Source organism: Microcella putealis (assembly GCF_004216575.1).
Lineage (GTDB): Bacteria > Actinomycetota > Actinomycetes > Actinomycetales > Microbacteriaceae > Microcella > Microcella putealis.
Window position 1 is genome coordinate 398,572 of sequence record NZ_SGWW01000001.1, and the last position, 57,018, is coordinate 455,589.

Annotated in this window: 52 protein-coding genes and 1 tRNA gene (2 of these 53 cut by a window edge); 26 read left to right on the forward strand and 27 right to left on the reverse strand. The window is 70.7% G+C overall.

The features are described from left to right. Positions 1-565: the 3' portion of an HAD-IA family hydrolase gene (locus tag EV141_RS01935; RefSeq protein ID WP_241968947.1), read on the forward strand. The gene continues 50 nt to the left of window position 1, outside the view; the window shows 565 of its 615 coding nt (coding positions 51-615); its start codon lies beyond the left edge, outside the window; the stop codon is at positions 563-565. A gap of 7 nt (positions 566-572) precedes the next feature. On the opposite strand, the gene prmC is transcribed toward EV141_RS01935, so the two are convergent. The 7 genes from prmC to lysA all read right to left on the reverse strand — a co-directional run bounded on the left by prmC (position 573) and on the right by lysA (position 9,567). Further along, positions 573-1,469: a peptide chain release factor N(5)-glutamine methyltransferase gene (prmC, locus tag EV141_RS01940; RefSeq protein ID WP_375880257.1), complete on the reverse strand. Its 897-nt coding sequence runs from the start codon at positions 1,467-1,469 to the stop codon at positions 573-575. A gap of 4 nt (positions 1,470-1,473) precedes the next feature. Further along, on the reverse strand, positions 1,474-2,550 hold the full coding sequence (gene prfA / locus EV141_RS01945; protein ID WP_130484286.1) for a peptide chain release factor 1: 1,077 nt from the start codon (positions 2,548-2,550) through the stop codon (positions 1,474-1,476). Between the two features lie 6 nt (positions 2,551-2,556). Next, positions 2,557-4,608: a transcription termination factor Rho gene (gene rho, locus EV141_RS01950; RefSeq protein ID WP_130484287.1), complete on the reverse strand. Its 2,052-nt coding sequence runs from the start codon at positions 4,606-4,608 to the stop codon at positions 2,557-2,559. A 163-nt stretch (positions 4,609-4,771) separates the two neighbouring features. Continuing rightward, a complete protein-coding gene (gene thrB / locus EV141_RS01955) occupies positions 4,772-5,722 on the reverse strand; it encodes a homoserine kinase (protein ID WP_130484288.1) in 951 nt (316 codons plus the stop codon). Then, complete coding sequence (thrC, locus tag EV141_RS01960) at positions 5,719-6,801, reverse strand: threonine synthase (protein WP_130484289.1); 1,083 nt, start codon at positions 6,799-6,801, stop codon at positions 5,719-5,721. Before thrC ends, thrB begins: the two co-directional genes overlap by 4 nt. Before the next feature lie 4 nt (positions 6,802-6,805). Next, positions 6,806-8,125 carry a homoserine dehydrogenase gene (locus tag EV141_RS01965; RefSeq protein ID WP_130484290.1) on the reverse strand — a complete coding sequence of 440 codons (1,320 nt, stop codon included), beginning with the start codon at positions 8,123-8,125 and terminating at the stop codon, positions 6,806-6,808. Then, on the reverse strand, positions 8,122-9,567 hold the full coding sequence (lysA, locus tag EV141_RS01970; RefSeq protein ID WP_130484291.1) for a diaminopimelate decarboxylase: 1,446 nt from the start codon (positions 9,565-9,567) through the stop codon (positions 8,122-8,124). The genes EV141_RS01965 and lysA overlap by 4 nt, the downstream gene beginning before the upstream one ends. 177 nt (positions 9,568-9,744) lie before the next feature. Here lysA and EV141_RS01975 point away from each other — a divergent pair, with 177 nt between their 5' ends. Next, the gene (locus EV141_RS01975; protein WP_130484292.1) at positions 9,745-11,106 is read left to right on the forward strand and encodes an MBL fold metallo-hydrolase RNA specificity domain-containing protein; all 1,362 of its coding nucleotides are present in this window, start codon (positions 9,745-9,747) and stop codon (positions 11,104-11,106) included. A 15-nt stretch (positions 11,107-11,121) separates the two neighbouring features. Here the strand turns inward: EV141_RS01975 and EV141_RS01980 are convergent, their stop codons facing one another. Both EV141_RS01980 and EV141_RS01985 read right to left on the reverse strand, forming a co-directional pair. Beyond that, positions 11,122-11,886 carry an LmeA family phospholipid-binding protein gene (locus EV141_RS01980; protein ID WP_130484293.1) on the reverse strand — a complete coding sequence of 255 codons (765 nt, stop codon included), beginning with the start codon at positions 11,884-11,886 and terminating at the stop codon, positions 11,122-11,124. 5 nt (positions 11,887-11,891) lie between these two features. Continuing rightward, positions 11,892-13,556: an arginine--tRNA ligase gene (locus EV141_RS01985; protein ID WP_130484294.1), complete on the reverse strand. Its 1,665-nt coding sequence runs from the start codon at positions 13,554-13,556 to the stop codon at positions 11,892-11,894. Positions 13,557-13,620: 64 nt separating this feature from the next. On the opposite strand from EV141_RS01985, the gene EV141_RS01990 reads away from it, so the two are divergent. Both EV141_RS01990 and EV141_RS01995 read left to right on the forward strand, forming a co-directional pair. Beyond that, positions 13,621-14,319 (forward strand): hypothetical protein, encoded by a 699-nt coding sequence (locus tag EV141_RS01990; protein ID WP_130484295.1) that lies wholly within the window; start codon positions 13,621-13,623, stop codon positions 14,317-14,319. 69 nt (positions 14,320-14,388) lie between these two features. Beyond that, a tRNA-Arg gene (locus EV141_RS01995) sits at positions 14,389-14,461 on the forward strand. A gap of 8 nt (positions 14,462-14,469) precedes the next feature. Here EV141_RS01995 and EV141_RS02000 read toward each other — a convergent pair. After that, positions 14,470-14,949: an ATP-dependent zinc protease family protein gene (locus EV141_RS02000; protein WP_130484296.1), complete on the reverse strand. Its 480-nt coding sequence runs from the start codon at positions 14,947-14,949 to the stop codon at positions 14,470-14,472. A 25-nt stretch (positions 14,950-14,974) separates the two neighbouring features. Between EV141_RS02000 and EV141_RS02005 the strand changes: the two genes are divergently transcribed. Then, positions 14,975-16,162, forward strand: coding sequence for a RimK family alpha-L-glutamate ligase (locus EV141_RS02005; RefSeq protein ID WP_130484297.1), 1,188 nt, complete (start codon positions 14,975-14,977; stop codon positions 16,160-16,162). Positions 16,163-16,198: 36 nt separating this feature from the next. On the opposite strand, the gene EV141_RS02010 is transcribed toward EV141_RS02005, so the two are convergent. Then, on the reverse strand, positions 16,199-17,632 hold the full coding sequence (locus EV141_RS02010; RefSeq protein ID WP_130484298.1) for a helix-turn-helix domain-containing protein: 1,434 nt from the start codon (positions 17,630-17,632) through the stop codon (positions 16,199-16,201). 123 nt (positions 17,633-17,755) lie between these two features. On the opposite strand from EV141_RS02010, the gene EV141_RS02015 reads away from it, so the two are divergent. The 7 genes from EV141_RS02015 (at position 17,756) to EV141_RS02045 (ending at position 25,775) form a co-directional block, all read left to right on the forward strand. Continuing rightward, positions 17,756-19,684 (forward strand): phosphoenolpyruvate carboxykinase (GTP), encoded by a 1,929-nt coding sequence (locus tag EV141_RS02015; RefSeq protein ID WP_130484299.1) that lies wholly within the window; start codon positions 17,756-17,758, stop codon positions 19,682-19,684. Positions 19,685-19,807: 123 nt separating this feature from the next. Continuing rightward, positions 19,808-20,548, forward strand: coding sequence for a PspA/IM30 family protein (locus tag EV141_RS02020; RefSeq protein ID WP_130484300.1), 741 nt, complete (start codon positions 19,808-19,810; stop codon positions 20,546-20,548). Then, entirely contained in the window at positions 20,545-21,753 is a 1,209-nt protein-coding gene (locus tag EV141_RS02025; protein WP_130484301.1) for a DUF418 domain-containing protein, read from the forward strand. Before EV141_RS02020 ends, EV141_RS02025 begins: the two co-directional genes overlap by 4 nt. A 4-nt stretch (positions 21,754-21,757) precedes the next feature. Then, positions 21,758-22,561: an arginase family protein gene (locus tag EV141_RS02030; RefSeq protein ID WP_130484302.1), complete on the forward strand. Its 804-nt coding sequence runs from the start codon at positions 21,758-21,760 to the stop codon at positions 22,559-22,561. An 87-nt stretch (positions 22,562-22,648) separates the two neighbouring features. Beyond that, positions 22,649-23,434, forward strand: coding sequence for a crotonase/enoyl-CoA hydratase family protein (locus tag EV141_RS02035; protein WP_130484303.1), 786 nt, complete (start codon positions 22,649-22,651; stop codon positions 23,432-23,434). Positions 23,435-23,438: 4 nt separating this feature from the next. Continuing rightward, the gene (locus EV141_RS02040; protein ID WP_130484304.1) at positions 23,439-24,875 is read left to right on the forward strand and encodes a dihydrolipoyl dehydrogenase family protein; all 1,437 of its coding nucleotides are present in this window, start codon (positions 23,439-23,441) and stop codon (positions 24,873-24,875) included. 69 nt (positions 24,876-24,944) lie between these two features. Next, a complete protein-coding gene (locus tag EV141_RS02045; protein WP_130484305.1) occupies positions 24,945-25,775 on the forward strand; it encodes an SDR family NAD(P)-dependent oxidoreductase in 831 nt (276 codons plus the stop codon). Positions 25,776-25,784: 9 nt separating this feature from the next. Here EV141_RS02045 and EV141_RS02050 read toward each other — a convergent pair whose 3' ends face one another. Then, positions 25,785-27,233, reverse strand: coding sequence for an amidase (locus EV141_RS02050; protein WP_130484306.1), 1,449 nt, complete (start codon positions 27,231-27,233; stop codon positions 25,785-25,787). Positions 27,234-27,345: 112 nt separating this feature from the next. Here EV141_RS02050 and EV141_RS02055 point away from each other — a divergent pair, with 112 nt between their 5' ends. The 3 genes from EV141_RS02055 (at position 27,346) to EV141_RS02065 (ending at position 29,042) form a co-directional block, all read left to right on the forward strand. After that, on the forward strand, positions 27,346-28,005 hold the full coding sequence (locus EV141_RS02055) for a hypothetical protein (RefSeq protein WP_130484307.1): 660 nt from the start codon (positions 27,346-27,348) through the stop codon (positions 28,003-28,005). 75 nt (positions 28,006-28,080) lie between these two features. Beyond that, positions 28,081-28,461, forward strand: a complete 381-nt coding sequence (locus tag EV141_RS02060; protein WP_130484308.1) for a DMT family transporter — start codon at positions 28,081-28,083, stop codon at positions 28,459-28,461. Next, positions 28,458-29,042, forward strand: a complete 585-nt coding sequence (locus EV141_RS02065) for a TetR/AcrR family transcriptional regulator (RefSeq protein ID WP_130484309.1) — start codon at positions 28,458-28,460, stop codon at positions 29,040-29,042. Before EV141_RS02060 ends, EV141_RS02065 begins: the two co-directional genes overlap by 4 nt. Here EV141_RS02065 and EV141_RS02070 read toward each other — a convergent pair. Continuing rightward, a complete protein-coding gene (locus tag EV141_RS02070) occupies positions 29,008-29,598 on the reverse strand; it encodes a GNAT family N-acetyltransferase (RefSeq protein WP_130484310.1) in 591 nt (196 codons plus the stop codon). The two genes, EV141_RS02065 and EV141_RS02070, sit on opposite strands and share 35 nt — an antisense overlap. A gap of 23 nt (positions 29,599-29,621) precedes the next feature. Beyond that, a complete protein-coding gene (locus EV141_RS02075; protein WP_130484311.1) occupies positions 29,622-30,338 on the reverse strand; it encodes a uracil-DNA glycosylase in 717 nt (238 codons plus the stop codon). Positions 30,339-30,386: 48 nt separating this feature from the next. Between EV141_RS02075 and EV141_RS02080 the strand changes: the two genes are divergently transcribed. Then, positions 30,387-31,880, forward strand: coding sequence for an MFS transporter (locus tag EV141_RS02080; RefSeq protein ID WP_130484312.1), 1,494 nt, complete (start codon positions 30,387-30,389; stop codon positions 31,878-31,880). A gap of 15 nt (positions 31,881-31,895) precedes the next feature. Here EV141_RS02080 and EV141_RS02085 read toward each other — a convergent pair whose 3' ends face one another. Next, positions 31,896-32,708, reverse strand: a complete 813-nt coding sequence (locus tag EV141_RS02085) for an SDR family oxidoreductase (protein WP_130484313.1) — start codon at positions 32,706-32,708, stop codon at positions 31,896-31,898. Positions 32,709-32,726: 18 nt separating this feature from the next. On the opposite strand from EV141_RS02085, the gene EV141_RS02090 reads away from it, so the two are divergent. From EV141_RS02090 to EV141_RS02120, 7 genes are all read left to right on the forward strand, one after another. Beyond that, the gene (locus tag EV141_RS02090) at positions 32,727-33,821 is read left to right on the forward strand and encodes an acyltransferase family protein (protein WP_241968949.1); all 1,095 of its coding nucleotides are present in this window, start codon (positions 32,727-32,729) and stop codon (positions 33,819-33,821) included. A gap of 139 nt (positions 33,822-33,960) precedes the next feature. After that, positions 33,961-35,271 carry a bifunctional o-acetylhomoserine/o-acetylserine sulfhydrylase gene (locus tag EV141_RS02095; RefSeq protein WP_130484314.1) on the forward strand — a complete coding sequence of 437 codons (1,311 nt, stop codon included), beginning with the start codon at positions 33,961-33,963 and terminating at the stop codon, positions 35,269-35,271. A gap of 123 nt (positions 35,272-35,394) precedes the next feature. Continuing rightward, positions 35,395-36,594 (forward strand): homoserine O-acetyltransferase MetX, encoded by a 1,200-nt coding sequence (gene metX, locus EV141_RS02100; RefSeq protein ID WP_130484315.1) that lies wholly within the window; start codon positions 35,395-35,397, stop codon positions 36,592-36,594. A 3-nt stretch (positions 36,595-36,597) separates the two neighbouring features. Continuing rightward, complete coding sequence (locus EV141_RS02105) at positions 36,598-37,566, forward strand: hypothetical protein (protein WP_130484316.1); 969 nt, start codon at positions 36,598-36,600, stop codon at positions 37,564-37,566. Between the two features lie 12 nt (positions 37,567-37,578). After that, positions 37,579-38,736, forward strand: coding sequence for a sensor histidine kinase (locus EV141_RS02110; protein ID WP_130484317.1), 1,158 nt, complete (start codon positions 37,579-37,581; stop codon positions 38,734-38,736). Beyond that, a complete protein-coding gene (locus EV141_RS02115; protein WP_130484318.1) occupies positions 38,733-40,094 on the forward strand; it encodes a hypothetical protein in 1,362 nt (453 codons plus the stop codon). The genes EV141_RS02110 and EV141_RS02115 overlap by 4 nt, the downstream gene beginning before the upstream one ends. A gap of 39 nt (positions 40,095-40,133) precedes the next feature. Then, positions 40,134-40,808, forward strand: coding sequence for a response regulator transcription factor (locus tag EV141_RS02120; protein ID WP_130484319.1), 675 nt, complete (start codon positions 40,134-40,136; stop codon positions 40,806-40,808). Between the two features lie 49 nt (positions 40,809-40,857). Here the strand turns inward: EV141_RS02120 and EV141_RS02125 are convergent, their stop codons facing one another. The 5 genes from EV141_RS02125 to EV141_RS02145 form a co-directional block, all read right to left on the reverse strand. Beyond that, positions 40,858-42,042, reverse strand: a complete 1,185-nt coding sequence (locus tag EV141_RS02125; protein WP_130484836.1) for an MFS transporter — start codon at positions 42,040-42,042, stop codon at positions 40,858-40,860. Between the two features lie 199 nt (positions 42,043-42,241). Next, the gene (locus tag EV141_RS02130) at positions 42,242-43,807 is read right to left on the reverse strand and encodes an HNH endonuclease signature motif containing protein (protein ID WP_157985480.1); all 1,566 of its coding nucleotides are present in this window, start codon (positions 43,805-43,807) and stop codon (positions 42,242-42,244) included. A gap of 58 nt (positions 43,808-43,865) precedes the next feature. After that, the gene (locus EV141_RS02135) at positions 43,866-44,222 is read right to left on the reverse strand and encodes a thiamine-binding protein (RefSeq protein WP_130484321.1); all 357 of its coding nucleotides are present in this window, start codon (positions 44,220-44,222) and stop codon (positions 43,866-43,868) included. Then, positions 44,219-45,553, reverse strand: coding sequence for a glycosyltransferase 87 family protein (locus EV141_RS02140; protein ID WP_130484322.1), 1,335 nt, complete (start codon positions 45,551-45,553; stop codon positions 44,219-44,221). Before EV141_RS02140 ends, EV141_RS02135 begins: the two co-directional genes overlap by 4 nt. 58 nt (positions 45,554-45,611) lie before the next feature. Next, a complete protein-coding gene (locus EV141_RS02145; protein ID WP_130484323.1) occupies positions 45,612-46,475 on the reverse strand; it encodes an ADP-dependent NAD(P)H-hydrate dehydratase in 864 nt (287 codons plus the stop codon). A gap of 53 nt (positions 46,476-46,528) precedes the next feature. Here EV141_RS02145 and EV141_RS02150 point away from each other — a divergent pair, with 53 nt between their 5' ends. After that, on the forward strand, positions 46,529-47,629 hold the full coding sequence (locus tag EV141_RS02150) for an NADH:flavin oxidoreductase/NADH oxidase (protein WP_130484324.1): 1,101 nt from the start codon (positions 46,529-46,531) through the stop codon (positions 47,627-47,629). A 40-nt stretch (positions 47,630-47,669) separates the two neighbouring features. Here the strand turns inward: EV141_RS02150 and EV141_RS02155 are convergent, their stop codons facing one another. The 4 genes from EV141_RS02155 to pdhA are packed head-to-tail and all read right to left on the reverse strand — an operon-like array spanning position 47,670 to position 52,102. Continuing rightward, the gene (locus EV141_RS02155) at positions 47,670-48,539 is read right to left on the reverse strand and encodes a class I SAM-dependent methyltransferase (RefSeq protein WP_157985481.1); all 870 of its coding nucleotides are present in this window, start codon (positions 48,537-48,539) and stop codon (positions 47,670-47,672) included. A 4-nt stretch (positions 48,540-48,543) separates the two neighbouring features. Continuing rightward, positions 48,544-49,935 carry a dihydrolipoamide acetyltransferase family protein gene (locus EV141_RS02160; RefSeq protein ID WP_130484326.1) on the reverse strand — a complete coding sequence of 464 codons (1,392 nt, stop codon included), beginning with the start codon at positions 49,933-49,935 and terminating at the stop codon, positions 48,544-48,546. Then, positions 49,935-50,972, reverse strand: a complete 1,038-nt coding sequence (locus EV141_RS02165) for an alpha-ketoacid dehydrogenase subunit beta (RefSeq protein ID WP_130484327.1) — start codon at positions 50,970-50,972, stop codon at positions 49,935-49,937. Before EV141_RS02165 ends, EV141_RS02160 begins: the two co-directional genes overlap by 1 nt. Further along, entirely contained in the window at positions 50,972-52,102 is a 1,131-nt protein-coding gene (pdhA, locus tag EV141_RS02170; RefSeq protein ID WP_130484328.1) for a pyruvate dehydrogenase (acetyl-transferring) E1 component subunit alpha, read from the reverse strand. Before pdhA ends, EV141_RS02165 begins: the two co-directional genes overlap by 1 nt. 260 nt (positions 52,103-52,362) lie before the next feature. On the opposite strand from pdhA, the gene EV141_RS02175 reads away from it, so the two are divergent. Next, the gene (locus EV141_RS02175; protein WP_130484329.1) at positions 52,363-54,021 is read left to right on the forward strand and encodes an FAD-binding dehydrogenase; all 1,659 of its coding nucleotides are present in this window, start codon (positions 52,363-52,365) and stop codon (positions 54,019-54,021) included. Positions 54,022-54,030: 9 nt separating this feature from the next. Here EV141_RS02175 and EV141_RS02180 read toward each other — a convergent pair whose 3' ends face one another. Continuing rightward, positions 54,031-54,768 (reverse strand): DUF8185 domain-containing protein, encoded by a 738-nt coding sequence (locus tag EV141_RS02180; RefSeq protein WP_130484330.1) that lies wholly within the window; start codon positions 54,766-54,768, stop codon positions 54,031-54,033. An 86-nt stretch (positions 54,769-54,854) separates the two neighbouring features. Between EV141_RS02180 and EV141_RS02185 the strand changes: the two genes are divergently transcribed. Continuing rightward, positions 54,855-55,709, forward strand: a complete 855-nt coding sequence (locus EV141_RS02185) for an acyl-CoA thioesterase (protein ID WP_375880259.1) — start codon at positions 54,855-54,857, stop codon at positions 55,707-55,709. Between the two features lie 42 nt (positions 55,710-55,751). On the opposite strand, the gene EV141_RS02190 is transcribed toward EV141_RS02185, so the two are convergent. Further along, entirely contained in the window at positions 55,752-56,744 is a 993-nt protein-coding gene (locus tag EV141_RS02190; protein WP_130484332.1) for a permease prefix domain 1-containing protein, read from the reverse strand. Then, a protein-coding gene (locus tag EV141_RS02195) for a PadR family transcriptional regulator (RefSeq protein ID WP_130484333.1) crosses the window boundary here: on the reverse strand, positions 56,741-57,018 show its 3' portion. Its footprint extends 82 nt past the window's final position; only the last 278 of its 360 coding nucleotides appear in the window; its start codon lies beyond the right edge, outside the window; the stop codon is at positions 56,741-56,743. The genes EV141_RS02190 and EV141_RS02195 overlap by 4 nt, the downstream gene beginning before the upstream one ends.

Sequence of the window (57,018 nt, forward strand, 5' to 3'; positions counted from 1 at the left end):
CACGCGCATGGCGGAGCTCACCGTTCGGACGGGTCACGACCTGACCGAGCTGCGGCGCCGCTGGTGGCTCAGCGGGCTCGAGTTTGCCGCCGAGGCGGGCGAGCCAAGCGACCCGGAGGAGTACCTGCGCGTCGTGGGCGAGGCGATCGGACAGCAGATTCCCCGATCGGAATGGGTGCGCATCCGGGCGGAGGCGACGACCCCGCGCCCCGATGCGCTGGCCGCCGTCGCCCGTGCGCAAGAGTTCGGCCGCGTCGCGCTGTTGACCAACAACTCGATCCTGATTCACGAGCACCTCACGGAGGTCGCGCCCGAACTCGCCGAGCTCATGGGTGCCGAGCACCTGCACGCGAGCGCGCGGTTCGGCGCCCGCAAGCCCGACCCTCTCGTGTACGCCCGCGCCATGGCCCACTACGGAGCCAGCGCCGCCGACACATTCTTTGTCGACGACCGGTCCGAGAACGTCGCCGGCGCCGAGAGTCTCGGCATCACCGGGCACGTCTACCGCGACGCCGCCGGTCTGACGGCGGCCATCGAGCGCTTCGCCCAGCGCGCCGCCGCCTAGCGCCGCACTAGCGCGTCGCGACGGTCGCGCGATCGCGACCGACGAGATCGCGGTGCGTGGCGACCGCGCGCAGACCGGCCATGCGAAGGATGCCCGCCACGGCATCCGCCTGTTCCTCGCCGTGTTCGACAACGAGGGTGCCGCCCGGCGAGAGCAGACGCATCGCGGTTGCGGCGACCGCGCGCATCGCGTCGAGCCCGTCCGCCCCGGAATAAAGGGCCTCGACGGGGTCGTGGAGGCGCACCTCAGGGTCGCGCGGTACCGCGCGCTCGGGAATATACGGAGGGTTCGACACGACGACGTCGACCTGCCCATTCAACTGTGGGAGTGCATCAGCCAGGTCTCCGACGACGAGCTCTACCCTGCCGTCGCCGAGGCGCCCGACGTTGCGGCGCGTCCACGGAACGGCCGCCGGGGTGCGCTCGACCGCGACCACCCGCGCGTGCGGCACCTCCGTCGCGAGGGCGAGGGCGAGAGCGCCGCTGCCGGAGCCCAGATCGACGGCGAGCGGCTCGGCGGTCGGCCGGGCCAGCAGCGCGTCGATCGCGAACTGCGCGACCGTCTCGGTCTCGGGCCGCGGCACGAACACGCCGGGGCCGACGTGCAGCGTGATGCCGCGGAAATACGCCACACCGGTGATGTGCTGCAGCGGCTCGCGCGCTGCCCGGCGGGTGACGGCGTCGACGATGGTGACCATCAGCGCCGGGTCAACCGGGGCTCGGGTGACGGCCTTTGCCTCGACCTCGCCGCGACTCATGTCAAGGACATGGCCGATCAGCACGGCCGCGTCGACGCGGGCGGTCGCGATGCCCGCCGCGTCCAATTCGTCGGCCCCCCACGCCAACAGCGCGTCGATCGTCGCCGGAACGCGTGCCGGATTTCGGGGCGTCAGCGCCGCATCCACGCCGCTAGTCGTCGCCGAGGGCGGCGAGCTGCGCCTCCTCGTCGGCCGCAATGCACGACTCGATGACCGGACCGAGCGCGCCGTTCATCACGGCGTCGAGGTTGTACGCCTTGAACCCTGTGCGGTGATCGGCGATGCGGTTCTCGGGGAAGTTGTACGTGCGAATGCGCTCGGAGCGATCCATTCCGCGGATCTGGCTCTTGCGCGCATCCGACTGCGCCGCGGCGATCTCCTCCTGCTTCTTGGCAAGGATGCGCGCGCGCAGGACGCGCATCGCGGCCTCGCGGTTCTGCAGCTGGCTCTTCTCGTTCTGCATGGCGACGACGATGCCGGTCGGGAGGTGCGTAATGCGCACGGCCGAGTCGGTCGTGTTCACGCTCTGGCCGCCGGGGCCCGAGGAGCGGTAGACGTCAATCTTGAGGTCGTTCTGATTGATGTCGACCTCTTCGGGCTCGTCCACCTCGGGAAAGACCAGCACGCCCGTCGTCGAGGTGTGGATGCGCCCCTGCGCTTCCGTCGCCGGCACGCGCTGAACACGGTGCACGCCGCCCTCGTACTTGAGGCTCGCCCACACGCCGTCGGCAGGGTCGTTCGAGCTCGACTTGATCGCCACCTGCACGTTCTTGTACCCGCCGAGGTCGCTCGACGTCGAGTCGAGCAGCTCGACCTTCCAGCGACGCGACTCGGCGTAGTACGAGTACATGCGCAGGAGGTCGGCGGCGAACAGCGCAGACTCTTCGCCGCCCTCGCCGCCCTTGATCTCCATGATGACGTCGCGCCCGTCGTCGGGGTCGCGCGGAATCAGCAGGCGACGCAGCTTCTCTTGCGCCTGCTCGAGAGCCTCTTCGAGGGCGGGCACCTCGGCGGCGAACGCCTCGTCATCTTTGGCCAGCTCTCGTGCCGCGGCCAAGTCGTCGCCCGCCTGACGCCAGACATCGTGCGCGTGCACGATCTGGTTCAGCTCGGCGTAGCGGCGATTGACCTTCTTCGAGCGCGCCGGGTCAGCGTGCAGCGCCGGGTCGGCCAGCTGCTGCTGCAGCTCGGCGTGCTCGGCGATCAGCGCGTCAACGCTCTCAAACACGGGGCGTCACTCGCCCTTGTGGGCGGCGCCGTTCTGGGGCAGCGCCTTCTGAATCTGCACGAGGAACTCGACGTTCGACTGCGTCTCTTTCAGCTTGCCCAGCACGATCTCGAGCGACTGCTGCGGGTCGTGACCGGCGAGAGCGCGGCGCAGGCGCCACGTGACGGCAACCTCGTCCTGACCGAGCAGCATCTCTTCGCGACGGGTACCCGAAGCCGAGATATCAACGGCCGGGAAGATGCGCTTGTCGGCCAGCTGACGCGACAGGCGCAGCTCCATGTTGCCGGTGCCCTTGAACTCTTCGAAGATCACCTCGTCCATCTTCGAGCCGGTCTCGACGAGCGCCGTGGCAAGGATTGTCAGCGAACCGCCGTCTTCGATGTTGCGCGCGGCACCGAAGAACTTCTTCGGCGGGTAGAGCGCCGCCGAGTCGACGCCCCCCGACAGCACGCGGCCGCTGGTGGGCGCCGTGACGTTGTACGCACGGCCGAGGCGGGTGATCGAGTCGAGCAGCACGACGACGTCGTGACCGAGCTCGACGAGGCGCTTGGCGCGCTCGATGGCGAGCTCAGCGACGGTCGTGTGGTCGTCGGCCGGGCGGTCGAAGGTTGAGGCGATGACCTCGCCCTTGACCGATCGCTGCATGTCGGTGACCTCTTCGGGGCGCTCGTCGACGAGCACGACCATGAGGTGAACCTCGGGGTTGTTCTCGGCGATCGCGCTCGCGATGGCCTGCAGCGCCAGCGTCTTGCCCGCCTTGGGCGGCGACACGATGAGACCGCGCTGGCCCTTACCGATCGGGGCGACGAGGTCGATGATGCGGGTCGCCAACATGGTCGGCGTCGTCTCGAGGCGCAGGCGCTCCTGCGGGTAGAGCGGGGTCAGCGCGCTGAACTCGACGCGCGAGCGCGCCTCCTCGATGCTTTGTCCGTTGATCGAGTCGACGCGAACGAGGGCGTTGTACTTCTGGCGGCCCTGGTTCTCGCCCTCACGGGGCTGGCGGATCGCGCCGACGACGGCGTCGCCCTTGCGCAGCTGGTACTTCTTCACCTGACCGAGGGAGACGTAGACATCGCTCGGTCCGGGCAGGTACCCGGTCGTGCGCACGAAGGCGTAGTTGTCAAGAACGTCCAGGATGCCCGCGATCGGAATGAGGACGTCGTCGTCGCTGATTTCCGGCTCAACGTCGTCGTTCTGGCCACGGCCGCGCTTGCGGTCGCGAGCGCGACCACGGCCGCGCCCGTCGTCGTCTCGGTCGTCGTCGCGCTGCGCACCCTGCTGACCCTGGCCGCGGCCCTGGCCGTTCTGCTGGCCGCCCTGATCGCCGTTCTTCTCGGCGTTCTGGCGCTCGTTGCCCTGGCGGTCTTGTGCCTGACGGTCACCATTCTGGCGGTCACCGCCCTGACGACCGCGGCCACGACCGCGGCCCGTGCCGGTGCTTTCTGCCGGCGCCTCGCCGCTCTGCTCGGGCGCAGCGGCCTCAGCCGCGTCGCCCTGCTGCTCGTTCGTGTCGGACTTGTCGGTGCCGCGACCGCGCCCTCGACCACGGTTGCGGCTGCGGCCGCCCCGCTCGTTCTGCTGCTCGGCGTTCTGCTGGTCGGTGCTCTGCTGGTCGGTGTTTGACCGCTCTGCAGTCGACGAGTCGGTGGGCGCCGCGGCCTCCGTTGACGGTGCGACGTCGACGCCGGCCTCGCCCCCGGCGGCGTGCTCCGTCGCGGAGCGGCGTTCACCGGCGGTCGCCGTGACGGTCCCGGTGGTCGCACGACGCGAGCCACGGCGGGCCGGAGCGGTGGTTGCGGCCGCCTCAGCGTCCTCGTTTGCGGCGACAGGCGCATCCTGTGCGGCGGGAACATCAGCCGCCGACGCCTCGGGCGCCGCACTGGTGTCGGGCGCGGTGGTCGCGTCGGGCGCGGCCGCGGCGTCGTCGCCGCGCTTCGCCTCGATGGCGGCGACGAGGTCACCCTTGCGAAGCTTCGAGATGCCGGCGACGCCGAGCGAGGACGCGAGTTCCTGCAACTGGGTGAGCTTCAAGCCGGACAGATTGGTGGTGTCAGTCATGAGAGGGGGTGTCGTCCTTTCGACGCGGGCGCGATGAGGGCCCGGTGTGCACGGGTTCCGCCTCCCCGCGACGGCAACGACCCCACGACGAGCGGGGATCAACGCGAACGCGCGATGGGAAGTGACGGGTGAGCGATTGCTCGGAAGATCCGTGAGAAACCGGCTAGGCCAGGCCCTCGACGGGGTGCGTCACCACTGTAGCACCGAGCACATCGACGGCCAGCATGTGCATCGTCCAGGGCGTGGCGCGGTGCTGCTCGACGAGCTCGGCCGCGCGCAAGCGCTCACCGGGATCGGCGCAGAGCACCAGAATCGACGGCCCCGCGCCCGACACGACCGCGGGGAAACCGGCCTGGCGCAGGGTCTGAATCAGCGCATCCGTTTCGGGCATCGCCGAGGCCCGGTACGACTGGTGCAAGCGGTCTTCCGTTGCTGTGAACAGCAGTTCGGGGCTCTGGATGAGAGCCGCGATCAGCAGGGCCGAGCGTGAGACGTTGAAGATTGCGTCGGTGTGCGGCACCGACTCGGGCTGCAGCGTGCGCGCCATCGCGGTCGACATCGTGGAGGCGTCGGGCACGCACACGAGCGGCGAGACGCCGCGATGCACGGTGAGGCGCTTGTGCTGGGGGCCGCGATCGCCCATCCACGCGATCGTGAGACCGCCGAACAGAGCGGGAGCGACGTTGTCGGGGTGACCCTCGAGTTCGGTGGCGCGCGCGAGCAGCGCATCCTCGTCGAGGTCAACGATGCCCTCGAGGAGGCCCTTCGCCGCCATGACGCCACCGACGATGGCGGCACCGGACGAGCCCATGCCGCGCCCGTGCGGGATGGTGTTGTGGGCGATGAGGCGAAGGCCCGGCAGTTCGACCCCGGCGCGCTCGAACACGTGCGCGATGGAGCGGACCACGAGGTTCGAGGCGTCGGTCTCGACCACACCCTCACCTACCCCGTGCACGTCGACGTGCGCGCCGGGCTCGTCGACGGCCGTCACCTCGAGCTCGTCGTACACGCTGAGGGCGAGCCCCAACGTGTCGAAACCGGGGCCGAGATTCGCCGAGGTGGCGGGTACCCGAACGGTGACCCGTCGGCCGGCGAGCCGCGGGTCGAGCGTCATACGCTCGCTCGCTCGAGACCGAGCACGGAGGCGACCTCGCTCGTGTCGACTGGCACCACGGTGGGCTGCACATCGACGCCATCGGGGCCACGAAGCGCCCACTGCGGGTCTTTCAGGCCGTGACCGGTGACTGTCAGCACGACCGTCGACCCCGCCGGGATCTGGCCGGCGGCGGCGCGCTCAAGCAGGCCGGCCACCGAAATCGCGCTCGCGGGCTCGACGAAGATGCCGACCTCCTGGCTGAGCAGGCGGTGCGCGGCAAGAATACCGGCGTCGTCAATGGCGCCGAAGTAGCCGTCGCTGTCGTCGCGAGCGGTCAGCGCGAGCTCCCACGAGGCGGGGTTACCGATGCGGATCGCGCTCGCGATCGTCTCGGGCTTCTTCACCGGCTCCCCCAGCACCAGCGGGGCACTGCCCGCAGCCTGGAAACCGAACATGCGGGGCAGGCGCGTGGCGACGCCGCGGTCGAGCTCTTCGCGGTACCCGCGGTGGTACGCGGTGTAGTTGCCCGCGTTGCCGACGGGAAGGATGTGGAAGTCGGGCGCATCCCCCAAGACCTCGACGACCTCGTAGGCGGCCGTCTTCTGCCCCTCGATGCGGTCGGGGTTCACCGAGTTGACGAGGTGCACGGGATAGTTCGCCGCGAGGTCACGGGCGATATCGAGGCAGTCGTCGAAGTTGCCCTCGATCTGAATGATCTGCGCCTTGTGCGCGACCGCCTGGCTCAGCTTGCCCATCGCGATCTTGCCCTCGGGCACGAGCACGGCCGCGGTGATGCCCGCGTGCGTGGCGTACGCCGCGGCGGAGGCCGAGGTGTTGCCCGTCGAGGCACAGATCACGGCCCGTGCGCCGTGCTCAACGGCCTTCGAGATCGCCATCGTCATGCCGCGGTCTTTGAACGAGCCCGTCGGGTTCATGCCCTCGTACTTGACGTACACCGTCGCGCCCGTCGCCTCAGAGAGGTAGCGGGCGGGGATGAGCGGCGTGCCGCCCTCACCGAGGGTGATGACGGGGGTCGCGTCGCTAACGTCAAGACGGTCGGCGTACTCGTGCAGCACGCCCTTCCACTGGTGGGCCACGTCGTTACAGTCCTTCTACTCGCAGAACGCTCGTCACGGAGTGGACGACGGCGTTGCCGGTCAGTGACGTCACGGTCGCGGCCAGGTCGGCCTCGGACGCCTCGTGAGTGCCGATCACCAGGGTAGCGGCGGGCTGGTCACCCGCGTGCCCTTCGCCGGCGGGGATGACGGTCTGAGCGAGGGTCTCGACAGACACGCCGTGGTCTTGGAATACGCCGGCGATCGCCGCCAGCACGCCCGCGCGGTCGGCGACCTCGAGAGTGATTTGGTACCGCGTGGTGACGGCGCTAATCGGAAGCACGGGCAGGTTCGCGTGCTGCGACTCGGCGACCCCGGGGCCGCCGACAACATGGCGGCGTGCGGCGGAGACGACATCGCCGAGCACGGCGGAGGCGGTCTGAATGCCGCCGGCTCCGGCGCCGTAGAACATCAGCGGGCCCGCGGCTTCGGCCTCGACGAAGACGGCGTTGTTGGCGCCGTGGACTGCGGCCAGCGGGTGCTCGAGCGGCACAAGCGCGGGGTGCACGCGGGCCGACACTCCACCGTTTTCACCCTCGATGCGGTCGCAGATGGCGAGCAACTTGACGACGTAGCCCGCCTTGCGGGCGGCGACGACCTGATCGCGGCTGACGCTGGTGATGCCCTCGCGGTGCACCGCGTCGAGCGGCACGCGGGTGTGGAAGGCGAGGCTCGCGAGAATGGCCGCCTTCTGCGCGGCGTCGTAGCCCTCGATGTCGGCCGTCGGGTCGGCCTCGGCGTAGCCGAGCGCGGTCGCCGTCGCGAGCGCCTCCTCGAGGCTTTCGCCCACCGTGTCCATGCGGTCGAGAATGAAGTTGGTCGTGCCGTTGACGATGCCCAGGATGCGCGTGACACGGTCACCGGCGAGCGAATCGCGCAGCGGCCGGATGATCGGAATCGCCCCGGCGACGGCCGCCTCGTAGTACAGCTGGGCGCCCACCTGGGCGGCCGCGTCGAAGAGTTCGGGGCCGTGGGTGGCGAGCATCGCCTTGTTGGCGGTGATCACGTCGGCGCCCGAGTTGAGCGCGGACAGCACCAGCGTTCGCGCCGGCTCAAGCCCGCCCATGAGTTCGATCACGACGTCGGCGCCACGCACGAGCGACTCGGCGTCGGTCGTCAGCAGTTCGCGGGGAATCTCGGTGTCGCGCGGCGCGTCGATGTCGCGCACGGCGACCCCGACGAGGTCAAGGCCCGCACCGATGCGGGACGACAACTCGTCACCGTGACGCAGGATTTGGTCAGCCACCTGCGAGCCGACACTGCCGGCGCCGAGAATGGCAACGCGAAGGTTGCGGTAGGAGATCACGAGTAACGGGATCCTTCCGGTCGGGGAGCTTCGAGGGCGTCGGTGGCACCGACATCGCGGCGCAACAGGTCGGCGACAGTTTCGCCGCGCACGATGAGACGGGCCTCACCGCGATTGACGGCGACGACGGCGGGGCGCGCCAAGTGGTTGTAGTTGCTCGAGAGCGAATAGCAGTACGCGCCCGTCGCGGGGACGGCGACCAGGTCGCCGCGGTGCACGTCGGCGGGCAGATAGTCGGCGTCCACGACAATGTCGCCGCTCTCGCAGTGCTTACCGGCGATGCGGACGAGCTGAGGCTCGGCATCGGAGGCCCGCGAGGCGAGACGCACCGCGTAGTCGGCGCCGTACAGCGCCGGTCGGGCGTTGTCACTCATGCCGCCGTCCACACTGACGTAACGACGCACCGCGCTGCCGCCCTCGTCGAGCGCCACCTCGACGTCTTTGATCGTGCCGACCTCGTACAGGGTCACGCCGGCCGGGCCGATGATCGAGCGACCCGGCTCGATCGCGATCGCCGGAACGGGGATGTCGAGATCACGACAGACCTCGGCGACGGTGTCGAGCATCCGATCAAGAAGGTCGGCGATGGGGGCGGGCTCGTCGCTCGCGACGTACGCGATGCCGAAGCCGCCGCCCAGGTTCAGCTGCGGTACCGGACCGCCGGCGAGCAGGCGCGCGTGGACGGCGAGCAGGCGCGTCGCCGCCTCGAGGAAGCCGTCGGCGACGAGAATCTGCGAGCCGATGTGCGAGTGCAGGCCGAGAAACTCGAGCGTGCCCGCGTGGTCGCGGATGCGCTCAACCGCCTGCTCGATGTCGGCGAGGGGCACACCAAACTTTTGGTCCTCGCGGGCGGTGGCGAGGTACTCATGCGTATGGGCGTGGACGCCGGAGTTCGTGCGCAGGCGCACGCGCTGCACGCGACCGTGCCGGGAAGCCGCCGCGGCCACCCGGTCGATTTCCTCGACCGCGTCGATCACTATCGCGCCGACACCGGCACGCACGGCCTGGTCGAGCTCGCGGTCGGACTTGTTGTTGCCGTGCAGGCCGATGCGGGCAGGGTCGACGCCGGCGGCCAATGCGACAGCCAGCTCGCCACCGCTCGCTGTGTCGATGTTGAGGCCCTCGGCCGCCATCCACTGTGCGACGGCGGTCGACAAGAACGCTTTGCCCGCGTAGTACGCGGTGCCGGTCGTGCCGACGCGGGCGCACGCCGCCTCGAGAGCGCTGCGAATGCGGCGGGCGCGAGCGCGCGCATCCGCCTCGTCGATGACGTAGAGGGGGGTTCCGTACTCGGCGGCCAGCCGACTGGCGCGCACGCCGCCCACCTCGAGCTCGCCGCGCTCGCCGCCCCGTTTCGCGCTCGACGGCCACAGCTGTGGGGCGAGGGCGTTGACGTCGTCAGGACGCGCGAGCCAGTCGGGGGCGAGCGGGTGGGCGAGCACGAAGAACCTCGCTGATCGAGTGGGGCGAACGTCGGGGCGCACCGGGATCGCCGGGCCGGTGATCAGTCTACCGAGCCGAATATGCCGGTGAGGTCGAAAGGCCCTGGTGCGCCCCCGCCGCGGGCGAGCACACTGGCAGCGCGGGCGCCACCGCGGCGGCCGCGCGGGAGGTGCACGATGGCGACGCTGACGTTCTGGGGTGCGGCGGGCACGGTCACCGGCTCCCGCTTCGTGCTCGATGCGGCAGGTGGGCGCGTGCTCATCGACTGCGGACTCTTCCAGGGCTACAAGGTGCTGCGCGAACGCAACCGACTCGCGTTCCCCGTCTCCCCCGACTCGATCGACGCGGTCGTCGTGACCCACGCGCACCTCGATCACTCGGGATACCTGCCCGCGCTGGTGCGCGACGGGTTTCGCGGGGCAGTTCACGTCACCGACGGAACGCGGGAACTGCTCGGGCTCCTGCTGCCCGACTCGGCGTATCTGCAGGAGGAGGAGGCCCGTTCTGCGGCGAAGAAGGGCTACTCGAAGCACCAGCGACCGACGCCTCTCTACAGGACGGCGGATGCGGACCGCGCGCTGCAGGCGCTCGAGGCGCACCCGCTGCGCGCGACCATCGAGCCGGTGCCGGGTGTGCGGGTCACGTTCGTGCCCGCCGGACACATCCTGGGCGCGTCGCAACTCACGATCGAGGTCGACGGCCGCGTGCTGCACGTCTCCGGCGACCTCGGCCGGCGCGACGACGCCCTCATGCTTCCGCCGACGCCCCTCGCCGAGCTCGGCCGCATCGATCGACTGCTGCTCGAGGGCACCTACGGTGACCGCCGGCACCCCGACGCCGACCCGGCAGACGAACTCGCGGAGGCGATCACGCCGGTTGTGCGCCGCGGCGGCATTGTCATCATTCCCGCCTTCGCGGTGGGGCGCGCACAAACCCTGCTGTTGCACCTACACCGTCTGCGGTCGAGCGGCCGAATTCCGGACGTGCCCGTGTACCTGAACTCGCCCATGGCGGTCGATGCGAGCATCCTGTACCGGCACCATCCGGAGGAACACCGCATCGCCGCATCGGAACTCGCCGCCATGTACCGCGATGTGCGGCTCGTCCGCGACGTCGATGACTCGAAGCTGCTGAACCTGCGGGGCGGCCCCATGATCATCGTCGCCGCGAGCGGCATGCTGACGGGTGGGCGGGTACTGCACCACATTGCGGCCTACGGCGACGACGAGCGCAATGCGATCCTCCTCGCCGGCTATCAGGCGGGCGGCACACGCGGCGCGGCGCTGCAACGCGGCGACCGCAGCCTGCGCATCTTCGGCCGCGAGCATCCGATCAGGGCGACCGTGATCACCCTGTCGAGCATGTCGGCGCACGCCGACGCGGACGGCATCATCGACTGGATGCGCGGCGCCGATATCGGGGACGCCCACGTTGTGCACGCAGAACCGGACGCAGCAGACGCGCTGCGCCGGCGGATCGCGATGGAGCTCGGTGTTCCCGTGCGGGTGGCCGAACAGGCTCAGCGCGTCGAGGTGTAGCGGGCGCTCTCGGCGCTACGAGCAGCTGCCGCGGTTGGCGAGCTCGGGGCCGCCGAGGGCCACGTCGGTTCCGCCGACGACGACGACCAGTTCGCGGTCGCGGACGTCGACGCTCTGCTCGGTGAGGCCGACGGGGAGCGCCTCGGCGATGCAGAACTGGCCGCCCGCGAGCAGCGGCTCGATCAGCGGGTCGGCGACGCCGCCGAGTTGACCGCGGAGGTCATCAAGCTCGACGCGGCTGCCGTTCAGCTCGAGGCTCGTCGGGGCGAGAGTCACGACGCCCGCGTCGATGGTCGGCACGATGCCCGCGACGAGTTCGACCCCGATGCCGAAAATGTCGAAGCCGGTGACGAGGCGAATCTCGCCGTCGACGAGTTCGATGTCGCGCACGACGGTGTCGCCGACCGCGCCGAGGGCGCGCGTGACATCGCTTTCGGCGACGCTCAGGGTTGCCTCCACCCGATCGCTCGGCTGGGCCGGGTCGAGGGCGACCCCCTCGCCGACCAGCTCGACATCGGCGCGGATGCTGCCCGCTTCGACGCCAGGAATGCTCGCGTCGATGCGGGTCAGCTCGCCCGCCGCCAACTGCAGCAGAACGACGGGCCCCGCCACGCTCACGTCAACCGGCTGCTCCGCGTCGAGCGCGAAGGCCTCGCGCAATTGCTGCTCAACGCGATCGGCGACAACGCCGCGCGCCACGAATTCAGCGACCACTGCCAGCACGCCGATCACGATCACCACGACCAGCGCGATGATGAGGCCTTTCGCTCGGCGAGACACGGCAGTTACATCCGCTCGGGAGCGGAGACTCCGATCAGCCCGAGGCCCGTGCGCAGCACTTGACCGGCCGCGTCGCTCAGGTGCAGGCGCGCACGGTGCACCGCCTCGATGGGGTCATCGCCCTGCGGCGTCACCCGACAGGTGTCGTACCAGCGGTGGTAGGCGGCGGCGAGCTGCTCGAGGTACCGGGCGACGCGGTGCGGCTCGCGCAGTTCGGCGGCCTGAGCGACGACGCGCGGGAACTCGGCGAGAACACCCAGCAAGACACTCTCGGTCTCGTCGACGAGGGTCGACGCCTCGAAGTCGGCGCGCTCGACACCGGACGCGGCGGCGTTGCGCGCCACCTGGTGAGTGCGCGCGTGGGCGTACTGCACGTAGAAGACGGGGTTGTCGTTGCTGCGCTTTCGCAACAGCTCGGGGTCGAGCGTGAGGGGCGAGTCGGCCGGATACCGCGCGAGCGAGTAGCGCAGCGCGTCGGTACCGAGCCAGGCGCGCAGGTCGTCGAGCTCGATGATGTTGCCCGCACGCTTCGACAGGCGGGCGCCGTTGATCGACACGAGCTGGCCGATCAGCACCTCGATGTCGCGCTCGGGGTCGTCGCCGGCGGCACCGGCGAGAGCCTTCAAGCGGTGCACGTAGCCGTGGTGGTCGGCACCCAGCAGATAGATGGTGAGCCCGAAGCCGCGGTCGCGCTTCGACAGGTAGTAGGCAGCGTCGGCGGCAAAGTAGGTGTAGACGCCGTTCGCCCGACGGATCACCCGGTCTTTGTCGTCGCCGAAGTCGGTCGTGCGCACCCACACGGCACCGTCCTCGTCGAACACGTGGCCCTGGGCGCGCAGCCGGTCGACCGCCTGATCGATGGGGCTGGCCGTGCCGTTCTCCCCGGCCGCGTGCAATTCGCGCTCGCTGAACCACACGTCGAAGTGCACGTTGAACTCGGCGAGCGACTGCTGAATCTCGCCGAGCTGCCAGCCGTACGCCAGCTCGCGAACGGCGGTGACGGCATCCGCCCGCGACATCGTGGCGAGCTCGGGATGCTCGGCGAGCGCGCGCGCACCGAAGTCGGCAATGTACTGACCCGGGTAGGCGTTCTCGGGCGCCGGTTCGCCGAGCGCTGCAGCGAGCACCGACTCACCGAACACGTCGAGCTGGGCGCCTGCGTCGTTGATGTAGAACTCGCTCGTCACTTCGGCACCAGCGGCGGACAGCACGCGGGCGAGTGAGTCGCCGAGAGCCGCCCAGCGGGTGTGCCCGATGTGCAGCGGACCGGTCGGGTTCGCCGACACGAATTCGAGGTTGATTGACTGGCCAGCAAGCGTCTGGCTGGTTCCGTAGTTCTCAGCGTGCTCGAGGATGGTGGCGACGAGAGAGCCGGCGGCGGCCGCGTCGAGGCGAATGTTCAAGAAGCCCGGGCCAGCGATCTCGACAGAGGCCACCCCATCGACGGCCGCGAGACCGCTCTGCAGCTCGGCCGCGAGCTCGCGCGGGGGCACCCCGACGCGCTTCGCGAGCTTCAGCGCGACGCTCGTCGCCCAGTCACCGTGGTCGCGGTTGCGCGGCCGCTCGAGCGCGATGTCGTCGAGCGACACGCCCGCCGAGTCGGCGCCGCGTCGCTCGAGGGCCGAACGGACGACGGCGAGCAACGATTCGGCGAGCTGAGCGGGTTCCACGGTCGTCGATCCTATCGGGCGCGCCTCGACCCACCCGACGGGCATTGGGGCCACAATGAGCGCCATGACGGGGGTCGAGGGGGTAGTCGGGATGCACGCAATGGTCACGCAAGAGCGGCGCGTTCGCGCGCGCATCCCCCTCATGGCGGCCGCCATCGCCGTCGCGATGCTGGCCGTCGCCGGGTGCAGCGCCGAGGAGCCGGATGACAGCGCCTCCCCCTCGCCGAGTGCGTCGCTCGCGCCATCGCCGAGCGCCGAACCCGCGCCGGATGACACCGCAAGCCCCGAACCGAACGAGGAGCCGAGCGAGACGGCCGCGCCCGAGCCGAGCGCCGCGCCCCTCACCGGGCAGCCCGTGACCCTCGCGTGCGAAGCGCTGCTGACCCCACAGGACGTGTACGACTACAACCCCAACGTCGGCACCGATCCCGGGTACCGGCCCCGCACCGGCAGCGGGCCCGCCCAAGCCAGCGAGCTGTCGGGCATCGCGTGCGGATGGCTGAACCAGACCAGCGGGCAGACGTACTCGATCGGAGCGGCGCGATTCGACTCCGCAGAGTTGCCGCGGGTGCGAGCCATGGTCGAGCGCTCGGGCGGAGACGCCCTCGGTGGCGGACTCGACGGCAGCTACCGCGTCGAAAGCGGAGTCGGCATCATCGACGTCTTCTTCGGCTCGTACTGGGTGAGCGCAGAATCGTCGGCCTTCCTGAGCCCCGACGACGCCCGGCCACTGCTCGACTCGATCGAGCGCAACCTGCCGTAGCGCGACACCGGAGTGCGACGCCGAGTCTGGCGGCGCCGCACCGCGCGACGACCCGCTAGGCTGATCCACGCCTCCGTAGCTCAGGGGATAGAGCATCAGTTTCCGGTACTGAGGGCCGCAGGTTCGAATCCTGTCGGGGGCGCGAACGAATTACTCCTTGCCGCGATTGCGGCGGCGCACCGGCTTCGGTGCTCGGCCGCCCAGGTACGAGCGCGACGAGTCGACGACGAAGCCCTGTTTGAGCGCGTGACGGCCGACGAGCATCCGAAAGCCCATCGCGTCGCGATTGGTGAGCGTGACCTCCGCGGTCATGGTGCGGTCGAGCATCCGAATCGTCATGAGCACGACGATGCGCTCCTCCGCGTGCCCCGACGACGAGCGCACGCGCCGCCGATCGTGCACGGGCAGCTCGACCGTGACGGCGTCGTCGCGCGACTCTTGCCACGGGTGCACGTCGAAGCGCACCCAGTCGACGCCGTCGCGCGTGAATTCTTCGCAATCGAAGACGTGCAGCGACGACGAGCGGGCACCCGTGTCGAGTTTCGCCTTGATCCACGGGACGGGTGCGTCGGGCAGGGAGACCCACTCGCGCCATCCGGCGATGGTGGTTGAATGGGGCGCTCCGCTCACTCCGCCATCTTGTCAGGACAGCACCGTGAAACTCGCCATCCTCTCCCGTGCGCCGCACGCCTACTCGACGCAGCGCCTGCGCGCGGCCGCGATCGACCGAGGGCACGACGTGAAGGTGTTGAACACCCTGAAGTTCGCGATCGACCTGTCGAGCGACGAACCCGACCTGCAGTTTCGGGGCAAGCCGCTGTCGAGCTACGACGCGGTGTTGCCTCGCATCGGCAGCTCGATCACCTACTTCGGCACCGCCGTCGTGCGCCAGTTCGAGCAGATGGACGTCTACACGCCGAACACCGCGAACGGCATCATGAACGCGCGCGACAAGCTGCGGGCGACCCAGATTTTGTCGCGCCACAACATCGGGATGCCCGCCACGGCGTTCGTGCGCAATCGCGCGGATGTGCGCCCCGCGATCGAGCGCGTCGGCGGCGCGCCCGTCGTCATCAAGCTGCTGGAGGGCACGCAGGGCATCGGCGTGATTCTCGCCCCCCAGGTGAAGGTCGCCGAGGCGATCATCGAGACGCTGCACTCGACGAACCAGAACGTGCTCATTCAGAGCTTTATCTCGGAAAGCCGGGGGCGCGACATTCGTGCCCTCGTCATCGGCGACCGGGTGGTGGCGGCGATGCGCCGCACGGCTGCCGGCGACGAGTTTCGGTCGAACGTGCACCGCGGCGGCAGCGTCGAGCCGGTCGAGCTGACGCCTGAGTACGAGCGCGCCGCCGTGCGCAGCGCGCAGATCATGGGCCTGAGGGTTGCCGGAGTCGACATGCTCGAGGGCAACGACGGCCCCCTGGTGATGGAGGTCAACTCCTCCCCCGGCCTGCAGGGCATCGAGACCGCCACGAAGCTGGATGTCGCGGGCGCCATCATCGACTACATCTCGGGCGAGGTCGCCTTCCCCGACATCGACGTGCGCCAGCGCCTCAGCGTGTCAACCGGCTACGGCGTCGCCGAGCTGCACGTGCACGCGGGTGCCGACATCGTCGGAAACACCCTCGGTGAGTCGGGGCTGCTTGAGCGCGACATCACCGTGTTGACGATCAACCGCGGCACGAGCGTGATCCCGAACCCGAAGCGCAGCCAGGTGCTCGAGGCCGAAGATCGCCTTTTGTGCTTCGGCAAAATGGAGGAAATGCGCTCGATGATCCCGACGCGTCGCCGCCGTGCGAAGGTGCGTCGCCTGCCGAAGCAGCCGCGCCTCGAGAGCTGACGCCACGCATCCGGCCGAGATAAGCCCGGCGGACGGCTACGCGTCGCTCGCGTGCTGCTCGAGAAAGCGGTACACCTCCTGGTCGTCGACGCCCGGAAAGGTGCCCGCCGGCAACGGCGACAAGATGTGCGCGTGCAGGCGCGCACTCGTCCAGACCTTGCCACCCCAGCGGCTCGCCAACCCGTCGTCGGGCAGCGTGCAGCACGCGGGGTCGGGGCAGGTCGAGACCTCGCGCTTCGTGGTCTCGCGACCGCGGAACCACTTTGCCTGCGCGAAGGGCACACCGACGGTGATCGAGAACTCGCTGCCGGTGCCCGTCCCCGTCTGCGTCGACTCCCAGAACGTGCCCTCGGGCGTGTCGGTGTATTGGTAGAACTCGGTCGTGCGGTTGGTGCGGGTGAACGCGACGCGCGCGCTCCACTTGCGGCACACCGGCTGGCCTTCAGTCGAGCCCGTCACGTCGACGGGCAGGCGCAGGCCGTCGTTTTCGTACGCCTTGTAGACGGCACCGTCGTCGCCGACGCGCAGGAAGTGCAGCTGCAGATCGAGGTGGGCCGTCGCAAGGTTCGTGAAGCGCAGCGCCGCCGCCTCGTGGGTGACGCCGAACGCGTCGCGGAAGTCTTCGACCGCGATGTTGCGGTCGTTCTTCGCCTGCTGCAGGAAGGCGACCGACTGTGTGAGCGGCATCAGGCAGGCGGCAGCGAAGTAGTTGATCTCGAGTCGCTGGTGCAAGAAGTCGGCGTACGTTTCCGGAACCTCGTGCCCGAGCATCCGGTGGGCCATCGCCTGAAGCGCCATCGAACGCAATCCGTGGCCGCCCGGGATCGAGGCGGGCGGAAGATAGATGCGGCCGTTTTCGAGGTCGGTCACGCTGCGCGCCGATCGCGGCAGGTCGTTGGCGTAGACAAGCTCGAAGCCGAGACGCTTCGCCATGAGGCCGACTTCACGGTGGGTGATCGCCCCGCTCACATGGCCGGATGACCGCACGAGGTCTTCGGCGAGCTTTTCGATCTCGGGCAGGTAGTTGTTCTTCTCGCGCATGCGGTGGCGCAGCTCGGTGTTCGCGCGCCGCGCCTCTTCGGGCGTGGCGATACTGCGGCGCTCGCGGTCAACGAGCTCGCGGTGCAGGCCGACGAGCGCCTCGAGCACGTCATCGCCGAGCGCCCGCGACGCGCGCACCGACGGCAAGCCGAGACGCGCGTACAGCGCCGAACGCTGCATGCGGTCGAGCTCGATTTCGAGCGCCGCGCGCGGCGTGGGCGGCGTCTCGTCGAGCAGTTCAGGCACGGTCACCCCGAGAGCCCGGGCGATGTCGCCGAGCAGGGTCACTCTCGGCTCGCGCCGACCGTTTTCAATGAGGGACAGCTGGCTCGCCGCCGTGCCCACCTGCTCACCGAGTTGGTCGAGCGTGAGGCCAGCCTCGACCCGGTAGTGGCGGATGCGCTGGCCCAGCGTTGCAAGATCACCCATGCGCTTCACTCTAGCGAAAGAACAGCGATTCTTTCATCGCCATGAGGGCAGAATCACGGCGAAAGACGCCTCAGAGTAGAACTACCGCCGGATACACGGCCCCATTTCTGCAAGGAGACGCTCATGACGCTGCTCGACCGCCCGCGCACCACGGCCGCAGACCGCACCCCCGACGCCGCTCCCGCGGCGATTCAGGGCGTCGCGACACCCGCCAGCGCTCCGGCGGCCGACGCCGTTGAGCACCCGAGCGATGTCGTCGCCTTCGTTGAGCGCATTGCCGCCCTGACGACCCCCGACCGCATCCACTGGGTCGATGGCTCGACGCGCGAGCGGCACCAGCTGCTGCAGCGGCTCGTCGCCGCCGGCACGCTCACGCAGCTGAACCCCGACATTCGCCCCTACTCGTTCCTTGCCCGCTCCGACGAGCGCGATGTCGCACGCGTGGAAGAGCGCACCTTCATCTGCTCAGAGAACGAAGACGACGCCGGCCCCACCAACAACTGGATGGCACCCGAGCAGATGCGCGCCGAACTCGAGCCGCTCTTTGCCGGCAGCATGCGCGGTCGCACCCTCTACGTCGTGCCGTTCGCGATGGGCCCCATCGGCTCGTCGATGACCCGTTACGGCGTTCAGCTCACCGACTCGCCGTACGTCGTTGTGTCGATGGGCACGATGACCCGCATGGGCTCGGCCGCCCTCGCTCAGATCGCGCGCGGCGCCTCGTGGGTGCCGGCCGTGCACTCGGTGGGCGCTCCGCTCGAGCACGGCCAGCGAGACGTTGCCTGGCCCTGCAACGAGACGAAGTACATCGCGCACTTCCCCGAGACCCGCGAGATCTGGTCGTTCGGCTCGGCCTACGGCGGCAACGCGATCCTTGCGAAGAAGGCGTTTGCCTTGCGCATCGCCTCAGCGATGGCTCGCGACGAGGGGTGGCTCGCCGAGCACATGCTGCTGATCAAGGTGACCTCGCCGGCCGGCAAGGTCTACCACATGGCCGCCGCGTTCCCGAGTGCGTGCGGCAAGACGAACCTCGCCATGCTGACCCCGACGACCCCGGGCTGGACGGTCGAGACGATCGGCGATGACATCGCCTGGCTGCACATCGGCAAAGACGGACGCCTGCGCGCCATCAACCCGGAGGCCGGCTTCTTCGGCGTCGCACCCGGCACGGGCCTGTCGACGAACCGCACCGCCGTCGAGACCCTGTGGGGCAACACAATCTTCACGAACGTCGCCCTCCGGGAGGACGGCGACGTGTGGTGGGAGGGCCTCACCGAAACGCCCCCGGCCCGCCTCACCGACTGGCGCGGCGAAGAATGGACCCCCGCCTCGGGGCGCCCCGCCGCGCATCCGAACTCTCGTTTTACCGTGGCCGCTCACCAGGCGCCGTCGATTGCCGACACCTGGGACGACCCGGAGGGCGTCGTCATCGACGCCATCATCTTCGGCGGCCGCCGACGTGCTCTCGCGCCCTTGGTGGTAGAGGCGCGCGACTGGGATCACGGTGTCTTCATGGGCGCCACGATTTCGTCAGAGCAGACGGCGGCCGCCGAGGGCACTGTCGGGGCGCTGCGTCGCGACCCCTTCGCGATGCTGCCCTTCGCCGGCTACAACATGGCCGACTACTTCGCCCACTGGCTCGACTTCGGCAAGCGCCTGCGCCGCTCGGCCCGCGTGCCGCGCGTGTTCCAGGTGAACTGGTTCCGTAAGAGCGCTGACGGCAAATTCCTGTGGCCCGGATTCGGCGAAAACGGACGCGTCATCGAATGGATGGTCGCGCGGCTCGAAAGCGAAGCGTGCGTTGACGAGACCCCGCTCGGCGGCGTGCCCCGCGAGGGCGAGCTGAACGTCGACGGCCTGACCCTGTCCGACGCCGACCTTGCCGAGCTGTTCCGGATGGACGCTGACGAGCTGGAGGCGGAGGCCGACGACGTCGAGCGCTTCTTCCAGACCTTCGGCGAGAAGCTGCCCGCCGAGCTGCGTCACCAACTGAGCCACCTCCGCTCGCGGATTCGCGCTCAGCGGGAGACCGAGCAGAGCGCGACGGCGTAACGCGGAGTTTCCTGCGAAGGGTCGCGCGCGCACTCGACCTCGACACGCGCGCGGTGACAGAATCGAGCCGCTGCCCGCACGACGCGGTCGCGGGCGGCTCGAGACCTCACGAAAGGCCCCTCCATGACGAAGCAGTCCATCTTCGGTCGCATTGCCCAGCTGGCGAAGGCGAACATCAACGCCCTGATCGACCAGGCCGAAGACCCGCAGAAGATGCTCGACCAGATGGTGCGTGACTACACCGCGAGCATCCAGGAGGCGGAGGCGGCGATCGCGCAGACGATCGGCAACCTGCGACTGCTCGAGCAGGACTACGCGGAGGACGTCGCGACCGCGCAAGACTGGGGCCGCAAGGCGGTCGCCGCGAGCGCGAAGGCCGACGAGTTCCGTGCGGGCGGCAACACCGTTGACGCCGACAAGTTCGACAACCTCGCGAAGGTGGCCCTCGGCAAGCAGCTGTCGGCCGAGAACCAGGCCCGCGCTGCGCAGCCGACGATTCAGTCGCAGACGGCCGTCGTCGAGCAGTTGAAGAGCGGGCTCGAGGGCATGAAGGGCAAGCTGGAGCAGTTGCGCGGCAAGCGCGACGAGCTGGTGGCCCGCGCGAAGATCGCCGAGGCGCAGACGCGCGTGATGGACGCCGTGCAGTCGATCGACATCATGGACCCGACCAGCGAACTCGGCCGCTTCGAAGAGAAGATTCGCCGCGAAGAGGCCCGCGTGATCGGTCGTCAGGAGCTCGGCGCGTCGACGCTCGACGCGCAGTTCGAGGCACTCGAAGACATCGGAACGCAGACGGAAATTGAGGCGCGGCTTGCGGCGCTGAAGGCGGGCGGCGGCCCCGCCCAACTCACCGACGGCCAGTGACGGACGCGCCCGCGACCACCGCATCCGATCGATCGGCGCCGCCGGCGCGCGCGCCGCAGCGGCACGTCGGAATCGACGCCGCCCGCGGTCTCGCCATCGTCGGCATGATCGCGGCGCATGTCATACCGCGATTCAGCGACGCAGAGCTGATCGTCGACGGTCGCCCGTCGATCCTGTTCGCGGTGCTCGCGGGGCTCTCACTCGGCCTGCTCACCCCGACGCGGGCGGCGGCGACGCCTGGCGATGCACGAGCCGCTCGTCGCGGCGCCCGTGCAGCGCTGGCGACGCGGGCCCTCCTGCTCATGGTTCTGGGTCTCTGGCTCTGGACCCTGCCGACCAACATCGCGATCATCCTCGATGCCTACGGGCTCATGTTCCTGCTGATGGTGCCGCTGCTTTTCGCGAACCGCGTCGTGCTCGCGGTCGTCGGTGCGGGTGTTCTCGCGCTGGGACCGCTGCTCGTGAGTCTCACCGAGCCGCTGCCACCGTTCAGCGTGTTCTCGGGCGCCTCGCCGATTGACCGCGCCGCCGACCTTGTGCGTGACCCCGTCGTCGTGCTCGCCGATGCCTTCCTGACGGGGTACTACCCGGCGCTGCTGTGGCTGCCGCTGCTGTGCGCCGGCCTGATCGCAACCCGCAGTGACCTCACGAGCACAATGACGCGGCTGCTCATGGTGACGCTCGGGCTCGCCGCCTCGCTCGTCGGCTACGGCGCGGCGGTCTTTCTGCCGAGCGTGAGCGCCGAGGCCCACGCGGTCACCCCGGCCGAGCTGCTCGGCTCGGGCGGACTCGCCATCGCAATCATCGGGGGCGCCCTGCTGCTGCTCGACTCCCCCGGGTCGTTCGCCCGTGCATCCCGCATCGTGCTTGCTCCGCTCATCGCGATCGGCCGCATGCCGCTGACGGTCTACACGCTGCACGTGCTGCTCATCGCGCTCGCGACCGAGGCGTTTGGCATCGGCCCCGCTGGCGCGTACGCGTCGCCGGACGGGTGGTGGATGCTCGCCGCACTTCTCGTCATCAGTGCCGCTGTCGCGCTCATCGCGATGCGTCGGGGCGCGCGGGGACCGCTCGAGCTCGCCCTGGCGCGCGTCACGGCCGCCGTCGCTGCTCCGCGCCGGCGGCGCGACGCGGGCGCAGGCCCGGGCACGGGCACGGGAACAGACGCGCGCACGGGAGCAGACGCGCGCACGGTGGCAGACTGAGCGCATGATGCGCAGGTTTGCGGTGGTGCCGCAGTGGCAGGGTTCTGGGGCGGCGCGGGCGATGCGGCTTGCGCAGGGCGCTGAGGCGATCGCCGCCGATTTGCCCGCGCGGGCGACCGAGGTCATCGAGGTGCCGCTGGAGGCGGGCGATGCGGAGGGCACCGGAATTCACCGGTACAGCTCGATTCGACTCGTGCGCGAGCGTCTCGGCCGCAGCCTCGCCGACCTGGAAGACGGCGAGATCGCCGTGGTGGTGGGGGGCGACTGTGGCGTCGAGTACGCCGGCGTCGAGCGCGCCGCGCGCCGCGGCCGCGTCGTGCTGCTGTGGGCTGACGCCCACGCCGACCTGAACACGGCCGAGACCTCGCCGAGCGGTGCGTACCACGGCATGGTGCTGCGCGACATGATCGATTCGGGTCTGGTCGCCGCGAGCGACGTCGTCATGGTGGGCGTGCGCGCCCTCGACGATGCGGAGGCCGACGCCGCCGAGCGCTTCGGTATCCCGACGGTCACGCCCGAACAGCTGGGCGCCGCGATCGCCGGGCGGGCGGGCGATGACGCCGTGCTGTACGTGCACATCGACCTCGACGTTCTCGACCCGGCAATCATGGGCAGCGTCGGCTTCGCCGAGCCGTTCGGCCTGAGCCTCGACGAACTGATCGGCGCGGTCCGCGATGCGCGCGCGGCACTGCCGCTCGGAGGTGCCGGCATCACCGAGTACGCCCCCGCGGCCGACGCCGACCCCGAACTGCTCGCCGATGAGGCCGCCACGATCCTCCGGGTCATTGCCGCGGTGAGCTCCGACTGACAACGCGCCGTGGTCGGCACCGGCCACCCCCTGAGCGAATGCCACAGGAATCGCCGCCGCGCGCATCCTGATCACTAGCGTGGGAGCATGTCTGAACCCCGCGTCACCGTCGACCGCGACGGTCACCTTCTGCTGATCGGTTTCAACCGCCCCGACAAGATGAACGCCGCCGACTACGCGTTGCTGTCGGAACTGGCTCTCGCCTACGGCGAGCTCGACCGCGACCCCGAGCTGCGCGTCGGCGTCGTCTACGCGCATGGCGAGCACTTCACCGCCGGTCTCGACCTCGGTGACATCGCCCCGCGCATCGGCCCGAACGGGCTCGACATGGTGCCCGACGGCGGCATTCACCCCTGGGGTATGGACGGCTCGCGCGTGTCGAAGCCCGTCGTGCTCGCCGTGCAGGGCACCTGCCTGACCCTCGGCATCGAGCTGGCCCTCGCGAGCGACGTCGTCGTTGCGGCGAGCGACACCTCGTTCGCCCAGCTCGAGGTCGGCCGCGCGATTCTGCCCTTCGGCGGTGCGACGACCCGCTTCGCGGCCGCCGCCGGCTGGGGTAACGCCATGCGCTGGATGCTCACCGGCGACCGTTTCGATGCTCACGAAGCGCACCGCATGGGTCTCGTGCAGGAGCTCGTCGAACCGGGCCAGCAGCTCGCTCGGGCGACCGAGATCGCGCGCACCATTGCCGCGCAGGCGCCCCTCGCGGTGCAGGCGACCCTCGCCAACGCTCGCCTCGCGGTCTCGGAGGGCGAAGCCGCCGCGGCCGAAAAGCTGCCCGGCGAACTCGTGCGCCTCATGCAGACCGAGGACGCGCGAATCGGCGTTGAGGCCTTCATGACCCGGTCGACGCCGCAGTTCGTCGGGCGGTAGTGCCGTGACGAGCGAGTACGACCTGATCGTCGTCGGCGCGGGCGCGGTCGGTGAGAACGTCGCCGACCGCGCCGTGCAGGGCGGGCTCGACGTGCTCATTGTCGAGAGCGAGCTGGTGGGCGGCGAATGCTCGTACTGGGCCTGCATGCCCTCGAAAGCGTTGCTGCGCGCAGGCAGCGTGCTGCGCGCGGCGCACCGCGCTCCCGGGGCCCGCGAGGCCGCTACGGGAACCCTCGACGCCGACGCCGTGCTCGCCCACCGCGACGACATCGCAGCGCACTGGGACGACTCGGGGCAGGTGCGCTGGCTCGACAAGGCGGGCATCGAGCTCGCGCGGGGTCACGCGCGACTCGACGGAGAACGCCGCGTCGTCATCACGAGCGACGACGGGGCGACCCGCACCGTGACGGCGCGCCACGCCGTCGCCCTGTGCACGGGCAGCGCCGCGACGGTTCCCCCGATCGACGGCCTTGAGGATGCGCGGGCGTGGACGTCCCGCGAGGTCACGAGCGCGAAAAGCATCCCGAAGCGGCTCGCCATCATCGGCGGCGGAGTGGTCGGCTGTGAGATGGCCACCGCCTTCCAGAGCCTCGGCTCGCACGTCACCCTAATCGCCCGCAGCGGTCTGCTCGCGGGTCTGGAACCGTTCGCGGGCGAGGCGGTCGCTGAGCGGCTGCGCGCCGAGGGCGCCGACGTGCGCACGGGGATAAGCCCCACCCACGTCGCGCGCAACGCTGACGGAACGGTGACCATCACCCTCGACGGCGACGACACGATCGAGGCCGATGAGGTGGTCGTCGCCACGGGGCGCCGCGCTGCGACGGACGACCTCGGCCTCGACACGATCGGGCTGACCGCCGGTGACTGGATCGAGGTCGACGACACGATGCGGGTGACCGGCCATGACTGGCTGTACGCCGTCGGCGATGTCACCGGCCGCGTGCTGCTCACCCACCAGGGCAAGTATCAGGCGCGCGCCGCGGGCGACGTCATTGCCGCTCGCGCGCACGGCGCCTCCGTCGACACCGCAGCGTGGGGCGTGCACGTGGCCACCGCCGACCATCGGGCGGTGCCGCAGGTCGTGTTCACCTCTCCGGAGGTCGCCAGCGTCGGGCTGACCGCCGCGGCGGCGGAGAAGTCGGGCATCGCCACCCGTGTCGTCGACTATTCCCTTGGCTGGGTCGCTGCCGCCAGCGTGCACGGGGACGACTACGAGGGCACGGCGCGACTCGTCATCGATACCGAGCGTCAGGTCGTCGTGGGCTTCACCGTCGTGGGTGACGACGTGGCCGAGTTGCTGCACGCCGCGACAATCGCCATCGTCGGCGAGGTGCCGATCGATCGACTCTGGCACGCGGTGCCCTCGTACCCCACGCTGAGCGAGGTCTGGCTGCGCCTCTTGGAAGCGTTGGGCAGACCGAGCGTTACGCCACCGTCTTAAGAGCAAAACGCAATCCGGCCCCCGCGACTCTCGGTTTACTGCCAGTATGGGGCGCATGGACGTAGTCTGATGAGTCGTACCGTCGTCGTGACGGGCGCCAGTGCCGGTATCGGCGCCGAAGCGGCGCGCGAACTGGTCCGCCGCGGATGGCAGCTGGCGGTCGTCGGACGCGACCCCGATCGCACCGCCCACGTTGCGGCCGAGGTGGGGGGCAGCAGCTTCGTCGCCGACTTCGACCGTCTCGACGAGGTTCACGACCTCGGGCACGCGCTCTTGGGCCGCTACGGCCGCATCGACTGCCTGGTGAATAACGCGGGCGGCCTCGTGCCCAGGCGCGCGCTCACCGTCGACGGCTTTGAGACCACGGTGCAGCGCAATCTGCTCGCCCCCGCTCTGCTGACCGAGTTACTGCTGCCTCGGCTGACCGAGAGCCGGGCGCGCGTCGTGCACACGTCGAGCGTCATGAACCGCCTCGGCGGTCTGCGCCTCGACGACCTCGACTTCGACCGCCGTCCGTACCGCGGCGGCTGGAAGCCGTATGCCGCCAGCAAGCTCGGCGTCATTCTGTATGCGCGAGCACTGGCGCGGCGAACGGGTCTCGAAAGCTACGCCGTGCATCCCGGATACATTCGCAGCGGCTTCGGTCAGGGTTCGCGCAGTGCCGCCATCGTGCAGACACTCACCGCATCGATGCAGATCAGTGTCGAGGCGGGGGCTGCACCCCTGGTGCACCTCGTCGACACGCCCGAACTCGGTGTGCCGAACGGCACCTACTTCGACGGCCTGAACCCGTGGGGCGCGACGCATCGCAGTGCCGACGACGCCCGCCTCGGCGACGAGTTGCAGGCGCTGATCGAGCAGCGCCTCGGCACGCGCATCGCCTCCGGTGACGCCGCGTAGCCTCGCCCGCTAGTCGAGAATCGGATGCGCGGGGGCGCGTCGCCGACGCTCCCACTGCGCCCCGAGGGCGAGCAACGTCGCCTCTCCCCCGGGCCGGCCGATGAGCTGCACGCCCATCGGCATGCCGGGCACGTCGCTCAGTTCGCCATCCGCGTCGCTCACCCCGACCGGCAGCGTGATCGCGGGAAGGCCCGCGACGTTCGCCATGCTCGTCCACGGCGTGTACTGCACCTGCTGCGCGAAGTTGCGTTCCGCATCCTCGGCGTCGTACCAGCCGATCGGGCGGGGCGTGAGGGCGAGCGCGGGCGTGATGACCGCATCCACGGTGCGCAGCCGCGCGATGAGGCGGCGTTCGAAGCCGGCGAGCCACGCGAGCGCGGCCGAGAGCTGGTCGGCACGCACCTCGCGACCGCGCGCGACGAGCCAGGCGGTGAGCGGTTCGAGCTGGGCCAGCTCGTCGGGGGTGCGGGCGGGAATGCCCGCCGCGGACGCCATCCAGATCGTGCGGAACGCGTCGGGGTAGCCCGCCCACTCGTCGGCGGGGCCGAGGCTGAACTCGTCGACTCCGTGGCCGAGGGCCGAGAACTCGCGCACGGCGCGGTCGAGGGCGTGGCGCGCCTCGGGCGCGATGGTGAGCGCGTAGTCGAGCTGCCACGGCGACTCGGTCATCACCCCGAGCTGAAACCTGCCCTCGCCGCGAATCGCCGCGCCGAGCAGCGGCCCCTCGTCGGCGGCCGGGGCGCGGGTGGCGAAAGGCCAGGGTGCCGCGGTGATGAGGGCGTCGAGCATGAGCGCCGCGTCGGCGACGGTGCGGGCGATCGGGCCCGGCACCACCAGCCCGGCGAGCTTGTCGAGACCGCTGCCGGCCGGCACGCGCCCCCGCGAGGGTTTCAGGCCGACGAGCCCGCACGCCGCGGCGGGGATGCGAATACTGCCGCCGCCGTCGCTGCCCGGCGCGAACGGAACGAGGCCCGCCGCGACCGCTGCGGCCGCTCCCCCGCTCGAGCCGCCCGCCCCGCGATCGAGGGCGTACGGCGTGCGGGCCGGCGGGGCGACGCGCGACTCGGTGTACGAGGGCAGGCCAAACTCGGGGGCCGCGCTCGCACCGAGGCTGATGGCGCCCGCCGCGTCGAAGTGGGTGACCAGCTCATCGGACGCATCGGGCACGTACCCGGCGAACAGGCGCGAGCCGTAGCTCGTGCGCTGACCGGCTCGCGCCGTGAGCTCTTTATCGACGATCGGCAGCCCCCACAGCGGAGCCGTTCGGGGCACCGAGTCGGCGAGCGCGTCGGCGGCAGCCAGGGCCCGTTCGGGGTCGACAACGGTCAGCGCGCCCACCCGGGCATTCAGCCGCTCGATGCGAGCGAGGTAGTGCTCGACGAGTTCGCGCGGGCTGAGCTCGCCATCGTGCAGCAGACGCCACTGCTCGAGCGCGGTGAGGGTGTGCAGCTCGGCCATGCGCCCCACCCTAGGCGGCGCGACATACCGATTCCGCAACGAACGGGATGCTCGACGCCGCTTGCGGGGAATCGCCCGGATTCCGTCCTTCCGCGGCTGTTAGATTCGCGCCATGCCGACGCCTGCACGACCCGCATTCCGCCTGGCAACCGCGGCCGCCGCGAGCGCCCTTCTGCTCACGCTCGCGGCCTGCGCGCCCGAGCAGCCGGCACCCACCGAGCCGGTCGCCGAGCCCAGCTCCGAGCCGACGCCGAGCCCCGAGCCCAGCGAGACGACCCCCGAGCCGAGCCCCGAGCCTGAGCTGGTCTTCACGATGCCGGCCGACTGCACGGTGATTCTGCCCGCCGACCGGGTCGGCACGCTCGAGGCGCAGGGCCTCACCCTGTTGGGCGGCCCGGGCAGCCTGTACGGCGACGAATACTTCGGCGACCAGACGCCCGAGCAGCTGATCGGCGGCATGAGCTGCGTGTGGGGCCAGGAGGGCGTCGACCTGTCGACGATCCTGTTCAGCGTGGCGCCCCTCAACGCGGTGAGCCGCGAGTCGACGATCAACGAGCTCGTCGCGCAGGGCTACGTGCCGTTCGAGCGGGAGGACTCCTCCCTCGCCTTCGGCGTGCTGGGCGAAGAGGGAATCGGGCCGGCCATCTACAACCTCATCACCGACGACGCGTGGTTCTCGGTGCTGAACTCGCTCGGCGGGCAGACAGGCTTCGACGAGTCGGTGCTGTTCACGGAAGAGATGCGCGGCGTCGCGTACGGGGCAATCGAGTAACGCGACGGGCGCGAGCGCGCCGCGCGGACATCCTTATTTTTTGGTACATTTGTTCCAGAAAATGAGGAGGGCCCCGTGGGCTACATCTATCTGGCCGGTGCGATCATCGCCGAGGTCATCGCCACCAGCTTCTTGAAACTCACCAGCGGAGACCGCGCCGTATGGTGGGCGTTCCCCATCGTGGCGGTCGGCTACATCACCGCGTTTTCGCTGCTCTCGGCCTCGCTCGGCCGGGGAGTTCCCCTCGGCACGGCGTACGGCATCTGGGCGGGGCTCGGGGTCGCGCTCGTCGCCGGCGTGAGCTGGCTCGTGTTCGGGGAAAGCCTGACGCTCGGCCAGCTCGCCGGCATCGCCCTCATCATCGCCGGCGTCGCGCTCGTCGAGCTCACGGGCACCCACGGCGACACCGTGTCGCGGGGGCTCAACGCGCCAGCGACCACTCCCCCGACCGCATGACCGAGCCGAAACTCACCGCAAAGGGTCGCGCGCGCCGCGACGCCCTGCTCGACGCCGCGCTGGCGGTCATCGAGCGCGAGGGGCCCGCCGCGCTCACCCACCGCGCGGTGGCCGCGGAAGCAGGGCTTCCCACGTCGGCGGCCACCTACTACTTCTCCGACATTGACGAGCTGCTCACCTCGGTCTTGCGCCGCAGCGTCGCCGACTACGACGCGAGCATCGGCCGACTCGACCCGCACGACCTGGAGGGGGCGGCCGACGCGATTCGGCGGTACGCGCTCGAGCAGCGGGCGACCGCGGTTGCGCACTACGAGCTGCTGCTGCTCGCCACCCGGCGGCCGGCGCTCCGGGCCGACGCCGAGGCCTGGTACGCCATCCTCGAGCGCGACCTGGGGCGCGCTGTGCCCGAGGATGCGCCGGATGCGGCCGCGCGCATCCGATCGGCGGCGCTCGCGGTCGACGGGCTGCTGCTGCACATGCTCTGGCGCGGCGAGCCGGCGAGCCACGAGGGCGTTCGCGCAGCCCTGGCGGCCGCGCTCGCCCCGCTCAGCGCCGGCGCGGGCGCAGCGACTTCTGCATGAGCACGATGCCGAGCCAGCGCTCAAACTTGAAACCGACCTTGCCCATCGACCCGGTCTGCGTGAAGCCGAACGACTCGTGCAGGCGCATCGAGCCCTCGGCGCCCTGATCGGCGATGACCGCGACGACCTCGCGAACGCCCGCCTCTTCGGCGCGCTCGAGCAGCGTGCCGAGGAGGGCGCGGCCGAGACCCCGCCCGGTGGCGGCGGGTGCGAGATAGATCGAATTCTCGACCGTGTAGCGGTACGCGGCCTTTTCCTTCCACGGGTACACGTACGCGAAGCCGAGAATCTGGCCGCGCGGCGACTCGGCGACAAGGAACGGGTAGCCAAGCTTCTGCAGGTGCGCGAACTTCTTCTTGAGGGACGCCAAAGTCCACGGCTGCTCATCGAAGGTGACGGTCGAGTTCGCGACGTAGTGGTTGTAGATCTCTTGGATGTACGGCAAATCGGCCGGGCGGGCGTCGCGCAGCGCGTAGTCGAACGCGGGCTCAGGCTCGGGTGCCGGTTGCAGGTGCCGCGGCAGACGGCGGCGCTGCTGGTATTCCTCCTCGAGCATGAGCCCAGCCTACGACGGCGGTGTTACGACCGGATGTCCCAGTCGAGCGGCTCGCCGCCTCGCGACGCGAGCGCGGCGTTGGCCCGGCTGAACGGGCGCGAACCGAAGAAGCCGCGGCGGGCAGACAGGGGGCTCGGATGCGCGCTCGCGATCACGGGGACATCGCCCAGCAGCGGAGTCACCGCCTGCGCGTCGCGGCCCCACAGGATCGCCACGAACGGGCCCCCGCGCGCGGCGAGGGCCCGCACGACCGCGTCCGTCAGCCGCTGCCACCCCAGGCGCGCGTGCGAACCGCTCGTGCCCGCCTCGACGGTGAGCGCGCGGTTCAGCAAGACGACGCCGCGCTCGAACCACGGGCTGAGGTCGGGATGCGCGGGTGGCGTGACGCCGAGGTCGTCGGCGAGCTCGCGGTAGATGTTCGCGAGGCTGCGCGGCAGCGGGCGCACGGCGCGTTCGGCGGCAAAGGCGAGCCCCACCGGATGGCCGGGCGTCGGGTAGGGGTCTTGCCCGACGATGAGCACGCGAGCCTCAGCGAGCGGCCGGGTGAGGGCGCGCAGCACCCGCGGGCCCTCGGGCAGCCAGGGTCGGCCCGCCGCGCTCTCGACCTCGAGCGTCGCCGCGATCGCGGCGAGCGCCTGCCCGAGCTCCCGGTCCTGGGCGAGGAGCGCCTCCGCCCAGCCCGCGCCGAGCCCGGTGGGAGGGGCGAGGGCGGCGGGAAGAACCAGGCGCGAAGCGGTCACCCGCCCACGCTACCGAGCCGCGCGCATCCGACCCCCTAGCATCAGCGCATGGCAGCGTTGCTTCGGGGCAAGTCGGGCGCGATTACCGCGGGGCTCGTCGGGTACCTCTTCTTCGTCGAGTTCGTGAGCGGCATTCTGCAGGGGTACTACATCCCGCTGATTCCTGACCTCGCCCGGTACCTCGAGATCGACGACCCCGACTTCAACTGGTTCGAGGCGGCGCAGCTGCTCTTGAGCGCCCTGGTGGTGCCGATTCTCGCGAAACTCGGCGACATGGTCGGGCACAAGAAGATCCTGCTGATCTCGACCGTGCTGACGGCCGGGGCGAGCTGGTGGCTCGTGTTTGCCGCCGACTTCTGGAGCTTCTTGGCCGCGTGGGCGCTTCAGGGCTTCTACGTCGTGTGGCTTCCGCTTGAGGTGGCGCTGATCTTCGACCGCGGTCGCGCCACGGGTCGCGGGGCGTCGGCAACGCGGCGGGCGGCGGGTCTGCTCGTGGTGGCGCTCGAGGCGGGCGCGATCGCCGGAGCCCTGGGCGGCGCGCGTGTCTTCGAGGCGTTCGGCGGGAACATTCCGCTGACCCTGTCGCTGCCCGCCATCGCCGTGACGGCGGCGTTCTTCGTGATCTGGTTCGGTGTGCCCGAGTCGCAGCCGGTCAGCGGCCGACGCCTCGACACGATCGGCTTCACCCTGCTCACCCTGTCGCTGCTCACCATCACGAGCGGCTTGGCGTTCTTGCGCATCAACGGGCCGGACGCCTGGTGGGTCTACCTCGTCATCGTCGTCGGGCTCGCGCTGCTCTACCCGTTCGGCCGATGGGTGCTCGGCCACCCCGACCCGGCCATCGACCTGCGGGTGCTGCGCCGCCCCGACATGTGGCCCGTGCAGCTCGTCGCCGGCCTGTTCGGCATCAGCGTGCTCGGCGCGCAGGCGCCGCTCGCCTCGTTCGCGGGCACACCCACCGAGGCGGGCTACGGGCTCGGTCTCGACGCGAGCGACATCTCGACCATCATCGGCGTCTACCTGATCGGCATGATCATCGGCGCCGGCCTGTTCTCGGCGACCGCCCGACGCGTGCCGCCGCGCGCGCAGCTGATCGTCGCCACCGCGCTGGTCGCGCTCGGCTACCTGATGTTCTTGCCGTTCCACTACTCGGCGCTGCAGGTGATCATCAACATGGCCGTCGCCGGCATCGGCTCGGGAGCGCTCGTCGCGGCTCTGCCCGCCGCGGCCGCCGCCGCAGCTCCCCTCGGCCAGACGGGTATCGCCACGGGCCTCACCAACACCACGAAGACGATCGGCGGTTCGTTTGCCTCGGCGGTCTTCGCCATCGTCGTCGTCTACGTCGGTACCCAATCGATCGTCTCGACGGCCGGCACCTACGCGGGCTATCTCACGGTCTTCGCGATTTGCGGCGTAAGCGCGCTGATCGGGATGCTGCTGCTCGCGTTCGTGCCGAAACTCGCCTTCCGCGATCCGGTCGCGGTGGACGAGACCGCAGCTACCGAGGCCGCGGCCGAACCGACGCCCGACGCCCGCGCCTGATCGATACGACCGCCGCTACTGCCGCGGCGTGAGCGGCCCGCGCACCAGCTTGTGCTGCGCGGCCTGCGCCACGGGGCGCATCGTCACCTCGTCGAGGTTGATGTGCTCGGGAAGCGCCAGTGTGTCACCCACGACGCGGGCAACGTCGTCGGCCGTCAGCGGCCGGTCAACGTTGTCGTACAGCGCGGCCGCGCGCTCGGCGTCGCCGCCCAGGCGGTTGAGGGTGAACTCGTCGGTGCGCACCATGCCGGGCGCCACCTGCACGACGCGGATCGGCTCGCCCGCGAGCTCGAGCCGCAGCGCGTCGAGCGCAATCTTCAGCCCCGCCTTCGACGCCGAGTAGCCAGCGCCGCCCTCGTAGGCGCGCTGCCCCGCCGTCGAGGTGATCGCGAGAATGTCGACAATGCCGCGGGCGCGGGCGGCCGATCGTAGCTCAGGCAGGAATGCCGCGATCAGTCGCTGCGCGCCCAGCACGTTGACGTCGAACATGCGTGCCCAGTCGGCGGGCTTCGCGCTCTCGACCGGGTCGACCCCGATCGCGAGCCCCGCGTTGAGCACGAGCGCGTCGATCGGCGGCTCGCCTGCGGCGGCGGATGCGCGCATCGCCTCGGCGAGGGCCGCCACCTCGGCGTCGCTGGTCACGTCGACGACGCGCACCGCGCATCCGGTCTCGGCGGCGAGCGCCGCCAGGCGGTCGGCGCGACGGGCGACGCCGGTGACCCGCCAGCCGTCGGCGGTCAGCCGACGCACAATCGCGGCGCCGATTCCGCTCGAGGCCCCCGAGACGAGAGCGTGACGGGGGGCAGCTGCAGCGGCATCGGCGGTCATGTCTCGTAGGCTAGCGCGGTGGCTGACGCGACTCCTTCAGGCTCGTCTGCAGCGCAGGGCTCCCCTGGCGCGACGACAATCCGCGCCCGCACACCCTACTGGGACAACTCGCGGGCCATCGCGATCGTGCTGGTCGTCGTCGGGCACGCAATCCAGCCGCTAAACAGCATGCTCGAACTGTCGTATGCGACGTACCTCGTCATCTACGCCTTCCACATGCCCGCATTCGCCCTGTTGGCCGGCTATTTCAGTCGCGCGGAACCCGGCGCGAAGCAGCTGGGGCGCATCGTCACCGACCTGCTTGTGCCGTACCTCGTGCTCCAGACGGTGTGGACCCTCATCCGGTTCGCGGCGGGTGAGGGCTCGACGTTCGACCCGGCGTCACCCTCGTGGACCCTGTGGTTCTTGCTCGCTCTCGCCGTGTTCCGGATGGTCCTGCCCGTCATCGCGCGTCTGCGCACGCCGCTGCTCATCACGGTCGCTCTCTCCGTGGGGGTGGGCTACTTCGACAGCATTGACACGACGTTCTCCCTCTCCCGGACGTTCGGCCTGCTGCCGTTCTTCACGCTCGGCTGGTGGCTCGCGGACCGCGGAGTAATCGACCGCCTGCGCTGGCTGGAGCTCGATCGCTTCGACCCGCGCGTGCTCGTCACCCGAGCCGTCGCCGCGACCGCCTTCGGCGCAGCGGCAGTGGTAGCGCTCGTGGGAAACGACTTTTTCGGCACCATCGGCGCCGGGCGAATCCTGTTCTACGCCGACGACTACGCGGCGCTCGGGCTCACCGAGTGGTGGGCGGGCATCGTGCGCTTGCTCGTGATCGGCATCGGAGTGGCCCTCACGCTGAGTCTGCTCGCACTCGTCCCCCGCACCGCGACCCCGATCACATGGATCGGCACGCACACGATGTACGTGTACCTGCTCCACACATTTCCGCTGTACGCCCTGCGCCAGAGCGACCTCACCGGCGTGGGCGCTCCGGCATGGCTCTGGTTCATCGGCCTGCTCGTCGGGTCGGTGTTGCTGACGCTGCTGCTGTCGTCGAAACCGGTGCGGTTCGTGACCCGGCCGATTGTCGAGCCGCGGGTCGGCTGGTTACTCGCCCGCGAGCGCTAACCCGTCGGAGGTCGCACACTGCGACACACATCCGACGGTGACGGATACCTGCATCCCGTTACGGCGTGTGTCGCGCATCATTGCCGCCCCGTCACGCGCCCCCTAGCGTGGGCTCACCGCGACAGGGAAGGACCCACTCATGAGCGAGAACCCCACCGCCGACTGGCGTTTCGAGACACTGCAGATTCACGCCGGCTCGCAGCCCGACCCGGTGACCAACGCCCGCGCGACCCCGGTGTACCGCACGACCGCGTACACCTTCAACGACTCCGCGCACGCGAAGAACCTCTTTGCGCTCGCCGAATTCGGCAACATCTACACGCGCATCCAGAACCCGACGCAAGACGTGGTCGAGCAACGCATCGCCGCGCTCGAGGGCGGCACGGCGGCCCTGCTGCTGTCGTCTGGCCAGTCGGCGACCACCTACGCGGTGCTGAACATCGCGAACTCGGGCGACCACATCGTCGCCTCGTCGACGATCTACGGCGGCACGTACAACCTGTTCAAGTACACGCTGGCGAAGCTCGGCATCGAGGTCACCTTCGTCGAGGATCAGGATGACGCCGACGCCTGGCGCGCCGCGATTCGCCCCAACACGAAGCTGCTGTTCGGCGAGACGGTCGGCAACCCCAAGGTCAACATCTTTGACATCGAGAAGGTGGCCGAGGTCGCGCACGCCGCGGGCCTGCCGCTCATCGTCGACAACACGATCGCGACCCCGTACCTGATTCAGCCCCTGAAGCACGGTGCCGACATCGTCGTGCACTCGGCGACGAAGTTCCTTGGCGGGCACGGCACCGTGCTCGGCGGTGTCATCGTCGACGGCGGCAGCTTCCCGTGGTCGCAGCACGTCTCCACGTTCCCCGGCCTCACCGAGCCCGACCCCTCGTACCACGGGGCCAGCTACACCGGCGTGCTGGGCGACGGCATCGCGTACATCATCAAGGCGCGCGTGCAGCTGCTGCGCGACATCGGCTCGGCCATCTCGCCCGACAACGCCTGGCAGCTCATTCAGGGCATCGAGACCCTGAGCCTGCGTATCGAGCGCCACGTCGAGAACACGCTCGCGGTCGCCCGCTGGCTCGAGGCGCACCCGGATGTCGCGCACGTCGACTACGCGGGGCTCGAATCGAGCACCTGGTATGCCGCCGGCCAGAAGTACGCCCCGAAGGGCGTGGGTGCCGTGCTGTCGTTTGAGCTGAAGGGCGGCGTCGACGCCGGCCGCGCGCTCGTCGACAGTGTGCAGCTGTTCAGCCACGTCGCGAACATCGGCGACGTGCGCAGCCTCATCATCCACCCCGCCTCGACGACACACTCGCAGCTGACGGCCGAGCAGCAGCTCACCGCCGGCGTCACCCCGGGCCTCGTCCGTCTCTCGGTCGGGCTCGAGAACCTCGACGACATCATCGCCGACCTCGAGCGCGGCTTCGCGGCGGCGAAGAGCGCCTAAGGCAGCACACGCCCCGACGCCGGGGCTCGCCCGGGCGCCTCAGTGGCGCCGCGACGCGGGCCCCGGCGTCGCCCTGTCGCACGGTGCGGTCCACCACCCGTACCGTGCGACAGAATGGCCCTAATGGACTGGCAGACGAGCGAAGACACCGTCCCCTCGGCCTTCATCACCGAGGCGAACCGGCGCGCCATGTCGGGCGCCCCACCGGTCACGGGGGCCTGGCGCGAGGGCGACCACCCTGGCAATCGCCAGTTCGCGAGCCTCGGTCCGCTCGCCCTCGAGTCGGGTGAGACCCTGCCCGTCACGCGTCTCGCCTACGAGACGTGGGGTGAGTTGAACGCCGCCGCCTCGAACGCGATCCTCATCGCCCACGCGCTGACCGGAGACAGCCACGTCGTCGGCAAAGCCGGCCCCGGGCATCCGACCGCCGGTTGGTGGAGCGGAATGGTCGGGCCGGGGCTCGCGATCGACACCGAACGTTTCTTCGTCGTCGCCCCCAATATCTTGGGCGGCTGCCAGGGCTCGACCGGCCCGTCGTCATTCGCGCCCGACGGCGCTGAATGGGGCGGCCGCTTCCCGTATCTCACGATTCGCGACCAGGTCGCCGCGCAGCGCGCGCTGGCCGACCGGCTCGGCATCGAGCGCTTCTTCGCCGTCATCGGCGGCTCGATGGGCGGGATGCACGCGGTCGAATGGGCGGCAGGCTCGCCCGAACGCATGGCGCGGCTCGCGATTCTGGCGGCACCCGCCATCTCGAACGCCGACCAGATTGCCCTGAACTCGGTGCAGATCGAGGCGATCCGCATGGACCCGACCTTCCGCGGCGGGCACTACTACGACGAGGACGAGGGGCCGTACCGCGGCCTCGCCCTCGCGCGCCGCATGGCGCTGCTCAATTACCGCTCGCCCGACGAGTTGAACGAGCGCTTCGCCCGCTCGTGGCAGGGAGCGCTCGACCCACTCGGGCACGGCGGGCGCTACGCGGTCGAAAGCTACCTCGACTTTCACGGCAACAAGTTCACCCGCCGCTTCGACGCCAACAGCTACATCACCCTCGTCGAGGCGATGAACTCGCACGACATCACGCGGGGCCGCGGCACGCTCGCCGAGGTTCTCGGCCGGGTGGATGCTCGCGCCCTGGTGCTCGGCATCGACACCGACCGCCTCTTCCCCGTCGAGCAGCAGCACGAGATCGCGGCCCACCTGCCGAACACGATCCACGGGCACGAGGCCGCCGTCATCTCGTCGCCGTTCGGGCACGACGCCTTCCTCATCGAAAACGATCTCGTCGGCGCGCACCTCGCCGAACTGCTTGCGGAGTAAGCGATGGCAGGGCGCTCGACGACTCTTCGTCAGGCGCTCGCGACCAGTGTTGTGGCGGCCACGCTGCTGCTGGTGGCGTGCACACCCGAGGCACCGGAGGCACCCGAGACACCCGACGACCTCACTGCCGAGACCTATCGTTCGCGTTTCGACGCCGCCGCGGGCGGCATGCAGCTCTCGGTGACGAACGGCGGCGACGTCGCCATCGTCGTGACGCGCACGTCGGTGACCTCGCCCGGCCTATCGGGAGCGACAGAATCCGAGCGCGAGGTGGAGATCCCGCCGGGGCTCACCCGCGACATCCCCGTCGCGTTGCCGTCGCCGGCCTGCGATGGCGCGCCCGAGCTCGACTCCGTGTCGGCGTCGTTGACGGTGCGCGCTGACACCGAAACGACCTCACCCGAGGCGAGCCCCGCATCCGTCACCATCGTGGCGAACGACCGGCTGGGCCAGTTTGCCGAGTGGTGGCGAGCATCCTGCTTCGCCGAGGCGATCGCCGAGCGGGCGACGCTCGCGATCCGCTACCTCGGCGACGGCGCGGCGGGCACGGCGCCGCCCGACACCGTCGCGCTGGAACTCGTTGCCGAGCCGCGCACGCCCCGCGGCGACGCGGGCGCCGGCACCGTCGCGCTGACGGGCATTTCGGGCACGATTCTGCTCGGGATGCTCGACGACGCAGGCGCGCCCGTCACCTCGCGCCCCCTGGAGGTGGTCATCGACGCCGGAGGCGAGAACCCTGCGGCGATTCGGCTCACCACGGTTCCGGCGCGCTGCGACCCGCACGCCATCGCGGAGGACAAGCAGGGGACGCTGTTTCGCGTCGACGCGACGATTGCTGCCCCGAACAGCGGCGCCGGGGCGGCCGACACCCCGAGCTCCGGCACCGTGACGGTCGCGGCGGACAACGCGACCCGCGACGCGCTCTACGACGCGATCACGCGGGTCTGCGCCGCCCGCGTCGGTACTGGATGACAGACTGAGGCTGTGATCGAACGCGAGCGGCGCAGCTTGTTGCAGCGCTCCGCGCGCGCGATCGGCCTGGGCGGCCTCATCATCTCGGCCGTGTGCCTGTCGCTGCCCGGCATTGTCGAGCCCGACCTGTTGCCGTCGGTGCTCATTTTGCTCGCCGGTCAGGCGGGCGCCCTCATCATGGTGGGCCGCAGCGAGCATGTCGGGTGGCCCGTGCTCACCATCGTGCTGGGGCTCGCCGCCCTCACCGTCGCGCAGCTGCCGTTTTCGGGCGGCCAGTCGGTGGCGCTTCCCGTCGCGCTCGCGCCGCTCGGCGCCGTCGGCATCGGTGCCGTCGGCATCGTCTTGAGCGAGAGCCGCCCGCGCTGGCTGTTGTGGGCGTTCGGCACGCTTGCCTCCGCCTTCCTCGTCGCGCTCGCCGGCCCCACCATGGGGCTGTTCTCGACGGCGGCGATCGCCACGCTTGCCGGCTGGGCGATCACCATGATCATCGGCATCTGGGTCACGGTCGGTGTCGAGCGCTCGCTCGTGCGCATCGACGGCATCGGCCGCGCCCACCAGGTCGAGCGTCAGGCCAGCGAGATGGAGGCGCAGCGCCGCCAGAGCGCGCGCCTCCTGCACGACACCGTGCTCGCGACCCTTACGCTGCTCGCCCACTCAGGCGTCGGAGTCAGCGCCGACGCGCTGCGCCAGCAGGCCACGGAAGACGCGCGTCTGCTGCGCCAGCTGCGCCTCGGCTCGACGCCGATGCCGCGCTTCTCGGGCTCGTACAACCTCGAGCCGGTGTCGGAGTCGACCCTCGGCACGACCCTCGAAAGCGTCAAGCAGCGCTTTCTGCGCATGGGACTCGAGGTGCGATGGCACGGCACGGGCCAGGTACTCCTGCGCTCCGACGTGCTTGACGCGTTCCTCTTCGCCCTCGCCGAGTGCCTCGAGAACGTGCGCCGCCACGCGGGCGTGAGCGACGCCGACGTCACGATCACCGAGAGCGAGGACACCCTGCGCGCGGTCGTGACCGACGCTGGCCGCGGCTTCGCCCCCGATGAGGTGGAGGACGGTCGCCTCGGCGTGGCCGAGTCGGTGATCGCGCGACTGCGCGACGTCGGCGGCAACGCGCGACTGTTCTCGACGCCGGGGGCTGGCACGACCGTCATACTCGAGGTGCCGCGATGAGCGCCGGCGACAGCGGGAAGACTGCGAAGGCCGGCGCGGCCACGAACGGCGCGCGAGCGGCGAAACCCGCGAAAGCCGCGAAGCGCCCGGCGGCGCGCCCCGGCAAACACAGCCTCCCCGACGAGCGCACGCTCGGCGCGCGCATCCGCCCCTCGGGCGCCCGCTCGGCCACCCGACGCGGCACGCCGACCTCGACGCACGCCTCCGCCCTCGGCAGCGGCTTCCTCGGCATCGGCATCGCGATCGTCGCCGCCCTGCAGTCGATGGTCGGTCTCGGCCTGTTTCTCGCCCGCACCGACAGCTACGCGAGCCTCCTGCCCGCTGTTTCTGCCTGGACCCTGCTGCTCGTCACCTTCCTCGGCATCATCGTCACAATTTCGGCCACGGGTGAGCGGCTTCCCGACTGGCTGTACGGCTTCTTCCTCGTGTCGCTCACGGCCGTCGTCTGGCTCGACTTCGTCGCGATCGCGCCGTTCAACGACGTGGGCCGCAACGCCAGCGCGTCGATCGCGGCCGGCTTTGTGCTGCTCGTGATCGTGACGCTGCGATCGCGCTGGGAGGTGCTCGTCGCCACCGCCGCCCTCGGCATCGCCTTCGTCGTCGCGATCGTGCTGACCACGCCGCTCACCCCGGTCACGATCCCCTTCCAGATCACCGCCGTGGCGCTTGCCACCGCGCCCGGCATCATCGGCGTGATCCTGATCGCCGGTTTCGAGCGCATCCTGAAGCGGGAACTCGACCGCGTGCTCGTGCAGTCAACCGTCACCGCACCGCGCCTCGCGGTCGGGATGCTCGCAAGCGAAGAACTCGCCCGCCTCGATTACGACGCCGAAGAGCTGCTCGATGCTGTCGCGACGGGGGATGCTCCCCTTCCGTTACCGGCGCCGCTTGCCGCGCGAGCATCCGGATTGGCGACGGAGTTGCGCCTGCACCTGATTCAGGGACGACGCGAGACGTGGCTGTTCCACGCAATCACCGAGTCGGAGCACCTGGGCCGCCACGTCACCGTGAGCGACCCCGGCACGCTGGCGGGCCTGCTCGACGACGTGCAGCGCGACGCGTTGCTCGCGGCGCTGTGGCTGCTGTCGACCGACCCGGTTGGCGTTGCGGCGCCGCCGCGCACGATCGCGGTCGAGCTCGGGCCGCTGAGCGGCGCGCCAGTGTCGGCGGGCGGCCACGACACGGTCGTGCCGATCGCCGTGCACATCACGGGTATGAAACGCAATCGTGTCGACCCCGGTGTGTGGGAGGCCCTCGACCGCGTCGGGCGTTACAGTGACAACACGGCCGGTGGGGCGCTTCACATCGAGGTGGACTGCCTGGTCGAAAACCCGGCTGACGCCTCCCGAGCCTCCTGATCGGGAACGCGGGCCGACGAACCTGTGGAGGGGCACCGCATGGCACCCGCGAACCCGTCGATTCGGCTGGCGATCGTTGACGATCACCGGATGCTGTTGGGCGCGCTGACGGAGTGGATCCGCCAGGCCGCCGACGACATTGACATGGTCGCGGCCGTGGCGAGTTGGCCCGAACTACTGGCGCATCCCTCCTTCCCCGTCGACGTCGTTCTGCTCGACCTCGACCTCAAAGACAACATTCCGGTGTCGCTGAAGATTCAGACGCTCAAGTCGACCGGCGTGCGGGTGGTGCTGATGAGCACCTACTCCGAGCCGAACGTCGTGCGCGAGGCGCTCAACGCGGGCGCGCTCGGCTACCTCGTGAAGAGCGAAGACGCCGGCATGATCGTCGAGGCGATTCGCGCCGCTCGACAGGGTGAGTCCTTTATTTCGACCGAGCTCGACCTGGCGCTACACGCCAGCGATGGTGGCGGATCGCCGCGGCTCAGCGCGCAGGAGCGCCGCGTCATGGCGCTCTACGGCGCCGGTGAGCCCGTGAAGTCGGTGGCGTACCAGCTCGGCATCTCGGAGGAGACGGCGAAGAGCTACCTGAAGCGCATCCGCGAGAAGTACCGCATCGCGAACATCGACGTGGGCACGAAGGTGGCGCTGCGGAAGCAGGCGATCAGCGACGGCATTCTCGTCGACTCGCCGAGCGGGGTCAGCCCGGTCTAGGTAGCAGCGAGGCGCGTTCACTCCCTGATCGCGGCGCCTGTTCCTGCATTTACGCCGCAGTGCGTTCCGAACGCCGCGCGACCAGCACGCCGACCACCGCGAGCACCACGCCACCTGCGGCCAGCGCAAGCCCCACCCACGCCGGCGCGAGGTATCCCAGCCCGGCGGCGACGACGAGCCCGCCGAGGAACGCGCCGAGCGCGTTACCGAGGTTGAGGGCCGAGTGATTGAGCGCCGCGGCGAGCGTTTGGGAGTCGCCCGCAACATCCATGAGTCGCGTCTGCACGATGGGTGACAGCGCTGCGGCGGTGAATCCGACCGCGAAGGTGCCGATGGCGGCGCCGACCTGGGTGCCGCCGACGAGGCCGACGAGGGTAAGCGAGGCGGCGAGCCCGGCGAAGGCAATGAACTGGGCGCGCGTAGTGCCGCCGTCGGCGAGGCGGCCTCCGAGGAAGTTGCCGAGGGTCATGCCGACGCCGGTGCTGGCGAGCAGCCACGGAACGGCGGAGGCAGCGAAGCCCGCCTCTTCAGTGGCAAGCGGGGCGATGTAGCTGTAGACGGCGAAGAAGCCGCCGAAGCCGATGGCACCGACGCCGACGGCGATCCAGACTTGGGGTCGGGCGAAGGCTCCCAGTTCGCGGCGGATTGTCGAGTCGGGGTCGCCCGCGACGGGCGGAACCAGGATGCGCACCGCGAGGATCGTGGCGGCGAAGACGGCGGCGACGAGCAGGTAGGCGGCGCGCCAGCCGGCGGCCTGACCGACGGCCGTGATGATGGGCACCCCGATGACGGTGGAGACGGTGAGGCCCGAGAGCACGAGTGCGACGCCCTGGCCGCGCTTGCCGGGGCCCATCAGTTCGGCGGCGACGAGGGCGGCGATGCCGAAGTAGGCGCCGTGCGGGAGGCCGGCGAGCACGCGCGCGGCGATGACCGTCTCGAGCGTCGGGAGGAGGGCGGTGGCGAGGGTCGCCGCGGTGAAGGCGACGGCGAGGGCAACGAGGAGGCCGCGGCGCGGGAAGCGACCGGCGAGGGCGGCGATAGTGGGGGCTCCGACGACGACGCCGAGGGCGTAGGCGGTGATCACCCAGCCGGCCTGGCCGATGGCGGCGTCGGGGTTTGTGGCGAGAAGGCCGGGCACGAGGTCGGCGGCAATCTCGGGCAGGAGGCCCATGGCGGCGAACTCGGTGGCGCCGATGCCGAAGCCGCCGAGCGCGAGGGCGAGAAGGGCGGCGATGGTGCGGGGGCGCGAGAGGGTGGGGGCGGTTGACGGAACTGCTCGATAGGCCGCAGGTGCTGCGGTTGCTGCGTGTGCCGTAGCTCCTGTCGCAGCGGAGACCGCGGGGCGGGCTTCGTCAGCATGATTCGTCACCGCGCGAGTCTATCGAATCGATTCGACACCCTAAACACAGACCAGTGCGGGGTGGTCGACCCCGTCAGAAGGGCGCGTCGTCGGGTAGCGGTGTTGTGGATCCGAATGTTCGGCGCACCCGCTTTGGTGGGCTTCCGTCGTCACGTTGGGGCGTCGGCGCGGGAGGCGCCGTTCGCTCGTCGCCGTGTCGTGTTCGCGGCGGGTCGTCGCCGCCGAACGGTTCGGTGATGTGGATGCGGTGTCGCGGGGATGTCCATTCGAGGCGCCCCGCGCCGAGATGCTTGACGCCCCACGAGGTGCGGTGTTTGAGCCGGTGGTGGGCGCGGCAGAGGTGCGCGAGGTTGTCGGCGGCGGTGTGGCCGCCGTGTGCCCAGTCGACGGTGTGGTCGAGTTCGCAGCTGCTGGCGGCGCGCACGCAGCCGGGGAAGCGGCAGGTGTCGTCGCGCACGCGGAGCGCGGCGGCAAGATCGGCGGGGACTGTGTAGCGCTCGCGCCCGACGCTCAGTACCGCGCCCGTGTGCGGGTCGGTGAGGATGCGCCGGAAGCTCGGCGCGCGGGCCGCCCAGCGTGCGGCGGTTTCGTCGTCAATGGGGCCGTAGCCCTCGAGGTGGGCGGGGCGGCGGTCGGTGGGGACGTCGGCCCCGACACGGCCGAGCAGGGTGAGTGCCGGGACGGTGATCGACACGCGAGCCCGAATGCCGCGGCCAAGCGGCAGTGCATCCTGCGTCGAGCCCGGCACGGTGGCCCCGTCCACCGTGCGGGCCTCTCCCCCGCCGCACACATTCGCGTCTGCCCCGGGTACTTCGCCCGCGACCAGCAGCGCGGTGAACACGTCGGCGCGACGCTGTGCGGCCGTGCGTGTTTCGCCGTCGCCCGCGAGGTCGCGCGCGATGGTGGTGACGCGGTCATGAATCGCAACGGCGTCGACGGCGGGTAGGTAGGCCGTGAGATAGGCCATGGCGTCGCTGGCGGGCTCGACCGCGACCCAGCGCCCGTCGGCGGCAGTCGTCGCACGCTTCTCGAGGGGCTCGGGGTGCAGCAGTTCGCGCAGGCGCCTCACGCGGCGCGCGAAGGGCGCCACCCCCATGCGCTCGGCGGCGGCCACGGCGAGGCGCTCGAACTCGGCGCGCGCCTCGGGTGGCAGGTCGCACGCCCGGTCGGCGATGAGTTGCGCGTGGCGCGGAGTGATGACGGCCCGCTCGAGCGCGTCGGCGGTCTCGTGCAACTGCGCGCCGAGCAGCTCGGCGTGGGCGATGCGGGTCTCGGCGGTGCGCTCGGACTCGCGCAGCAGCGTCGCCAGCTCGGTGGCGAGTTCGCGACGTGCGGTGAAGGCGGGATTCCAGGTGGTGTTGCCGCGTGCATCCGTCTGCCGGGGCGGGGCGTCAGCCGAGTCGACGCCCGCTGCAGAGCGATGGCGACCGGCGACGCGGCGTTCGACGATCTCGCGCAGCTGATTGATGGTGCGGGCGCGGCGGGCCTCGATGAGCGCCTCGCGCGCCTGCAACTCGATCAGGTCGTCGAGGAGCAACTGCTCGAGTTCGCCGTCGGGGTCGGTCGCCGGCACCGCCACCCCGAAGCGGTCGATGATCGCGCGGCGATCGACCGTCGAGGTGGCGGGCGGGGTGGTCATGAGAGCAGTGAACCAGGGACCACCGACATTGAGTGTGTGCGGCCCCTCGGGCTGTTGCTCAGCGAGCGTCGCGGCCCGTCTCACCGCCAGCATCGCTTCGAGCGTCGTTCTCGCCCAGCGCCGCCTCCAGCCGCTGCACCTTGCCGTCCATCTCGCCCACGCGCCCCGGCCGAATGTCGGCCTTCAGCACGAGCGACACCCGCGTGCCGTACGCGCCGACGGCCTCGGTGGCGCGGCGCACAACATCCATGACCTCGTCCCACTCCCCCTCGATCTCGGTGAACATCGACGAGGTGCGGTTCGGCAGGCCCGACTCGCGCACGATGCGCACGGCGGCCGCGACGGCCTCGTGCACCGAGTCGGGCTCCGAGCCGGCGCGGCCACCCGACGGGGCGACCGAAAAGGCGACGATCATGAGGATGCTCCTTCCGCATCACGAGCAACGCTTCCGCTGGCGGGGCGCTCGCCCGCCGTCCCCATCCTGCCCCGCACGACCGACACGAGCGCGGCCACCGCCCACACCAGCAGCGCGACGTACAGGAGGTTGCGGGCGGTCAGCACCACGAGCATCCACGTTTCGGCGCCGAGAACCGCCCCGTATTCGACCGGATAGATCACCTGCGTGAGCGCGGCGACCGCGAGCGCCAGCGACGCGGGCACGCGGAAGCGCAGCCCACCATCGGCGCGCATCAGGATCCCGAGCACGATGGGAGCGGCCAGCCACGCCGCGAACTGGGGCGAGCCGACCTTATTGACGGCGACCAGCGCTGCGACGAGCGCGAGGGTGAGGGCCGGCAGCAGCAGTTGCTCGGCGACGCCCCGACGGCGCGCGACGAGACCCAGTGACACCACGCCGAGCACGACGATCGCCAGCAGAGGCGTCGCGATCGACGCCATCACGTCGCTGCCGACGCCCGTGACCTGCCACGTGAGAATCTCGCGGTCATAGGCGATGCGCGCGGCGGGCGCATCGAGGCCCGGGCCACTGACGACCGGCGCACTCGCGGAGCCGCCCGTGAGGCCCGCGAGCCACATCCACGGCAGCGCGAGCGGCGACTCGACCTGCAGGCCACGCCCCGACTGCTGGGTGAGCGGGCTGAGCAGCGCCGCTCCCCCGCCGAGCAGCAGGCCGACAACGAGCACGACGGCGCTCACACCGAAGAATCCGCGCGCCACGTCCAGCCAGCGGCGGGCGGCGACGAGCGCGGCGATCAGTAGCGCGCCCGGCCACACCTTCACCCACGCTCCCGCGGCGATCAGCGCGCCCGCCCAGCGCGGATGTTCCGCCAGCACCGCGACCGCCGTCACCGCGAGTGCCGCCGTCACCGCGTCGATGCGTCCGAGCGCGATCGGGCCGAGCAGCGCGAGGAAGGCGAGCCACCACCAGGCGGCAGCCACCCGGCGCACATCACGCTTCACGCCAGCGAGCGACACGAGCGCGATCGCGTTCAGAATCGTCATCAGCAGTAGCCAGGCCAGCGAACCCGCGAGCCCCGTGCCGAACGGGTACACCGCCAGCATCGGCAAGAGCGCCGGGTACGGGTATACCCACGCCGTGTCGAGGCCCACCCAGCCCTCGCCCGCGATGCCGAGCGCCGCCCAGAACGGGTACACGAGCTGCACGTCGCCGAGTGGCAGGCCCGGCAGCAGCAGGTTCGCACCGATGAGCCACGCGTGCACGGCGACGAACGCCCCGGTCAGGGCGAAAGGATGCGCGCCCACCTCGCGCCAGAAGGTGCGGTTCACGACGCGCGCAGCTCTCGCGAGAACGCGCGGCTCACGCGGCGGGCCGGCGTGCCGCGGTTCACGACGCGCGCCCGGAATGCGCCAGCACGTCGCGGATGACGGCGGGAATCGCGGCGCAGAGGTCGAGCACGGTGAACGGGCCGCCCGCGGAGGCGCGGCGGGCCGCGGCGCCGTGTAGGGCGGCGGCCGCGGCGGCGAGCTCGGCGAGACGATCCGCAATCGCGTCGTCCTGGCTTGCCGGTGCCACCAGCTCGCGCGCGTGGGTCGCGACGAGCGCGCCCAAGAGCCCTGCGAGGGCGTCACCGGCACCGGCGGTGGCGAGCCAGGGCGTCGCTTCCGCGACCACGAGCATCCGGCCAGCAGGCGTCACGACGCGCGTCGTCGCGCCCTTCAGCAACACGACCGCGTCGAGCGTGCGGGCAGCGTCGAGCACGGATGCATCGGGGTCGGCGAGCACGGCCGCGCGGTCGACGCCGCTGAGGCGCGCGAGCTCTCCGGCGTGCGGGGTCAGCACGCGGGGCACGGCGCGGGCGCGCGGGTCGCGGGCCAGCGGCAGGCCGGTCGCATCGAGCACGAGGGGCACGCCGGCGTCGAGTGCTGAGCGCACGCGGGCCTCGGCCAGCGCCTCGGAGTCGCCGCCGTCGTCGAGCCCCGAGCCGATCAACCACGCCTGGGCACGACCGTCGACCGTCACCGCCTCGGGGCGGCGGGCGAGCACCAGGTCGGCCGCGCGGGCGGGCCCGAGGTAGCGCACCATGCCGACGCCGGTGCGCAGCGCCGCCTCGACGGCGAGCACCGCGGCGCCCGGGTAGCGCTCCGACCCGGCGACGATGCCGAGCACCCCGCGCGAGTACTTGTCGTCGGTCTCGACGGGCACGCGGATGCTCGCCGCCGCATCAAGGAGCGTCACCGTCTCGCGCATGCGCCCACCCTACGGCGGGAATACGCCCAGGCGCGGTTCGCTTGGATGGAGGCGTGGACTCGACGCTGTTTAGCCCCCTGACCCTCCGCTCGCTGACCCTGCGTAACCGCCTCTGGGTGTCGCCGCTCTGCCAGTACTCGTCGAACCAGCAAGACGGCGTGCCCACCGACTGGCACCTCGTGCACCTCGGCTCGTTCGCCCGCGGCGGCGCCGGCCTCGTCATGGCGGAGGCGACCGCGGTCGTGCCCGAGGGCCGCATCACGCCCCGCGACACCGGCATCTGGAACGATGAACAAGTCAGCGCATGGCGCCGCGTGACCGACTTCATCCACTCGCAGGGAGCCGCCGCCGCGATCCAGCTCGCCCACGCCGGGCGCAAGGCGAGCGCCTACCCCGAGTTCGGCACCCTGCTCGGCGGCTACACCGGCAGCGGCACGGCTCCCGTTGACCGCGGCGGCTGGATTCCCGAGGCGCCCAGCGCGATCGCGTTCGAGCCGTACGTGACGCCCGTCGCGGTGAGCGCCACGCGCATCCAGGAGCTCATTCAGGCGTTCGCCGACGGCGCCCGCCGCAGCGTCGAGGCCGGCTTCGACCTCGTCGAAATTCACGCCGCTCACGGCTACCTGATTCACCAGTTCCTGTCGCCCCTGTCGAACGAGCGCGACGACGAGTTCGGCGGAACGCTCGAGAACCGTGCGCGGTTCCTGCTCGACATCGTGCGAGCCGTGCGAGCCGCCGTGCCCGAAACGCCGATGCTCGTGCGCTTCAGCGCCACCGACTACACCGAGGGCGGCTGGAACGAGGACGACACCGCAACCGTTGCGCACTGGGCGCTCGAGGCGGGCGCCGACCTGTTCGACATCTCGTCGGGCGGGCTCGTGCGGGCGCCGATTCCGGTCGGCCCCGGCTACCAGGTGCCTCTCGCCGCACACGTGCGCACGCAGGGCGAGGTGCCGGTGAACGCCGTCGGGCTCATCACGACCGCCGAACAGGCCGAGCAGATTCTGCGCGACGGGCACGCCGACGCGATCATGATGGGGCGCGAGTTCATGCGCGACCCGCACGCGCCGCTGCGCTTCGCGCGCGAGCTGGGTGTCGAGTTCGCCGAAAGCGACGACATCTGGCCGCCGCAGTACGTGCGCGCGAAGATCTAGGGACAGCGCTCGCGCCGATGGGCGCGTGCCGGGCGCAGATTCAGGATGCGCGCCCCGGCTTCACCGCCCGGCCCAGCACCGAGGTGGTGACGTGGTCGATGGTCGCGCCGTCGCCATTCGTCAGCATGAGGCGCAGTGCCCGCATGAGTGCGGCGCGCCGGTCGTCGTCGAAGCGGTCGACGACGGGCCCGAACGGCGTGCCGAACAAGCCATGAAGTTCGGCGTCGAGGCTCGGCCAGCGCACGGGCAGCGACTCGCGCGAGGCGCTCACCTCGGTGAGCCCCGCCCCGACGAGCGCGTCGACCACGTCGGCGACCGACATGGTGAGCGCCGCGTTCGAGATCGTGCGGGGCACGCCCGACGCCGCCGCGTCGGCGGTCAGCGCGTCAGCGAAGGCGTCGAACGGGTCGAGCCGCTCGCCCTCGGCCCAGACGGCGACGACGAGGACACCCCCGGGCCGCAGCACGCGGCGGCACTCGGCGAGGGCCGCGCGCCGGTCGGCCATGAACGGCAAGCCCTGCTGGCAGAGCACCGCGTCGACACTGGCGTCGGGCAGCTCGATCGCTGTCGCGTCGCCGACGAGCGCCTCGATGGGGGCGCGCCCGGGCGAGGCAGCCTCAATGGCGTAGTCGAGCATCCGGGCGCTCGAATCGCACGCGATGACGCGACCCGCGTCGCCGACGACCGCGGCGGCCGCCCGGGAGGCGGCTCCCGTGCCGGCGGCGACGTCGAGCACGGTCGCACCGCGCGGCAGCCGCGCGAGGCGCACGAGGCGGTGCGCCCACGGCTCGAAGAGCACCGGGTCGAGGTAGCGGTGGTAGTTCTCTGACACGCTGGCCGCGTCGAAATGGTTGCGCCGCGGCGCACCCGCGCCCGATGCGGCAGGCACGGATGCGGTGGTCGCGCCCATCGCGCTACACCCGCCCCAGCACGGTCGCCGGGTCGGCAAGCATGCGCCCGACATCGGCGAGGAACCGCGCTCCCTGCTCGCCGTCGACGAGCCGGTGGTCGAACGAGAGGCTGAGCGTCATGACGTCGCGCAGACGGATCTTTCCGCGGTGCTCCCACGGCCGGCGCTGCACGGCCCCTGTCGCGAGAATCGCCGACTGACCCGGCACCAAGATCGGTGTGCCCGCGTCGATGCCGAAGACGCCCACGTTCGAGATCGTCACGGTTCCGCCCGTCAACTGCTGCGGGGTGAGCTCGCCGGCCCGCGCCGTGCGGGCAAGCGCTCCGATCGCCTCGGTCAGCTCGCCCACCGTCTTCGCGTGGGCGTGCTCGACCACCGGAACCATGAGCCCGCGCGGGGCCGCGACGGCAATGCCGAGGTTCACGTGACCCCACTCGACGATCTCGCCGGCGTTGTCGTCCCAGTGCGCGTTGAGCGCGGGCTGGACTGCGAGGGCGAGGCACACGGCCTTCGAGATGACGGCCAGCAGCGAGGCGCGCTCGCCCGCCTCGCTCAGGCGCCGCACGAGCTTCATGGTGCGCGTCACGTCGACTGTGAGAAAGACGCTCACGTGCGGCGCGGTGAACGCGCTGTCGACCATCGCCTGGGCGGTGGCCTTGCGCACGCCGCGGATCGGCGTACGGCGCTCGTCGGGGTAGCCCGCGCTGGCGGGTACCGTGCGCGCGGCGGTCGCCGATTCGGGTGCGGCGTTTGTCGACGCCGGCGGCTCCGATGCGCTCGGCGCGCTCGGCGTCGAGGCGGCGTGCTGCACGTCGTCGCGAGTGACGAGCCCGTGCGGGCCCGATCCGCTGATCGACGCGAGGTCGACGCCGAGCGTGTGGGCGAGCTTGCGCACGGGCGGGGTGGCGAGGGTGCGCTCGCGCGCGACACTCGCCGCGCTCGGCACGCTCGCGCTGCCCGCGCCGGTCGCGCTGCCTGCGCGTGACGGGATGCTCGGCGCGGCCGGCGCGAACGCCCCCTTTCGCGCTTTCCGCGCGGGCGCCCTGCCGGAGGCCGCGGCCGGCCCGTAGCCGACGAGCACTGCCTGCCGCTCGGGCGCGGCCGGAGCCTCCGGCACCGACACAGCTGAAGCCGGCGCCGCCGGCCCCGCCGGCGCCTCCACCTCGAAGCGCACGATGGGCGCGCCAACGTTCACCGTCTCGCCCGGAGCCGCGCACAGCTCGGCGACGACGCCCGCCACCGGCGAGGGCAGCTGCACGACGGCCTTCGCCGTCTCCACATCGGCGATGGTCTGGTTGAGCGTCACCGTGTCGCCAACGCTGATGTGCCACTCGACGAGTTCAGACTCGGTGAGCCCCTCGCCGAGGTCGGGCATCGCAAATTCGCGGATCGCCATCAGAGCATCGCCCCCGCGTACAGCGCCGGGCGCCGCCCCATCGTGCGGTCGACCGCGTCGAGGATGCGGTCGAGGTCGGGCAGGAAGTGCTCTTCGTGGCGCGAGGCCGGGTACGGCAGGTCGAAGCCGGTGACCCGCTGCGGCGGGGCTTCGAGGTGGTAGAAGCAGCGATCGGTGAGCTCGGCGGCGAGATCCGCACCGACTCCCCCGGTGCGCTGCGCCTCGTGCGCGATGACGAGTCGGCCAGTCTTCGCGACGGAGGCGACGACCGTGTCGACGTCGACGGGCGCGAGTGAGCGTAGGTCGATGACCTCGATCGAAACGGAATCCGACTCACCCGCGACCGAACCCGCAGCAGCCGCAGCAGCCGCGTCAATCGCGGTCGCCACGAGCGGCCCGTAGGTGACGAGCGTCACGTCGCTGCCCGGCACCACGACCCGGGCCGAGCCCATCGGCAGCACGTCGTCGCGATCGATCGCGTCTTCGTCGACCTCGCCCTTCGTCCAGTAGCGACGCTTCGGCTCGAAGAACAGCACGGGGTCGTCCGAGCGGATCGCCTGCTGCAGCATCGTGTGCGCGTCTTGCGGGTTCGAGCAGGTCACGACGCGAAGGCCCGCCGTGTGCGCAAAGTACGCCTCGGGGCTTTCGGAGTGGTGCTCCACCGCCCCGATGCCACCGCCGAAGGGCACGCGGATCGTGATCGGCATGCGCACGTTGCCACGGGTGCGGTAGTGCAGCTTCGCCACCTGGGTGACGATCTGGTCGAACGCCGGGTAGATGAAGCCGTCGAACTGAATCTCGACGACCGGCCGGAAGCCCTTGAACGCCAGCCCGACGGCCATGCCGAGGATTCCGGATTCCGCGAGCGGCATATCCATGACGCGCATCTCCCCGAACTCGTTCTTCAGCCCGTCTGTCACACGGAACACGCCGCCCAGGGTGCCGATGTCTTCGCCCATGATGAGCACGCGGTCGTCGTGTGCGAGCGAGCGGCGCAGCGAGGCGTTGAGCGCCTTCGCGAGTGTCATCTCGGTCATCAGTGTTCGCCCCCCTCAAAGCTGTCGAGGTACTCGCCAAACTGCCGGCGCTGCTCGTCGATGCCGCGGTGCGGCTCGGCGTAGACGTGATCGAACATGGTCAGCGGGTCCGGATCTTTCTGCTCCGTGCATCCGGCCCGGAATTCGGCGGCAGCCTCGTCGGCGCGACGGGCGATGGATGCTGCGAGCGCGTCATCGAGGATGCCCGCCTCGCGCAGGTACGCCTCCACGCGGGCGAGCGGGTCGCGGCCCGCCCACTCTTCGCGCTCGAGCGGGTCGACGTAGCGGGACGGGTCGTCGGAGGTCGTGTGCGGGCCCATGCGGTAGGTGATCGCCTCGATGAACGTCGGCCCACCGCCCTCGCGGGCCTGCTCGACGGCGCGGCGGGTGACGGCCATGACGGCGAGCACGTCGTTGCCGTCGACGCGCACGCTCGGAATGCCGAAGCCGGGCGCGCGGTCGGCGATCGGGCGCTGCGCCTGCAGCGTGACGGGCTCGCTGATCGCCCACTGGTTGTTCTGGCAGAAGAAGATCACGGGCGCGCGGAACGTCGCGGCGAACACCATCGCCTCGTTCACGTCACCCTGCGTCGTGGCACCGTCGCCGAAGTAGGCGACCGCGACCGAGTCTTCGCCGTCGAGCTTCGCGCCGACCGCGTAGCCCATGGCGTGCAGAGCCTGCGTGCCGATGACGATCGCGGGGGTCGCCATGCCGACCTCATAGGGGTTCCAGCCCGACAGGGCGGTGCCGCGCCACACGTTCAGCATCTCGGTGAGCTTCACCCCGCGGCAGTAGGCGACGGCGTTCTCGCGGTAGCTCGAGAACACGAAGTCGTCGGGGCGCAGCACGCGGGCAGACCCCACCTGGGCGGCCTCCTGGCCGAGCAGCGGCGGCCAGAGCCCGAGCTCGCCCTGCCGCTGCAGGGCCGTCGCTTCGACGTCGAGGCGGCGCACGATGACGAGGTCTTCGTAGAGGCTCGCGAGCTGGTCGCCCGTGACGTCGGCGACGTAGTCGTCGTAGGGAGCGTGCGGAACTCGGCGACCGGAGGCGTCAAGCAGTTGAACCGGGCGGTCGGGCGGCGTGGATGCACGCGGCGCGCTCTCGCGGGATTCGGACAGGGACGACGGCACTGGCTCCTCCGATCCACCGCTTCCGACGGGTGTGTCGGTGCACGGTGACGCTCACAGCCCCCGCTTGTGGCGGCGACTGACCCGGGCGACGGTGCCCGAGGCTACGTACGACGGTAACCCTGATTGGGTGTCGCGACAAGGACGGCACGCCACCCTGTGGATGCTCGTTTGGACACGAACGGCCCCATGCGGCCCTGCGCCGCCGGCAACGCAGCGATCGGCATACTGGTCGCAGACCCCCTCACACAGAAGGAGACCCGATGGCAACGGCGCCACGGAGTGACGCGATCATCGTCGGCGCGGGCCTGTCAGGCCTCGTCGCCGCGGCCGAACTCGTCGACGCGGGGCGGCGCGTCACGATCGTCGACCAAGAGCCGGAGGCCACCTTCGGCGGCCAGGCCTGGTGGTCGTTCGGCGGCCTGTTTCTCGTCAACAGCCCCGAGCAGCGCCGCATGGGCATTCGCGACTCGGCAGATCTCGCCCGCAGCGACTGGGCGACCACTGCCGGCTTCGATCGCGATGAGGATGCGCACGCGCGCCTCTGGGCCGACGCCTACGTCGACTGGGCCGCCGGCGAGAAGCGCGCCTGGCTGCGACAGAAAGGCATCGGGCTGTTTCCCGTCGTCGGCTGGGCCGAGCGAGGCGGCGACACGGCCACCGGCCACGGCAATTCGGTGCCCCGCTTCCACATTGTGTGGGGCACGGGGCCGGCGATCCTCGAGCCGTTCATCCGCACCGTGCGGCGCGGCGTCGACGAGGGCCTCGTCACCCTGCTCTTCCGCCACCGTGTTGACGCGCTGTCGGTGACCGACGGGCGCGTCGACGGGGTGACCGGCAGCATCCTCGCCCCTGACGACGCGGAGCGCGGCGGGCCGTCAAATCGCGAGACGATCGGCGACTTCGCCCTCGCCGCCGACGCCGTCGTCGTCGCCAGCGGCGGCATCGGCGGCAACCACGAGCTGGTGCGCGCGGCGTGGCCCGAGCGCCTCGGCACTCCCCCGACGCGCATGCTGAGCGGCGTGCCGGCCCACGTCGACGGCCGCGGGCTCGCGATTGCCGAAAGCGGCGGCGCGCGGCTCGTGAACGGTGACCGGATGTGGCACTACGTCGAGGGCCTCGAGAACTACGCACCGGTGTGGGCGCGGCACGGAATTCGCATTCTGCCGGGACCGTCAAGCCTCTGGCTCGATGCGACGGGCAGGCGACTGCCGACACCCCTCTTTCCCGGCTTCGACACGCTCGGAACGCTCGCGCACCTGCGGCAGACCGGCTATGACCACAGCTGGTTCGTCACCACCCAGTCGATCATCGAGAAGGAGTTCGCCCTCAGTGGCAGCGAGCAGAACCCCGATCTCACCGGGCGCAGCGTGCGCGAGCTGATTCGCCAGCGACTGAGCCGTGGGGCGACTGAGCCGGTCGAACGTTTCGTGCGCGAGGGCGCCGACTTCGTGACCGCGACGAGCGTCGACGAACTGGTCGCCGGCATGGCGGCGCTCGAGCCCGACGCGCCGCTCGACGTCGCGCGCGTTCGCGACGAGATCGCCGCCCGCGATCGGATGCTCGACAACGAGTTCGGCAAGGACGCCCAGTTGACCGCGATCCGCGGTGCGCGGAGATACCGCGGCGACAAGCTGATCCGCGTGGCGGCGCCCCACCGGCTCACCGACCCGAAGCACGGGCCGATGATCGCCGTGCGCCTGCACGTGCTGACACGGAAGAGCCTTGGCGGTATTCAGACCGATCTCGACGGTCGGGCAATCGGGCCGAGCGGCGAAGTCGTGCCAGGACTGTACGCCGTCGGCGAGTCCGCCGGCTTCGGCGGCGGCGGCGTGCACGGGTACCGCTCGCTCGAAGGCACGTTCCTCGGCGGGTGCCTGCACACGGGCCTGCGGGCCGGCCGGGCGATCGCCGGGCGATAGGGCGACGGCCTAGAGTCCCCAGGCCACCGGCTTTACGAGCACGTGGCCGCGGCGGGTTGTGAGGCGCAGCCAGGCGCCGGACGCGAACTGCTGGACGGGTTCGGCGTCGGCGCTTGCGTGCGAGCCACGCTCAGCCCCCTCGCTGTCGCCGCTCGGGTCGCCGTCGGCCGCGTCGCCCAAGAAGCCGAGCGCTTCCGCGGCGAACGCCGCACCCGCCGGCAGGTGATCATGGCCCTCGATCGGGCGACCCCACACCTCAACGCGCAGCCGGTCGACCAGCGCCTGACCGGGGTTGTCGGGAACCGCGGCGGCGACCTCGGCGATGCCCTCGGCGGCCGTGCGGCGGAGCAGTGCGGGATCGACCGGAGCCATCCGCTGCCAGCCCCCGCGGGGCGGCGAGATGGCGGCCCAGCTGACGGAGTGCACGGGCGTCGGGAGGGTGAGTTCAGCGGGCGCCGCGTCGTCCGTGACGAGCGCGAGTCGCGCATCCACCCGGTTCTGCAGTGAGCGCAGCGGAACGACCGCGTCGACGGTGCCCGCGGGCGCCGCAAGCGTGCGCAGCCCCAAGACGGTCGGGCTGCGGTCGAGCAGCCCCTTTGGGGCGATGACCGCGACGAATGCGGCGAGCACCCCCGAGTCGGCGATGATGCGCATCGACCCCGCCTCGTCGAGCCGCAGTGCGCGGGCCGCGAGCGTCGAGACGTCGCGCAGCGCGGCGGCGCTTCCCAGGGTCACGGTGTCGGCCATCACACCTAGACTACGGGGCGATGAACGCCGAGAATCGCGACGCCGACGCCCGTTCGACCGACCCCGCAGAGTCCCCCGTCGACGCGATGCTCGCCGCGCTCACGCTGAGCGACACGGGCGCCCGCACGAGCGAAGACATCTTCACCGCACCCAGCCAGTGGATGCCCCATGGCCGGGTCTTCGGCGGGCAGGTCGCGGCGCAATCGGTCATGGCGGCCATGCGCACGGTCGAGGCTGACCGCAGCATCCACTCGATGCACGGCTACTTCCTGCGGCCGGGCGACGTCGCCCAGCCCATCACCTTCAGCGTCGACCGCATCCACGACGGGCGCTCGTTCTCGACGCGGCGCAGCCAGGCCTACCAAAATGGCGTGCCGATCTTCTCGATGATCGCCTCCTTCCAAGACGACGACCCGGGCCTCGAGCACCAGGCGGCGATGCCCGAGGGTCTCCCCCAGCCCGAAGAGCTGCCGAGCGCCGCCGAGGCGCTGGAGCCCATCGACCACCCCACCGCGCGCTTCTGGGCGAGCTCGCGGCCGTTCGACCTGCGGCACGCACCCGGGCCGGTGTACTTCCGTGTCGAGGGCGAGAAGGTTCCCCACCAGGCCGTGTGGCTGCGAGCGCTCTCACCGCTGCCGGAAGACGAGAACCTGCACCGCGCAGCGCTCGCCTACGCGAGTGACTACTCGATCCTCGAGCCGATTCTGCGCGTGCACGGCCACTCGTGGGCGACGCCCCGGCTCAAGGCGGCGAGTCTTGACCACGCCATGTGGTGGCACCGTTTCGCGCGGGTCGACGACTGGCTCTGCTACGTGCAAGAGTCGCCCAACGCGATCGGCGGCCGAGGTCTGTCGACGGGGCGCATCTTCACGCGCGACGGCGTACTGGTCGCCTCCGTCGCACAAGAGGGCATGGTGCGGGTGCCGGGGACGCACCACTAACCCGCGGGCGCTGACCCGCTCGCGCGCTGCGCGGCGGCCGAGCTACCGCACCCCGCGGCCACGACTCGCTCGCGCCGCCTTCAGCACGCCGTCGGCGCTCTCCGCCGCGGAAACAACACCGATGACGACGGCCACCGTCACGGCAAACACGTTCCACGTCTCGTCGAGGTCGATGCCCGCGAGCTCGGGGCGCGCGAGCAGTTCGGCAGAGAACGCCGGGTTGATGACCGCGTCGGTGAGAATCAGGGCGATCACCGGCACGGCGAACGCCATCGAGAGCACGATATTGCCGACCGCGAGACCCACTGTCCAGACACGTCGCCGATACAGCACGATCGCGAAGACCAACTCGGCGACGAGCACAAGCAGCAGGTAGGGAATCCACCACGACCAGAGCTCGGGCGCGAGGACCGGAATCGGGTCGCCATCGCCATCACGCAGCAGAGGTAACACGAGCTGCGCGACGAGCAGGCCGCTCACGAGCACGAGGCCAAGCACGCCGCCGATCAGAACGCTCACACCCACCTGCGGGCGCGCATCCGTCGCCGGGAGGTCGTCAGGCGACCACGCCACGAGCGGACGCGACCCGGCGGCCGTGCGCTCGATCACCGCGAACACGACGGTCACCCAGAAGGCGATTCCGATCGCCGTGTTCACCATGACGCCGCCGGCGGCGAGCACCGTGTCGACGGGGGCCGAGCCCGTGAGCGTCTCGGCAAGAACCACGGCGCCCGCGACGATCGGCAAGAGGATGCCGAGCAGCAGCACAATCAGGCGGCGCCAGTCGAAATAGAGCGCCGGGCCGATGAGGTGCAGCGGGCTGCCCGTCAGGCTGGCAGCGAAGCGATCGGGGTCGCCGAGCGTCGTAATCGCCGTGCGTTCCGCTGCGGCCTCGGGCTCGCCGGCGGCGACGCGTGCGTCAATGTCGTCGGCGAGGGATGCGCGCAGCTCGTTGGCGACGTCGTCGCGTTTCGCCTCGGGGATGCGCCGCACCACGGCAGCGATGTAGCGCTCGGTGAGCGTCGGAGTGGTCATGCGGGGCCTCCTTCGGCGAGACGCCCAAGAGCGTCGGTGATGCGTTGGTGGTCGTCGAGCAGTTCGCGGGCCAGGGCGTCGCCGGCGGCGGTCGTTCGGTAGAACTTGCGCGGCCGCACATCGTCGGTGTTCCACTCGCTCGTGAGCAGCCCCTGACTCTCGAGCCGGCGCAGGAGCGGATAGAGCGTGTTGGCGTCAACGTCGATGGCGGCCGTGCCGAGCCGTTCGAGCAGGGCGTAGCCGTAGTCGGGCTCGCGCAGGGCGAGGAGAGAGG

What these genes read in the sequence shown, in the direction of transcription:
- EV141_RS02070 (WP_130484310.1), bottom strand. Translation starts at nt 29,598, where the DNA reads ATGCTCGAGGAGGAATACCAGCAGCGCCGCCGTCTGCCGCGGCACCTG.
- rho (WP_130484287.1), bottom strand. Translation starts at nt 4,608, where the DNA reads ATGACTGACACCACCAATCTGTCCGGCTTGAAGCTCACCCAGTTGCAG.
- EV141_RS02020 (WP_130484300.1), top strand. Translation starts at nt 19,808, where the DNA reads ATGACGAAGCAGTCCATCTTCGGTCGCATTGCCCAGCTGGCGAAGGCG.
- EV141_RS02160 (WP_130484326.1), bottom strand. Translation starts at nt 49,935, where the DNA reads ATGGCGATCCGCGAATTTGCGATGCCCGACCTCGGCGAGGGGCTCACC.
- EV141_RS02130 (WP_157985480.1), bottom strand. Translation starts at nt 43,807, where the DNA reads ATGACCACCCCGCCCGCCACCTCGACGGTCGATCGCCGCGCGATCATC.
- EV141_RS02045 (WP_130484305.1), top strand. Translation starts at nt 24,945, where the DNA reads ATGAGTCGTACCGTCGTCGTGACGGGCGCCAGTGCCGGTATCGGCGCC.
- metX (WP_130484315.1), top strand. Translation starts at nt 35,395, where the DNA reads ATGGACTGGCAGACGAGCGAAGACACCGTCCCCTCGGCCTTCATCACC.
- EV141_RS02095 (WP_130484314.1), top strand. Translation starts at nt 33,961, where the DNA reads ATGAGCGAGAACCCCACCGCCGACTGGCGTTTCGAGACACTGCAGATT.
- EV141_RS02035 (WP_130484303.1), top strand. Translation starts at nt 22,649, where the DNA reads ATGTCTGAACCCCGCGTCACCGTCGACCGCGACGGTCACCTTCTGCTG.
- EV141_RS02180 (WP_130484330.1), bottom strand. Translation starts at nt 54,768, where the DNA reads ATGGCCGACACCGTGACCCTGGGAAGCGCCGCCGCGCTGCGCGACGTC.
- thrB (WP_130484288.1), bottom strand. Translation starts at nt 5,722, where the DNA reads ATGACGCTCGACCCGCGGCTCGCCGGCCGACGGGTCACCGTTCGGGTA.
- EV141_RS02135 (WP_130484321.1), bottom strand. Translation starts at nt 44,222, where the DNA reads ATGATCGTCGCCTTTTCGGTCGCCCCGTCGGGTGGCCGCGCCGGCTCG.
- EV141_RS02080 (WP_130484312.1), top strand. Translation starts at nt 30,387, where the DNA reads ATGGCAGCGTTGCTTCGGGGCAAGTCGGGCGCGATTACCGCGGGGCTC.
- EV141_RS02185 (WP_375880259.1), top strand. Translation starts at nt 54,855, where the DNA reads ATGCTCGCCGCGCTCACGCTGAGCGACACGGGCGCCCGCACGAGCGAA.
- EV141_RS02115 (WP_130484318.1), top strand. Translation starts at nt 38,733, where the DNA reads ATGAGCGCCGGCGACAGCGGGAAGACTGCGAAGGCCGGCGCGGCCACG.
- EV141_RS02165 (WP_130484327.1), bottom strand. Translation starts at nt 50,972, where the DNA reads ATGACCGAGATGACACTCGCGAAGGCGCTCAACGCCTCGCTGCGCCGC.
- EV141_RS02030 (WP_130484302.1), top strand. Translation starts at nt 21,758, where the DNA reads ATGATGCGCAGGTTTGCGGTGGTGCCGCAGTGGCAGGGTTCTGGGGCG.
- EV141_RS02190 (WP_130484332.1), bottom strand. Translation starts at nt 56,744, where the DNA reads ATGACCACTCCGACGCTCACCGAGCGCTACATCGCTGCCGTGGTGCGG.
- EV141_RS01990 (WP_130484295.1), top strand. Translation starts at nt 13,621, where the DNA reads ATGACGGGGGTCGAGGGGGTAGTCGGGATGCACGCAATGGTCACGCAA.
- EV141_RS01975 (WP_130484292.1), top strand. Translation starts at nt 9,745, where the DNA reads ATGGCGACGCTGACGTTCTGGGGTGCGGCGGGCACGGTCACCGGCTCC.
- EV141_RS02175 (WP_130484329.1), top strand. Translation starts at nt 52,363, where the DNA reads ATGGCAACGGCGCCACGGAGTGACGCGATCATCGTCGGCGCGGGCCTG.
- EV141_RS02050 (WP_130484306.1), bottom strand. Translation starts at nt 27,233, where the DNA reads ATGGCCGAGCTGCACACCCTCACCGCGCTCGAGCAGTGGCGTCTGCTG.
- EV141_RS02155 (WP_157985481.1), bottom strand. Translation starts at nt 48,539, where the DNA reads ATGGGCGCGACCACCGCATCCGTGCCTGCCGCATCGGGCGCGGGTGCG.
- EV141_RS02010 (WP_130484298.1), bottom strand. Translation starts at nt 17,632, where the DNA reads ATGGGTGATCTTGCAACGCTGGGCCAGCGCATCCGCCACTACCGGGTC.
- EV141_RS02085 (WP_130484313.1), bottom strand. Translation starts at nt 32,708, where the DNA reads ATGACCGCCGATGCCGCTGCAGCTGCCCCCCGTCACGCTCTCGTCTCG.
- EV141_RS02120 (WP_130484319.1), top strand. Translation starts at nt 40,134, where the DNA reads ATGGCACCCGCGAACCCGTCGATTCGGCTGGCGATCGTTGACGATCAC.
- EV141_RS02065 (WP_130484309.1), top strand. Translation starts at nt 28,458, where the DNA reads ATGACCGAGCCGAAACTCACCGCAAAGGGTCGCGCGCGCCGCGACGCC.
- EV141_RS02015 (WP_130484299.1), top strand. Translation starts at nt 17,756, where the DNA reads ATGACGCTGCTCGACCGCCCGCGCACCACGGCCGCAGACCGCACCCCC.
- EV141_RS02055 (WP_130484307.1), top strand. Translation starts at nt 27,346, where the DNA reads ATGCCGACGCCTGCACGACCCGCATTCCGCCTGGCAACCGCGGCCGCC.
- EV141_RS02145 (WP_130484323.1), bottom strand. Translation starts at nt 46,475, where the DNA reads ATGCGCGAGACGGTGACGCTCCTTGATGCGGCGGCGAGCATCCGCGTG.
- EV141_RS02105 (WP_130484316.1), top strand. Translation starts at nt 36,598, where the DNA reads ATGGCAGGGCGCTCGACGACTCTTCGTCAGGCGCTCGCGACCAGTGTT.